Raw genomic sequence first — 57,239 nt, 5'->3', positions numbered from 1 at the left:
GAGACGTCCTCGACCTGCACGACGGAGTGACCCACGTCGTCGGAATCGTAGATCTGTGGCGCCAGCGAGTAGCAACGGCCGTGACCCACGCAGCGGTCCGCGTCGACCGACACGCGTGTCATCGTGCCGGCACCGGAAACGTCAGCGGCAGCGCTTCGACCGAGCGCAGCGCGGCGGTGTACTTCAGCTCGGTGCCGGGCGGAATCTCGTAATCCGGTATGCGCCGGTGGAACTCACGCAAGGCCACCCGAAGTTCCATCCGGGCCAGGTGCGATCCGAGGCAGCGGTGCGGACCGCCGCCGAACGCCCGGTGCCGGTTCGGGGTCCGGCTGAAATCCACCCGCTCGGGGTCCGGGAACTCGGCGGGATCGGTGTTGGCCGCACCGAGCAGCGGGCTGACCCGCTCGCCCTTGCTGATGGGGCAGCCGCCGATCTCGACATCCTGCATCGCAACCCTGGCGACTCCGGGCACCGGTGTCTCCCACCGCAGCAGTTCCTCGATGGCGTGCGGCAGGATGTCGGGCTGCTCGACCAGCTGATGGCGATGCTCGGGATGCCGGGCGAGGTAGACGAAGAAGCAGTCCAGCGAGTCCGTCACCGTGTCCAGCCCGGCGATCAGGAACAGGAAGCAGATGTCGAGCAACTCCTCGCGGGACAGCGCCGCGCCGCCGTCCTCTTTGAAATGCGTCGCGATCATCGCGGACAGCACGTCGTCGCGCGGGGTGGCGATGTGGTCGTCGATGGCGCGGTTGAAGTATTCGTAGATCTGTTCGGCGACCTTGGCCGAGGCTTCGTGACGGTCGTCGTACCCGGTGGATCCCTCGGGCCGGATCACGCCGTCCTTCCATTCCAGGAATTTGTCGAGATCTTTCAGCGGCAGGCCGAGCAGCTGCAGGAAGACGGTGCAGGGCAGGGGCACCGCGAACTCTTCGTGAAAGTCGCAGGATCCCCGGTCCGCGAAGCGGTCGATCATCTCGTTGACCAACGCGGCAACCTGGGGTTCCCGCCGGGCCATCTCCCGCGGCGTGAAGAGTGGATCGAGGATTCGCCGGTACTTCGCGTGCTCGGGCGGGTCGACCTGCAGCGGGATCAGTGGTCGCAGGTTGCCCAGATCCACCGCGTCCATGTTGGACGAGAACAGATCCGTGCGCTTGAGCGCCATCTCGATGTCCGAGAGCCGGCTGAGCACCACCGCCTGGGGCGACCGGAAGACCGGGGCCGACTCGCGCAGCGCCTTGTACATCGGCTGGGGCTCGGCAAGACCCATCACGGCCTGGTCGACGAATGATTCCGCTTCTGTCATGCCTCTCAGCCTGACATCGCTCCGAGCGGCGGGCAATCCTTGTCTTGCAAAAATTAGTAAGTTAGACAACTTGGCCCGCCGGCCCGCCGTTGCACCCCTCCATCACGCTTTGCGATGGCGGTCATCTCGAAGTTGTATAGCTTGTGGAAATAAAGAGCCGCGATTGCGAGTTACGTTTTACGCATGCTCCATCGGCACAGCGCCAACTGATCTGAATTGGCAACGACCACAAGAGGTTTGAATGATATCACCACGCCGGATCCGGGTCGGGGCCCAGTTGCGGCCGGGGGGCGTGCCCAGCTACGCCACGTGGCGTCAGGCGGTGCTCGACGCCGAAGTCATGGGTGCCGACGTGATCTTCGGGTACGACCACTTCCACAAGCCGGGCGCCCGGGCACCAGCGCCGGTGCCCGAGCGCGGCGAAGTCTCCAACTTCGAAGGATGGACGGCACTGGCGGCGTGGGGTGAAATGACCACCCGCGCCGAAATCGGCCTGCTGGTCACCAATGTGGGATATCGCAACCCCGACTTGCTGGCCGACATGGCGCGCACGGTGGACCACATCAGCGGCGGGCGGCTCATTCTCGGCCTGGGCGCGGGTTGGTACGAAAAAGATTACGCCGCGTACGGATACGATTACCCGAACGCGGGGGACCGGTTCCGCACTCTGGTCGACGCGCTGGCGCGGATCGAGTATCGACTGGCGCGTCTGGTTCCGGCACCGCTGCGTGAAATCCCGCTCCTCATCGACGGTTCCGCTGATGACAGGACCCTGCCGCTGGTCGCCGGCTTCGCCGACATCTGGCACAGCGCCGAGCCCATCGATGAGTTCCGTCGCCGGGACGATCTGCTCAAGTCGTATGCCGAAGCGGCGCAACGCGATGATTCGGCGATTGAGCGTGCGGTGTGGTGGCGGGGCCCGAGCGAGGCCGACCTCTTCCGCAAAGAAGGCGCGACGTTGTTCACCGCGGAACTCACGCCGAGCGAAGACGGTTACGACTTGACCACACTCGCCGAATTGATCGCCTGGCGCGACGGCGTGTAGCGACTCTGTGCCGGATGTATGGCTGGCCCCAGCATCTAACGTTGCTATTATTATAGCAATAGAGTGCAGCCGATACCGGGAGGCGGTCATGAGCCACGACCTGATCATTCGCGGCGGCACCGTGGTGGACGGCACCGGCTCGCCGCCGGTTACCGCCGATGTGGCGGTGCGCGACGGTGTGATCGTCGACGTCGGCCGGGTCGGCGGCAGCGCCAAGCGCACCATCGACGCCGACGGGCTCACCGTCACACCGGGTTTCGTCGATGTCCACACCCATTTCGACGGCCAGGCCACCTGGGATCCTCACCTGACGCCCTCGTGCTGGCACGGCGTCACCACCGCGATCATGGGCAACTGCGGCATCGGTTTCGCGCCGGTGCGGCCCGATCGGCACGAGTGGCTGGTCGACCTGATGGAGGGGGTCGAAGACATCCCGGGCTCGGCGCTTGCCGAGGGCATCACCTGGGAGTGGGAGTCGTTCGGCGAGTATCTGGACGCGCTGGCGCGGATGCCCCGTGCGGTCGACGTCGGGGCGCAGATCCCGCATGCGGCGGTCCGGGGATTCGTGATGGGGGACCGGGCGCAGGGCTGCGCCACCGCCGCGGATATCGAAGCAATGAGCCGGATCGTCGGCGACGGCCTGCGGGCCGGGGCAGTGGGAATGTCGTTCGGCCGCACGGCAGGTCACCGCAGCGCGTCCGGGGAGCCGGTTCCGGGCACCTACTCGGAGGAAGCCGAGCTGGCGGCCCTGATGGCCGTCATGGCGGACGTGGGTTCTGGTGTGCTGCAGGTGGTTCCGGCCGGAGTCGGGGGTGCGATGGGTGGCGATCAACGGCATTCGATCGATGCCGAGATTGCGTGGATCACCCGGCTCGGCCGCCGGTACCGGATACCGCTGACGTTCCTGGCGATGGTCAACGAGCAGGATCCGCACGATTGGCGGAGCTGGTTCGCCGCGGTGCACGAAGCCAACGCCGACGGTGCGGCCATCCGGCCCCAGGTGGCCTGCCGCGCGTTCGGCATGCTGATGGGCCACCAATCGCGGATGAATCCCTTCCGGCATCGGGCCACCTACCGGTCCCTGATGGACCTCCCGCTAGCGCAGCGGGTGGAACGCCTGCGGGATCCCGCAATGCGCTCCCGGATCTTGGCGGAGACACCCGATCCGACGCCGCAGCCGTCAGCCGATCAGCTCAACCGGCCCATCTTCAAGCGGTTGTATCCACTCGGCGCCGCCCTCAACTACGAACCGGCACCGCAGGACAGCGTGGCGGCCATCGCCGAGCGGGAGGGCCGCGACCCCTGGGAGGTCACCTACGACGTGCTGCTCGGGGCGGACGGGCGCGAATTCCTGTTGCTGCCGTTACTGAATTACGCCGGCAACAGCTACGACCACCTGTACGACATGATGTCGGATCCGGTCAGCCTGCAGGGCCTCGGCGACGGTGGGGCACACTGCGGAATCATCTGCGACGCCAGCATGACGACCTATCTGCTGTCGCACTGGGTGCGGGACCGGAGCAGGGGACCGGGGCTGGCGCTGGAGACGGCGGTGCACCGCCTGACCGGCGATCCGGCACGCTTCTACCGGTTGGGCGACCGCGGCGTGCTGACACCCGGCCGGCGCGCCGACATCAACCTGATCGACCTGGAACGGCTCGGGTTGCATTACCCGGAGCGGGTGGAGGACCTGCCCGGCGGCGCCGGCCGGTTGATCCAGCGCTCGGACGGCTACGTCGAGACCCTAGTTCGGGGCCAGACCGTGGTCGCCGAGGGCGAATTGACGGACGCCAGGCCCGGTGGGCTGGTGCGCGGCGGGCGTCCAGCGCCGGTCGGTTAGTCCGCGCCGCCCGACCGATCGCGGTGCAGCACGGACGCGCCCGCGCGCACCATGCCACGTAACGCGTACGCCGCAGTGACCACCGCCAGCAGGATCAGCAGCACGAACGTCGGCAACCAGTTGGCCCGGCTGTGGCTGACGTCCCACCAGACGACCGCGAACAGCACTACACACAGGAACAGCACGATGTCGCGCCAGTTACCCCGGTAGGACGTCGCGGCCTTGCGCAGCGCGTTGGTCCGGTCGGCCGCATCGATCAGGTCGTCGATCCGGGTGTCGATGCTGCGCTGCAGGTTGGCCCGTCGCTCGGTGGCCTCTTGCGGGAGTCGATCGAGTAGGTCCATGTCCTGCTTGATCAGCGACCGGTAGTCCGGTCCCCGGAATTGTCCCGCCGTCAAGGCAAGCATCACGCCACCCAGGACGGGCGCGCTGTTCAGCGCGATTTGTCCCACACCGGCCACGTACGCCCTCCTTCGGCTCATGCACGAGATTCCCCGATGAGGATTGCCGAAAGGGGAGCGCGGATCAACCGCCGGGTGCTGCGACCGCGTGACACCGGCTACGCGTGGGCCAGGCAGTGCATTTGGCTGTTTCGCCGCCCCATCGACCGTACATCGCGCCGGGACGAGCTGGACATCTGTCCAAAATTTCGGCGATGAGAGGTCGGTCGGCGAGCCCGCGGCGCCGCCTTTGGTCCCCGGACAGCGCCTCCACCTCGACTTCTCTTGCCTGAAGCGCAGGATTCTTGCCGAATCGGAGCGGGCTCGCTACAGTCGAAATCATAATCAGACACCTGTCCATTATTTGCGGCGTCGGCTCCGCAGCCGGGACACGGACGCAGACGGAGGCCCGCCGTTGACCAGCAGATACGCAGCGCTCACCCGCGCGCAGCTCTCTACGCTGGTGCCGGAGTTGCTGCTGATCGGCCAGATGATCGACCGATCCGGAATGGCCTGGTGCATACAGCAATTCGGCCGCGAAGAGATGTTGCAGATCGCGATCGAGGAGTGGGCCGGAGCCAGCCCGCTCTACACCAGGCGCATGCAGCGTGCGCTGCGCTTCGAGGGCGACGACGTGATCACCATCTTCAAGGGCCTGCAACTCGACATCGGCGCTCCGCCCCAGTTCATGGACTTCCGTTACACGGTGCACGACCGTTGGCACGGCGAGTTCCAGCTCGACCACTGCGGCGCGCTGCTGGACGTCGAGCCGATGGGCGAGGACTACGTGCGCGGAATGTGCCACGACATCGAGGACCCCACGTTCGACGCCACCGCGCTGGCCACCAATCGCCGCGCTCAGGTGCGCCCGATCCACCGGCCGCCGCGGGTGCCTGCCGACCGCAACCCGCACTGCGCGTGGACCGTGATCATCGATGACTCACATCCGGAGGTGGGCTTCATCCCGGAGTTGGAGATCGTCGGGCGCACCAGGGCCGCGACCACTGAGCTCAGCCCGATCGACCCCTCGGAGCCCGGCCAGGCCGACTATTCCGGCCCGTTGGTGTCCGACTTCGATTTCGGAGCCTTCTCCCACTCGGCCCTGGTCCGCCTCGCCGACGAAGTTTGCCTGCAGATGCACCTGCTGTACCTGTCCTTCGCCCTCGCGGTGCGCAAGCGGGCCGGCGATGACGCCGCACTGGCTCGTTCGATCGCCACCAAGCAACTCATCGGACTGGCCGGGCTGGCGGGGGAGCGGATCCACCGCGCGCTCGGCCTGCCCGGGGGAGTCGAGGGTGCGGTGCGCGTGATGGAGTTGCATCCGTTGTTCAATCCCGCTGTGTATGTGGTGGCCGATTTCGAGTCCGACCGCGTACACCTGCGCCCGTCACCGGCCCACGAGGACGATGCATGGCCGGCGTTGGTGTCGCCGGAAGCGGTGGCCCCGTTGCAGGCGATCGCGTCCGCGGTGGATCCACGCCTGCATGTCGAGGTGAGTGGAACTCCCTCCGAATGGACCGCGGTGGTCACCGAAACCGATTCGGCCACGGCAGAATTCTCTGAGGTCGCGGTTGCCAAGTTCAGTGGCGGTTCGAGTTTCGTCTTCCAGCCCCGTGAGTCGTTGCCGCTGACCCCGGTGTAATCGCCTTGGCCTGGCGGCATTTCAGGCGACGGAGGCGCCGAGTATCAGGTTGACCGCTTCGTCGAGCTGGCCGGCGATCTCCTGATAGGTGAGGAAGCGGGCGGTCATCAGAGCACCGGCGAACGTCATCTGCAGGGTTGACTTGACTGATCGCGGCCAGCCGGGGCCGAGCGCGGCGCCGATCCGGCGGGACACCTCCTCGGCTATTTCCACCCGCAACGGAACGACGGCTGGATCGTCGGCCATCAGAGCCGTTCCACACCCCGCGGTGAGTTCCGGCTCGTCCGCGACTACCAGCGCCATGTCACGCATGGTGGTGCTGACCCTGGTCTTGGTGGTGTCGTTCACGTCGGTGTGCAGCGGCAGTTCGCGAAGAAACCGTAGGTAGACCGCGGCCACCAGGGCACTCTTCGACGAGAAGTAGGTATAGGCACTGGCCGGCGACACCCCGGCTCGTTGTGCCACGGCACGCATCGTCAGATTGGCGTATGACGACTCGCGCAGTTCCTCCAGGCCGGCGTCGAGCACTTTGCGGATCGTCTGTCCCGGGCGCCGATCCGACCGGCGCGGGGCAGTGGCACCGGTCGCCGGAGAAGCCGCTTCGCTAGACACCGGTTCAGTCTAGGAAACCGGCGCGGCGGATGTGGACAGCTGTCCAGAACAGCGTGCCAGTAACCTCGGACTCGTGAGCGAGCAGGATCGGCGCCGCTGGGACGAAAGGTATGCCCGCTCGGGTCCGCCGCAGTCGGCCGCCGTCGCACCCCCCGGTTTCCTGCGTCCGTACATTGATGTGATTCCTGCCGCGGGCCTTGCGCTCGACGTCGCCTGTGGGCAGGGACTCGGCTCGATATGGCTGGCAAGTCGCGGGCTGGACGTGTGGGGTGTGGACGTTTCCTCGGCGGCGATCACTCAGGCGCGAGATCTGGCTCGCCGCCTAGGATTTGACGCGAGTTGCCGATTCGACGTCGTTGACCTCGACGCAGGCCTGCCGCCGGGGCCACAGGTCAACATGCTGCTCTGCAATAAGTTTCGCGATCGCCGACTCTACCCAGCGCTGATCGGGCGGGTGGCGCCCGGCGGCCTGTTGGCGATCTGCACCCTCAGCGCGGTGGACGCAGAACCGGGGCCGTACCGGGCAGCCCGAGGGGAACTGCTTTCCGCCTTCGGCGAACTCGATCTGGTGGCGGCGGGCGAAGCCGACGGCCACGCGTGGTTGGTGGCGAACGCCTGAGGCCGCAGATCATCGGTGGCACAAGCGAAATCATTAAGAATCATCGGGTGATCGCTGTGGCCGGCACTTCCCTTCGGGTAGTGTCACGATCATGGAGCGGCGCGTCCTGGAAGCGGTGATCTACGAGCGCGAGCCACCGATCGCGCGCATCATTCTCAACCGGGTCGACAAGGCCAATACCAAAGACGCTGTGCTGGTGACCGAAGTCGACACGTGTCTGCGGGAAGCCGACCGCGACAAGGAGATCAAGGTCGTCATCCTCAAAGCCAACGGCAAGGGCTTCTGTGGCGGACATGTGGCGAGGTGGGGACCCGACGAGAACCCATACCCCGACTTCGGAAATACCTTCGAAGATCTCTACAAAGGCACCGCCGACCTGTTCCTGTGGCCAACCCTGTACCTGTGGGAGTTCCCGAAGCCCACCATTTCTCAGATCCACGGCTACTGCATGGGCGGCGGGATCTACCTCGGGCTGCTGACCGACTTCTGCGTCGCGTCCGAGGACGCGTATTTCCAGATGCCACTGGCCCAAAGCCTCGGCGAGCCGGGCGGTCACACCATGATCGAACCGTGGCTGCTGATGAACTGGCACCGCACCATGGACTGGCTGCTGCTGGCGCCGACCCTCTCGGCTCAGCAGGCCCTCGAGTGGGGTCTGCTCAACAAGGTGGTGCCGCGCGAGGACCTCGAGGACACCGTCGAGGAGATGGCCCGCAAGATCGCCCAGATTCCGCTGACCACCCTGATGGCGGTGAAGAACAACGTCAAGCGGGCCTGGGAGTTGATGGGCATGCGGGTGCATCTTCAGGTCAGCCACATCCTGACGAACATGGTGGGCGCGGCTTCCGACGTGCAGGCCCGTCGCGCCGAACTCATGCAGTCCGGCATGAAGCCCCGCGACTTCGTCGAGGGCGCCGAGTCCTGACGCGAGCAGACGCAAAATCACCCTTTTCGTGCCGAAAAGTGGTGATTTTGCGTCTGCTCGGCACTAGTGGTGACCCGCGATTTTGCGGCCGGCGGCGTGCCGCGCGGCGACGTAGCCGAACACCATCGAACTCGCGATGCTCGCTCCCGCTCCTGGATACGTCCGGCCCATGACCGTGGCGGTGGTGTTGCCGGTCGCGTACAGCCCTTCGATCACCCGGTCCTGCTGGTCGAGCACCTGCGCGTACTCGTTGGTGATCACCCCGCCGCAGGTGCCCACGTCCGCGGGCAGGACCCGTGTCGCGTAGTACGGCGCCCGGTCCAGCGGCCCGACCGCGGCGTTGGGCCGATACCCGGGATCACCGAGGCAGTCGTTGTAGGCGGACTGTCCCCGGCCGAAGTCGGGGTCCAGCCCCTTGGCCGCGAACATGTTGAACCGCTGGACGGTTCGCACCAACTCCCCGGGCGGCAGGTCGATCTGGTGCGCGAGATCTGTCAGCGTCTCGGCGCATTTGACGGCTCCGCTCTCGACCAACTCGGGGGGCAGATGTTCGCGTTTGACCGGATTGGTGCCCGCGACATAACGCCGCACGTACCCGTCGTCGAAGATCATCCAGCACGGCACCGCCTTGTTGGCGTACATCGCCTTGCCGACCTCGACGTACGAATTCGACTCGTTGCAGAATCGCCGGCCGCCGGAATCCACGTAGATGGCCCCGGGGCGCTGGCGTCCCGACCCCAGTGAGGCAGCGGCGGCGCCACCGTTGGCGATGAACACCGAAGGCAACCACCAGGCCTCGTCGAGCAGATCGGTTTTGGCGCCCAGGCGCATGGCGGTCTGCAAGACCTCACCGGTATCACCGGTATTGGCGATCGACCACTGTCCTTCGTTGGGCTGCTCACCGCTGTACTGGCGGCGCATCTCACGATTGTGGCCAAAGCCGCCCGCCGCCAACAGGACTCCCTTGCGCGCCGCCACATTCTGCGTCACCCCGTCACGAACGATACGGGCACCGACCACCCGGCCGTCTTCGACGATCAGGTCTTCCATCGCCGCATTGATCCACAGCGGTGGCTGGCCGTCGCTGAGATCGATGAGCACTTTGAGCATCTGGCCGATCAGCGACGCGCCGTTGGTCAGCAGCTGTCGCCTGGCGAGCCGGGCCGCCCTGGTACGCGCGAATACCTTCGCCGCCACCGCGAATGCGCGCGGCGAACGGTTGAAGTACTGGACCGAACGCAACTCATTGGTCAGCACCGCGTAGCCGTAATTCTTGGCCAGCGGCGGCTGCACCTTGTCGTGCCAGACGCCGAGTTCGGCGGCGTCGAACGGGATTCCCTCGACTGCCCTGCCGGATTCGTTGCCGCCCTTGTGGTTCGGGTAGTAGTCACTCCACCCCGCGCAGCGGATCATCCGAACTCCCTTGCGGAGCATGAAATTGAGCATCTCGTAGCCGGCGGTCAGGAACATTTCCCGGCGAGCGGGGGAGGACGCCGCACCGATGTCACCGACGACGTCGCCCAGGTAGGCAAGGCCATCCTGGTGCGAGTCCGCGATGCCGTCCGCCCGCATCAGCGGGTTGTTGGGCAGCCAGACGATGCCGCCGGACAGCCCCGTCGAACCGCCCACCAGAGGCTGTTTCTCGACGATCAGCGGCTGCAGGCCGGCGTCGAGTGCCGCCAATCCCGCCACCATGCCGCCACCGCCGCTGCCGGCGATCACCAGGTCGACGGTGCGATCCCAGTTCGTGATCATCGCGCGACCTCCTGCGTGATGCCCAGATCGGCGATCGGCACGTCGATGGTGGTGTTGGTCTTCTGTATCGCCGGCACCAGCGCGGCGGAGGGCAGGCCGGCCAGGAAACCGTCGACGACGCGCTCGAAGTTCGAGATCAGGCCCTCGATCCGGCTGGACAGGCGCATGTACTCGAATCCCCTTGAGTGCAGGCCCTTCTGCTGTCTGGGCAGGTTGGAGAAGTCCTGAGCGGGAATCGGCGGCCAGCGCGGGTCATCGGGGGCCATCGGCTCCGGCGGCGTCGGTTTCCCGGTGATCTGGTCCGGCGGGATCCGCGTGAGCGACCAGATCTCGAACAGGGTCTCCTCGGGCCCGAGCGGGCGGATCCGGTATGACGAGGCGCTGCTGTACTGCGGCAGCAGGAAGTAGTGCGGAAAACAGAAGCCGATGGCATCGACGATGCCGCGGCGCTGCAGGTCGTTGAGGTCGGGCATGTCACACCCGCGGGCCCGGTGCCACGCGACGACGGCGTCGTTGAGCGTGCTCTTCCACGTCGCCATTGCCTCGGCGGGATCGGCGGGCAGTTCGATGTTCTGCAGCCCTTCGGCGATGCGGATGTCGTTCTCGTGGGTCATGCCGGCCATGCCTTCACCGAGGGTGCGCATGAAGTACAAACTGGTCTGAACCAGCCCCGGCGGTGTGGACGTGGCGGGCTGAGATGACGGCAGCAACTGCGGATGGGTCTGCGGGACGTGATAGCCCTCCATGAAGGCCGCCGTCGCAAGCTTCCAGTTGACCGGGAGACGGCACGACTGCCACCACTCGGTGCGCAGCGACTCCACCTTCCAGGCGTCGTAGATCGTGGCGAACGGCTCGAAGCAGTCGCGCAGGGGCGGCGCGTCGTCGTCCAGGTTGATCCATGCGCACCCACCCCACAGTTCGCACCGCACCGGCACCAGCGCCAGGTCGGCAGGGTCCAGGTTGTGCTCGTCGAAAGCGTCGGCGCGCAGCACGAAGGTGTTGCGCCCGTCGATGCCCCAGCACCAACCGTGGAAAGGACAGACGAAAGTGCGACGGGATCCGTTGCCCTCCACTAACTTCACCCCGCGGTGGCGGCAGGCGTTGTGGTAGGCACGCACGTTCTCGGCATCGAGGCGCACCACGATGATTGACTGGTCCAGGATCTCGTATTCGACGAAGTCGCCGGCCTTCGGTATCTCTTCCAGTCGGCACGCCATCTGCCAGACGCGCGGCCAGAACTTCTCATTCTCCAGTTCGTAGAATTCCGGATCGTAGTACCGCTGCTTAGGAATTCGGTCGGCGGACTGCACCGCCCACGGCACCTCGAGCGGTGTCCAGTTGACGTCCATGGCGTTTCCTCGTCTATAGAATCCGGGACATCCGTCCCTGCCAGTACCTGTCGCGGATGCGCCTCTTGTACAGCTTCCCGTTCGGGTCGCGGGGCAACTCGGGGTCGAATTCCACGGTGCGCGGGCACTTGTAGGTGGCCAGACTGGCCCGGCAGTACTCGATGAGCTCGGCCTCCAGCTCGGCGCCCGGCGTGATACCCGCCACTGGTTGCACAACCGCCTTGACCTCTTCCCCGAACTCGGCATTCGGCACCCCGAAGACCGCGGCGTCAACGAGTTTCGGGTGCATGATCAACAGGTTCTCCACCTCTTGCGGGTAGATGTTCACTCCACCGGAGACGATCATGAAGGTCGAGCGGTCGGTGAGGTAGAGATAACCGTCCTCGTCCAGGTAGCCCATGTCGCCCAGAGTGCGCCAGCCTCGATCGTTGAACACCGAGGCGGTCTTGGCGGGGTCCTTGAAGTACTCGAAGTCCGGGCCGCCTTCGAAGTAGAGTTCGCCGGATTCGCCGACGGGCAACTCGCTGCCGTCCTCGCCGACGACGTGCACGGCGGTCATGGGAATCCCGACCGAACCCGGGTGTGCCAGCCACTCTTGCGGTCCTATCGTGGTGCCGGCGAATCCTTCGGTGCCGCCGTAATACTCATGGATGATGGGACCGAACCAGTCCATCATCTGATGCTTGACGTCCACCGGGCACGGGGCGGCGGCGTGAATCACGCACTGCAGACTGGAAACGTCGTATCTGCTGCGGACCGCTTCAGGCAGTTTGAGCATCCGCACGAACATGGTCGGCACGAACTGGGCGTGGGTGACGCGGTGTGTCTCGATCAGCCGCAGTACGGCTTCCGCGTCGAACTTGGCCATCATGATCGACGCCGCGCCGACGCGGTTGACCGCCATCGTGTAGTTGACGCCGGCCGCGTGGTACAGCGGTGCGGGGGACAGATACACGCTCGACGGCCGCATACCGTACTTGTGGATCAGTGCCATCTCCAGCACCGCCTGAGCCCAGGACCCGTTGCCGTCCGACGGCAGCGGGCGACGCACCGCCTTCGGTCTGCCGGTGGTGCCCGACGAGTAGAGCATCTCCGACCCGTCGCTCGCGGGCGGGGCCACCCCCGCTGCCGCCAGCGCCTCCTCATAGGACCGCCAGCCCGGCAGCCGGCCCCCCACCACCAAGCGCACCCGCACCGAGGCGTTGACCTCGCGGATGTGTGCTCCCAGCTCGGCCATCGACGCGTCGACGAAGACGGCCTTGGCCTCGGAGTCGTCGATCACGTACGCGACCTCGTCCGGCGTGAAATGCGTGTTCACGGCGGTGTAGTAGAGGCCGGAAAGCTGGCAGCCCCAGGTGATCTCGAAGAACTCCGGCCGGTTGGGCAGCACCAGCGCCACCCCGTCGCCGCGACGCAGACCGGCGTCGTGCAGCGCCGCGGCGACCCGTTGGCTACGGTCGTACAACGCACCGAACGAGACCGCGCCGCCATCGGTGATCAGCGCCGGCGATCGTGGCGCGGTTCTCGCGTGGTCGGCGATGTTCACTGGCGGATCTCGGGCGGGCTCAGGTGCCGGCGCCGTCGGTCGAGGCGGCGGCCGCGGCCTGGCGCCGGGCCTGCTCGGAGGGCAGCACCTTGTCGCGGAACACCGTCTGAATCAGCTCCTGCACGTCCTTACTGATAGAGGCAAGGGCGACAAGGTCATTCGAGCTCTGCCAGTGCACCCGCATGCCCATCAGCTCCCAGGCCCGTTTGAGGTTGGCCTTGGTCGCCAGCAGGGTCGTCATGGGAGCCTGGGCGATGTGGCGGGCGATGGCCTCGACGCGGTCGTCCAGTTGCTCGCGTGGCACCACCTCGTTGACGAGCCCGACTTCCAGCGCCTTCTTGGCGTCGATGACCTCGGCGAGATACAGGTAGTACGCCGCCCGCCGCCAGTTCATGAACACCCAGGGCTCGATCGAGCACTCCCCGGACGGCATGCCGAAGCCCTGCAGTGGTGGGTAGGAGAAGTACGCATCCTCGGCCGCGATGACGATGTCGGTGGTCAGGCCGTAGTGCGTGCCGCCTCCGACGCAGTACCCGTGCACCTGCGCGATGGTCGGTTTGGAGAACTCCCACAGATTCATCACCGGCTTGACGAACAGATCCGTCTGCGGCTTCCACGGGGTGCCCATCACCTTCGCGGCCTCGACGAACGACGGGTAGTCGACCGCATTGTTGCCGATGGCGTGCCCCGAGCAGAAACCCTTGCCGTTTGCCTTGAGGACCAGCACCTTGATGTCGTAGTCACGGTCGGCGTCCAGCAGTGCCGCGTCGACTTCCTCGGCCAGTTTCTGATCCTGGGCGTTGGCCTTCTCCGGCCAGTTCAGCGTGACACGCGCGATCGGACCTTCCTTTTCGTAGATGATCCGTTCGCGAGTCTCGTTGAGATCCATGACTTTTCGATTACCTTTCAGGATGAGGTGATGACGCCGATTTCGGTGCCGATGTCGTAAGTCGTGCCGATCTGTGCGGTCCAGCGCACGGTGCCCGAGGCGCCGGCTTCGATTTCCTGTTCCACCTTCTCGGTGGCGATGACGTAGATCGGTGTGCCTTCCTCCACATAATCGCCGCCGTTCACCAGCAACTCGGTGAGCTCGGCCTCCGAGACGGCGACCGACACCCGTGGAATGCGGATAATGAAGTCAGCCATGGGCTTTCGCTTTCTCCAGGGTGACTTGCGCGGCGGCGACGATGCGGGCGGGCGAGGGGTAGACCTGTGCCTCGAGGCCGGCCGCGGCGGGATTGGGCACGAATCGCGCACCGACACGCTGCACGGGCGCGGCCAGTTCGCCGAACAGCTCCGACGACAGGATGGCGGCGATCTCGGCTCCCGGACCGGCGAACTGGATCGCATCGTGCACGATGACGACTCGCCGGGTGCGGCGGGCGGATTCGACGATGGTGTCGACGTCGAGTGGGAGCAGGGTGCGCAGGTCGACCACCTCGGCACTGACGCCCTGTTCGGCAAGCGTGGCCGCCGCAGCCAGCGCGTCGTGCACCGCACGTCCGTAACTGATCAGGCTGACATCGTCGCCGGTCCGTTTGATATCGGCCTGCCCCAACGGAATCGCGAACCCGGGGTCCAGCGGGACCGGGCCCTTGCGGCCCTGCAGACGGATTGTCTCGATGAAAAGGCACGGGTCTGCATCGAAGATGGCCGAGGTCAGCAGGCCTTTGCCGTCCCGCGGGGTGGACGGCACGATGACCTTCATCCCGGGAATGTGCATGAACCAGGCTTCCAGGGACTGCGAGTGGGTGGCACCGGTGGCCAGGCCCGCGTACACCTGCGTCCGAACGGTGATCGGCGCCGTCGTCCGGCCCGCGGTCATGAACCGCAACTTGGCGGCGTTGTTGATCAACTGGTCGGCGGCGATACCGATGAAGTCCATGATCATGATCTCGGCCACCGGTAGCAGGCCGTCGATCGCCGCACCGATCGCCGCGCCGACGATCGCGGCCTCCGAGATCGGAGTGTCCAGCACCCGGTCGTGCCCGTACTTCGACGACAGCCCGGCCGTAGGCCCCGACGCGCCGGGGTCGGCGATGTCCTCACCAAGCAGGAACACCCTGTCGTCGGCCTGCAGCGCCTGGTCCAGCGCGAGGTTCAGTGCCTCACGCATCGTCATCTCTTTTTCTTTCATAGCCGGCGAATTCCTCACCCGGGGAACCTGATCGGGGTCGCGTACACGTCCCGGTCCAGTTCCTCGACAGAAGGCGGATCGGCACTGAGCACCAAGCGCAGTGCGGTTTCAACAGCGGCCTGCGCCGCCTCGTCGATGCGGTCGAGCTCTTCTGCGCTGCAGATGCCCGCCGTCTCCAAGTGGTTGCGGAACCGTGGTACCGGGTCGGCCGCCAGCGCCGCGGCGAGCTGATCTTTCGGGATGTAGGGCATCCTGTCGCCGAAATAGTGGCCGCGGAACCGGAAGGTCACGCATTCGATGAACGTGGGCCCGCCGCCAGTGCGTGCCCGGTCCAGCGCTCGGGTCAGCTCGGTTTGGACGGCGAGTGGATCGTTGCCGTCGACGCGGACGCCGGGCATGCCGTAACCGGCCGCCCGGTCGACGACCTCGGCGATCTTCATGGTGTCCGCCGTCGGCGTCATCTCGGCGTAAAGGTTGTTCTGGCAGACGAAGACCAGCGGCAGGTCCCACAGCGCGGCCATGTTGGCGGCCTCGTGAAACGACCCGGTGTTGGTGGCGCCGTCGCCGAAGCTGACCACCGTAACCCGTTCCAGGCCTTTGCGTTTGCCGGCCATGGCCAGCCCGACGGCCACCGGGGGACCGGCTCCCACGATGCCGGTCGAGAGCATCACGCCCTTATCCGGGTTGGCGATGTGCATGGTGCCGCCCTTGCCACGGCCCGCTCCGACCACCCGGCCCATCATCTCGCCGTAGATCTCTTCCAGCGGAACGCCTTTGCCGATCAGATCATGCAGCCCCCGGTAAGTGGTGACCAGTTGGTCGTCGCTTCGCAGTGCCACCCCCATCGCCGCCGCGATGGCCTCCTGTCCGCGCGACGGCCAGTACACGCACATGAACTCCCCGGTGCCGATGCCCTTGGACAGCCGGTCGTCGGCCGTCTTCATCAACACCATGAGTTCGTACAACCGGCGCTCGTTCACCTGACCTCCAATTCCGTTGCAAGACAGGGTTACGAGCCCGACCAGGGTTTGACCTTGAGAAATCCGCCGGCGTCGACCCGCAGTTGCTGACCGGTGATGTAGCGCGCCGCGTCGGAGGCCAGGAACAGCACGGCTTCGCTGATGTCTTCCGGTTCCACGTAGGGCACCGGCATCGCCTGCACCAACGGGAAGATCGGTTCGGCGTCCTCCCGGGTCGGGTTGGCCAGGTCGGGACGGAACGCCCGGTACATCGGCGCGCTGTGCAGCATGTCGGTGTTCACATTGGTCGGGTGCACCGCGTTCATCCTGATGGAGAACGGCGCCAGGGCCCGCGCGAAATCGTTCACATAGTGTGCCGCAGCGATTTTCGCGAAGGCATAACCGGCTCCGCCGGGGCCGCCGTCGATTCCGGTGGTGTTCATCGATGACATGAACGCGGCGTTGGAGCCTATAACGATGATGGACGCGCCGGAGTGCAGATGTCTGAGGCTGCTGTGTACCAGGTTCAGCACGCCGCCCAGGTCGACGTCTACGGCGTCGGCGAAGGCCTGCGGCGGCAGTCCCGCGGTCAGTGGACAGATGCCGGCATTGGCGACCACGATGTCGAGGTGGCCCAACTCGGCCACCCCGTCGTCGATCGCGGCCGCCAGCGCGGCACGGTCGCGGACGTCGGCGATCGCGGAATAGACCCGTTGGCCCTCCTTCTCGACCAGGCGCCCGGTTTCCTCGAGGTCCTCCGGCCGGGCCAGCGGGTACTCGTTGGTCTCGATGTCATCGCACAGGTCGATCGCGATGATGTCGGCGCCCTCGGCCGCCAGCATCCGGGCATGGGATCGGCCCTGACCCCGTGCCGCGCCGCTGACGACGGCCACCTTCCCGGTTACTCGGCCCACGTCCCGCCCCCTACCCAGATACCTGTTCGCACGACCGGCGCTGTGGCCCAACGTCCTTCGTCATGAGGAGGGTCCGGGCATCTGACCAGCGGCCGGCGTCCATCACATCTCTTCCACAAGCAGCCGTGCTCGAACGGGCATGGCTGCGGTCGGGCTACCAATATGCCTTACAGTAGCTAGAATATCTAAAATAGCAAGGAATGAAACGGACAACCGAGGAGGTTGACGATGGCGGGCATGCTCAGCGGCGTGCGGGTGGTCGAGCTGGCGTCCTGGACGTACGTTCCGTCCGCCGGAGTCGCACTGGCGGACTGGGGTGCCGATGTCGTCAAGGTGGAAGGCGTCAGCTCCGGTGATCCCGGACGGGCGCTGGTCGTCGGCGGTTTCACCCGCCAGGCCGCGCGCGCCGACGTCGATTTCATCCTGGAGCTGAGCAACCGGGGCAAGCGCAGCATCGCCATCGACATCAAGACCGAGACCGGCCGGGAGTTGTTCGGACGCCTGCTGGCCTCCGCGGATGTGTTCTTGACCAACTGGCTGCCGGGTGCCCTCGAACGGGCGGGGCTGACCGTCGAGGACATCCGCTCGTTCAATCCCCGGATCATCATCGCCCGGGGCACCGGCCTGGGAGTGCGTGGCCCGGACCGCGACAGCGGCGGCTTCGACGCGGCGACCTATCTGGCCCGGGGCGGGGTGGCGTACACACTGACCCCCTTCGGCACCGAGAACCCGGCAGTGCAGGGACCGGCCTTCGGCGACCTGCAGGGCGGGGCGACGTTGGCCGGCGGGGTGTGTGCCGCCCTGTTCCACCGCGAGCGAACCGGCGAGCCGAGCATCGTGGACTCGTCGCTGCTGGCGCAGGCCATGTGGGCCATCGCACCCTCGATCTCGGTCGCGGATCTCTTCGATATCGACGGAATACCCGGTGCGCCACCGGGATTGGCCATCAACCCGCTGGTGGCCCGGTACAAGACCAAAGACCACCGATGGATTCAACTCGTCTTTCTGCAACCCGACAAATTCTGGGCCGGGTTCTGCCGCCGCATGGGGCTGGCCGAGCTGGCCAACGACGAGCGATTCGTGCCGTCGGCCAACCTGATCGCCAACGCCGCCGAGGCCACCGCGATTTTCGCCAACGCGTTCGCGTCACACGACCTCGCGCACTGGCGACAGGTCCTGGATGACGAGCCGGGAGTGTGGGGCGCGCTGGCGACACCGCGCGAGACGCTAAACGACCCACAGGTGGAACCCAACGGCTACGTGATCGCCAACGTCGACGACCAAGGCGAGACGTACCGGATCGTCGCAGCGCCAGTGCAATTCAACGAGACGCCACCGGGTCCGAGCCGTGCGCCGGAACACGGCCAGCACACCGAGGAAATCCTGCTTGAACTTGATGTGGACTGGGACCAGATCGCGCAGGCCAAGGACGTCAAGGCTATCCTCTGACCGCGCGCGGCCGGCACTACCGATAGGGCATTCTGCACAATCTCCGATGTCACGGACGGCAAACTGCACAGACTGCGGACTCGGTTTCCACGAGGTTGCCTCAATTGGGCGAATGTTCAGTAAGGTGTGACGGCGTGAATGCCGCCCACCAGCCACCTCAACAAGGGCAGGTCAGGCTCGATACCCGGGGCCGACTGCAGCGCTACGAAGAGGCATTCGCCGACCTCGACGCGCCGTTTGCATTCATCGATCTCGACGCGATGTGGAGCAATGCCGCCCGGCTGCTCGCCCGGGCCGGCGGCAAGCCGATCCGCGTAGCGTCAAAGTCATTGCGCTGCAGACCGATACAGCGCCAGATCCTCGACTCCAATGAGCGCTTCGAGGGCCTGATGACCTTCACCCTGCGGGAAACCCTCTGGCTGGCCGGCCACGGCTTCCGCAATCTTCTGCTCGCCTATCCGAGCACCGACCGTGCGTCGCTGCGCGAGCTGGGCGAGATCACCGCCGCGGATCCCGACGGTGCGCCGATCGTCATGGTCGACAGCGTCGAGCATCTCGACCTGATCGAGAGTGCGACAGATCAGCCCGTGCGGCTGTGCCTGGATCTCGACGCCGGATACTGGCCGGCCGGCGGGCGCGTCAAGATCGGCCCCAAGCGCTCCCCGCTGCACACCCCCGAGCAGGCGCGTGCCCTCGCGGAGGAGATCGCGCGCCGGCCGGCGCTCAAACTGGTCGCGTTGATGTCCTATGAAGGTCACATCGCCGGATTCGGCGACCACGTGTCCGGCAAGCCTGTGCAGAACGCGCTCGTCGGGCTCATGCAGCGGCGGTCGATCGCGGAACTGCGAGAGCGCCGTGCCCGCGCGGTGGAGCTGGTCCGGCAGGTGGCCGACCTGGAGATCGTCAACGCCGGCGGTACCGGCGACCTGCAGCTGGTGGCGCGGGAGCCGGCAATGACGGAGGCAACCGCCGGTTCGGGCTTCTACGCGCCGACACTGTTCGATTCCTATTCGTCGTTCACGTTGCAGCCCGCGGCGATCTTCGCGCTGCCGGTGTCTCGTCGCCCCGACGACCACACGGTCACCGCGCTGGGCGGCGGCTATCTGGCCAGCGGCGTCGGCGCCAAAGACCGGATGCCCACTCCCTACCTGCCGGAAGGCCTCGCGCTCAATTCGATGGAGGGCACCGGTGAGGTGCAGACGCCGCTGAGCGGCGACGCGGCTCGTTCCCTGCGGATCGGCGACAAGGTCTACTTCCGCCACACCAAGGCGGGCGAACTGTGCGAGCGGTTCGACCGCCTGCATCTGGTTCGCGGCGCTGCCGTGGTCGACACTGTCCCGACCTACCGGGGTGAGGGGTGCACGTTCCTCTGATGCACGAACAGGAGTTGCGATGACCGCGATCAGCGCGGGCCCGACCGAGATCGACACGTTGCGCGAAGTCGTCGAGACGCTGGCGCCCATCGAGCGGGGCGCCGGCAGCCCGGGCGAACACCAGGCGGCCCGCTGGATCGTCGAGCGGTTGCGCGCCGCCGGGGCTCGTCAGGCGCGGATCGAAGAAGAGCAGTTCTACGACGGTTACCCGCGGCTGCACGCCAAGTTGTCCGCCGTCGGGGTCGCTGCGGCCGCAGCCGGACTGGTCAGCCGTCGGTTGCGCACGCCGGCGGCGCTGGCCGGGGTGGGCGCCGGACTGGCCATCGCCGACGACTGCTCCAACGGCGCACGGGTGGTGCGCAAGACCCTGCACAAATCGCGGACCACCTGGAACGTGGTGGCCGAAGCCGGTGACCCGGAGGGCGAGCACACTCTGGTGGTGTGCGCGCACCATGACGCCGCGCACAGCGGCAAGTTCTTCGACTCCAAGCTGCAGGAGTACGCGGTCGCGTGGTTCCCGGGCATCGTCGAGCGGGTGGACACCTCGCTGCCGAACTGGTGGCCGACGATCTTCGCCCCCGCACTGGCCGGCGTCGGGGCGCTGCGCGGGAGCCGCGCCATGATGCTGGCCGGGGCCGCGGTCAGCGCCATCGGGGTGGCCGCGTTCACCGACATCGCCCGCAGCCCGATCGTCCCAGGGGCCAACGACAACCTTTCGGCCGTCGCGCTGCTGGTCGCCCTGGCCGAGCGGCTGCGTGACCGGCCGGTGCCGGGCGTGCGGGTGTTGCTGGTATCCCTGGGCGCCGAGGAACAATTGCAGGGCGGTATCTATGGTTTCCTGGCTCGGCACAAGCCGGAGCTCGACCGCGAGCGCACCTACTTCCTGAACTTCGACACCGTCGGCTCGCCCGAGCTCATCATGCTCGAGGGCGAGGGCACCACCGTCATGGAGGACTACTTCTACCGGCCATTCCGCGACCTGGTGGTGCGCGCGGCCGAACGCGCGGGGGCGCCGCTGCGGCGCGGGATGCGGTCCCGCAACAGCACCGACGCCGTGCTGATGAGCCGCGCGGGCTATCCCACCGCGTGTTTCTCCTCGATCGACCGTCACAAGGCGTTGTCCAACTATCACCAAATGTCCGATACGCCAGAGAATCTGGTGTATGAGACCGTGATTCACGCCGTCACGGTCGCCGAATCGGTAGCACGGGAGCTGGTGCGATGAATATGTGGAAGAACTGGGCCGGTGACCAAATCTGCGCGCCGGCTCTGATCGAGCGGCCCGCCTCGGAGGCGGAACTCTCGGACATCGTGGTACGCGCGGCCGGCCGGGGCCAACGAGTCCGCGCAGTGGGCAGCGGCCACTCGTTCACCGACTGCGCCTGCACGGACGGCGTCATGGTCGACATGACCGGCCTGCAGCGGGTGATCAACGTCGACAAGGCGAACGGGCTGGCGACGGTCCAGGGCGGCGCCAAGCTGCATCCGCTCTTCGCCGAACTGGCAGCCCACGGGTTCGGGATCGAAAACCAGGGCGACATCGACAAGCAGTCGATCACCGGAGCCACCGCCACCGCGACGCACGGCACCGGCGCCAAGTTCAAAAACGTTTCGGCACAGATTGTTTCGGCCCGAATCGTCACCGCCACCGGCGAGGTGCTGGACGTGTCCGAAGGCGACGACTATCTGGCCGCGCGGGTGTCGCTCGGGGCGCTCGGCGTCATATCGGAGGTCACCCTCAAGGTGGTGCCGCTGTTCACGCTGCACCGCGAGGACGAGTTGCGCCCGCTGAGCACGACGCTGGAGCGGCTCGACGCCGACGTCGACGGCAACGACCACTTCGAGTTCTTCGTCTTTCCCTACGGTGAGACAGCGCTGACCCGCACCACGCGGCGCAGCAACGAACCACCGCGGCCGGGGCCGGCGTGGAAGAAGAGGCTCGGCGAAGGCCTCGAGAACGCCGGCCTCAACGTGATCTGCCGCACCGGGCGCCAATTCCCCAGCGCCGCACCGCGCCTCAACCGGCTGATGACGAGCCTGATGTCGCCGTCGAGTGTCCAGGACCACGGGTGGAAGGTCTACGCGAGCGCCCGCAACGTCAAATTCACCGAGATGGAATACGCGATTCCCCGCGAGCACGCGCAGGAAGCGGTGCGGCGGGTCATCGACCTCGTGCGCCGGCGCAACCTGCCGATCATGTACCCCCTCGAAGTGCGATTCAGCGCTCCCGACGACGCTTTCCTGTCGACCGCGCACGGCCGGGAAACCTGTTACATCGCGGTGCACCAGTTCAGCGGCATGGAGTTCGAAACGTATTTTCGCGCCGTGGAGGAGATCATGGACTCCTACGAAGGCCGACCGCACTGGGGAAAGCGGCACTACCAGAGTGCCGCAACCTTGCGTGATCGGTACCCGGACTGGGATAGGTTCATCGCCGTGCGCGACCGCCTCGACCCCAACCGCGTCTTCCGCAACGACTACACCCGGCGAGTGCTCGGAAACTGAGTCGGCGGGCATTGACGAACGGCCCCATCTGTGGGGACCAAAGTCATTGGCTACCAATATGGTGCTGACGCCGGACGCTGCTGGTCGTAGGTTTACGACCGGGAGCCGAACATGACTGAATTCTTGCGTAACAGCGACGCCTTCACCTGGGCGATGGAAAGCGATCCACGGCTGCGGTCGACGGTGGTGAGCGTGGTGCTGTTGGACCGGACGCCGGACTGGGGCGAAGTGCGTGAGCGTTTCGACCTGATCAGCCGAAAACTGCCGATGTTCCGGCAGCGGGTGGTGGAATCCCCGCCGCCGGCGCCGCCCCGGTGGGAGTACGACCCGGACTTCGATCTCGACTACCACATGCGGCGCACGGCGGTCTCCGGATCCGGCACGCTCGACGACGTGCTCGAGATGGCGCGCCTGGCCGAGATGCAGGACTTCGACCGGGCCCGGGCGCTGTGGGAGACGACATTGGTCGAGGGTTTGGCCGACGGCGGTGCGGCGGTGATCTGCAAGTTCCACCACGCCCTGACCGACGGGGTGGGCGGTGTGCAGATCGCGATGAACCTGTTCGACCTCTCCGCGGAGCTCTACCCGCACGAACCGCTGCCGGATGAGCCGCGGGTCTCGGCGTCCACCTGGTTGGACGGGTACCGGGACACCCTGCGCTACAACACTTCTCTGCTCGGGCAGGTACTGGTGGGTACCGTCAGAAGGGCACCTCGCCTGGTGTATGAGGGTGTCCGGCGGCCTGTGAGGACGGCGCGGTCGGCGGCGGCCAACGCCGCGTCCGTCTACCGCACGGTGCGCCCGCTGAGCCGCACCGGTTCGCCGTTGACCACCGAGCGCAGTCTGATCCGGCGTCTCAGCGTCCACGAGGTGTCGCGGCCGCAACTGCGGGAGGCGGCACACCGTTGCGATGGCGCGCTGAACGACGCGTTCGTCGCCGGAGTGGCGGGCGGGTTGCGTCGCTACCACGAGAAGCACGGTGTCGCGGTGGGTGACCTGCATCTGACGATGCCGATCAGCCTGCGGACCAAGAGCGACGACATGGGCGGCAACAAGATCACTCTGATGCGGTTCGATGTGCCGGTCGGCGAGCCCGATCCGGCGCGCCGGATCAAGTTGATCCACGAACGCGTCGGCGCGGTGCGCAACGAAAAGTCGCTGCCGCACACCCAGTTCATCGCCGGCGTGCTGAACTTGATGCCGCGCTGGTACATCGGCTCGGTGCTGCGCCATGTGGACTTTCTGACCAGCGATGTGCCCGGCATTCCCGTGCCGGTGTTCCTGGGTGGTGCCGCGGTACGCGGTCAGTACGCATTCGGCCCGACGATCGGCTCGTCCGTCAACGTCACCCTGCTGTCCTACGTGGACACCTGCGCACTGGGCATCAACGTCGACACGGCGGCGATTCCCGACTACGACGTGTTCCACGAAGCGCTGGTCGCCGGATTCGACGAAGTGCTGGCGCTGGCCGACTGATCGGTATCAGCACCCTTACAGCTGCATATCGAAACGGGTTGTGCTCTGGCGCAATCGCTCAGAGCCGCAAATCATGGCACGGTGCGCCGATTTTGGCGCGCCTCCGGCGAGATGTCTTCACCCGCAAGAGTTTCGCCGGTGGATGTATCGGTAGGAGGTAGAAAGGTATGACGGCAAGCTGGGCTCCTACCCAGATTCCCTCCGATTCGAACTCGGGTCGCCTGCTGGACACCGCCCGCGGCATTCTGATCGGCGTGCGCCGGTGCCGGTCGGGCACGGCCTTCGACGAGTTGCACAGCGCCGCGCAACGTCACCGCGTCCCGGTTTACGAGATGGCCTGGGCGCTGGTGCACCTGGCCGGCGAGGGGGAGGAGACCCCCAGTTTCATCGAAGCGCAGTCAGCGGCGCGGCATGAATGGGGCGACCTGTTCGCCGGTGCCGCCGTGTGCTCCTGCTGAAACTGAATCCCTTGACACCCAAGTCCGCGGTAAAGGGAAGTACCGCGGCTACTTCGGGGTTCAGGTCAGCGCGTCCACGCCGTAGATTCGGCAGCCGCGCGCAGTGCGGCGACGATCTGGTCCTGCTTTTCCGCGAAACGCTCGGTCGGAGTGGGCACCGAGATGGCAATCACGTTGTCTCCCACCGATCGCCGCGCGATAGCGGCCGCGGAGATGCCGGAGGTGTGCTCATCACGGTCGAAAGCGATTCCAGTGGAACGGATTTCGGCGATCTCGGACCGCAGCGCGGTGGCCGCCTCCTGCGGCATCCGGGCTAACGCCGCCTCCGCGTCGGCGTCGTCGAGTGCCGCAAGTGCCGCTTTTCCGTTGGCGGTGCCGGCCAGCGGGAAGCGGACCCCGACCGCCGAAACCGCCCGTAGCCGATGCGACGATTCGATCTGGTCGACGAACCACATTCGCTGCCCTCGCAGCACGGAAAGGTCCACGGTTTCACCGTCGGTGGCCGTGGCCACCCGCTCGATGGTCGGCCGGAAGATCGCGGCGATGTGCGCGCCGGTGGCGCTGCCGAAGCCGAGTAACCGATCCCCCAGGGAGAAGCGGCCGTTCGAGTCGACGCTGACCAGACCGACCTCGACCAGACCGACCAGCAGCCGCCGGACGGTCGACTTGGCCAGTCCCAGGCGCTCACCGAGATCGACCAGCCGCAGATGTCCGGGCTCGGCGGCTATTTCGTCCAGGGCGGCAGCGGCACGGCGCAGCACCTGAATTCCCTCGTCACGATTGGTCGTCGAAGTCCGTTCCGTTTGCCCCACACTTCCACTATAGTGTGCCGCATAGCGGACTGTGAAGAACCGAAATAGGGATCAAAGGAGTTCCAGATGAGCGCGCTACCTGCCGGGCGACACTACTTCCGGGGCGATGACGGCTACGAGCCCGCCCGGCGCGACAGCGTCTGGCACCAGCGGGTGCCCGACCGCTATCCCGACGTGATCGTGCAGGCCGCCGACACCGACGACATCAAAGCCGCGCTCGCCTATGCCAAGGCCCACGGACACAAGGTCAGCATCAAGTCCGGCGGGCACAGCTTCGCGGCCAGCCACCTACGCGATGGCGCGCTATTGCTGGACGTCAGCCGCCTCGACCACGCCTCGATCGATGCCGACAACATGACCGCCGTCGCCGGGCCCGGCAAGGGCGGCAGCTTGCTGATGGCCGACCTGCAGGCACAGAACCTGTTCTTCCCCGGCGGCCACTGCAAGGGTGTCTGCCTGGGCGGATACCTCCTGCAGGGCGGGTACGGCTGGAACAGCCGGGTCTACGGGCCGGCCTGCGAGAGTGTCACCGCACTCGATGTGATCACCGCCGACGGTGAGCAGATCCATTGCGACGCAGAGAACCATCCCGAACTGTACTGGGCCGCACGCGGTGCCGGTCCGGGCTTCTTCGGCGTCGTCACCTCCTTCTACCTGAAGGTGTATCCGCGCCCGGCGGTCTGTGGCACCAGCGTGTATGTCTATCCGCTCGATCTCGCCGACGAGGTGTACACCTGGGCGCGCAACGTCAGCGCCGACGTGGACCGTCGCGTCGAGATGCAGATCATCGCGACGGCCAGCGTTCCCGAGATGGGCCTCGACATTCCGGCCATCGTCATGGCATCACCGGCGTTCGCCGACTCCGAGGAGGAGGCCAAAAAGGCCCTGGCGGTTTTCGACACGTGTCCGGTCGTCGACCGGGCGCTCGTCAAGAATCCTTACATGCCAACGGATCTTCCTACCTGGTACGACGTCGTGATGACGCACTACCTGGAGGACCACCGTTACACGGCGGACAACATGTGGACGTCGGCGTCCGCCGAGGAGCTGCTGCCCGGCATCCGCAATATCGTCGATACGCTGCCACCGTCCCCGTCGCACTTCCTGTGGCTGAACTGGGGGCCCTCGCCGGCCCGCCAGGACATGGCCTACAGCGTCGAGGACGAGATCTACCTCGCGCTCTACGGCTCCTGGAAGGACCCCGCCGACGACTCGAAATACGCCGATTGGGCTCAATCCAACATGGCCGCGATGTCACACCTGGCAACCGGAATTCAGCTGGCCGACGAGAATCTGGGACAGCGCCCTGCCCGTTTCGCCACCGATGAAGCCATGGCCAGGCTGGACAAAGCTCGCGCGGCCTACGACCCCGATGGCTTGTTCAACAGCTGGATGGGACGACTCTGATGACCGGTGACCTCTACCTCGGCTACCGGGGCGACGACGCGGACACTCCGTTCGGCAAGTTCTTCAAGCCCGAAATGGCCCCGCTGCCAGCGCATGTCGTGGAAGCGTTGCAACACGGGCCGCAAGGCGGCATGGCGCTGCTGGCGCGCGACGACGCCGCCAGCGTGGCCGACGACGGCTATCAGCAGACCGAGAACGGTTACGGAGTCCTCGAAGACGGCAGCTATCAGGTGTCGGTGCGCACTGACATGCCCGGTGTCACGCCGGCGATGTGGTCATGGTGGTTCGGTTGGCACGGATGCGACAGTCGCCGTTACAAGTTGTGGCACCCCAGAGCGCATTTGTCGGCCGCGTGGAAGGACGGCGACCAGGACGAAGGCCGCCGGGGCGCCCAGCGCTACGTCGGGCGCTGGTCACTGATCAACGAATACATCGGCTCGACAATGCTCAGCGGCGCAATACAATTCGTCGAGCCAGCGGCGATGGGCCTGCCTGCCGACAGCGACGATGCGGTAGCCGTCTGTGCGCGATTGGGTTCCGCGGACGCGCCGGTGGATGTCGGCTGGTTCATTCACCACATCCGCACGACGCGGGACGGATCGGAGATGCGGTCCCGGTTCTGGATGGGTGGGCCGCACATCGCGGTGCGCAACGCTCCCGGTGTGGCGTCGAAGGCGGTGCGACCCATCGCCTCCCGCATACTCGGCAACGCCGAAACCAGCGGGCGCAACCTGTTGGTGCATTGCGCCCAGGAGATGAACCATCTGGCCGGTTTTCTGCCCGAGCTCTACGAGAGCTTCGGCAACGAATAACTGATTTTCTCACGCGTGAGACGGATACAGCCATCCCTCTCACCGAATCAGCAGGTAACGGCGCCCCGGTGAGACGACTCGCGCGGCGCCCGCACAGCAACGGATTTCGACTTCACCCGGTGCCATTGACCTGCGGGTATCGACTCAGCACGCTGGACACCATGATCGCCGTCCAAGACTCCGTCGACCTGTTCGATGCCGGGTCGATCCAGGATCCCTACCCGCTCTACGAGCGCATGCGCAGCGCGGGACCGGTCCATCGGGTTGCCGACTCGGCCTTTTACGTGGTGTGCGGGTGGGATGCCGTCAACGAGGCCATCACCCGGACCCAGGATTTCTCCTCGAATCTGACCGCCACCATGACGTACACGCCCGAGGGCAGCGTTCAGGCGTTCAAAATGGATGCCCTCGGCGGGCCCACGCAGGTGCTGGCGACCGCCGACGACCCGGTCCATGCGGTGCATCGCAAGTTGCTGGTCCGGCACCTGGCCGCCAAGCGCATCCGGGGCACCGAGCAGTTCACCGCGGCCGCCGCGGATCGGCTGTGGCGCCAGGGCCTGCGGGACGGCCGAATCGAATGGATGGAAGCCATGGCCAACCGACTGCCGATGATGGTGGTGGCCGAGCTCATCGGCGTTCCCGACGCGGACATCGCCCAGCTGGTGCAGTGGGGTTACGCCGCCACTCAGCTGCTCGAAGGACTGGTGAGTCGCGAGCAGCTCGATGCGGCCGGCGTCGCGCTGCTGGAACTCAACGGCTACATCACCGACTGTTTTCGCCGGGCGGTGGCCGAGCCGCAGGCGAACCTGCTCGGTGAGCTTTCGGCGGCCTGCACCTCGGGGGAGATCGACACGATCGCGGCACAGGTCATGATGGTGACCCTGTTCGCCGCGGGCGGGGAGTCCACCGCGTCGCTGCTGGGCAGCGCAGCCTGGATCCTGGCGACCCGACCCGACGTCCAACGGCGGTTGCGCGAAAACCCGGCTCTGCTCGCCCCTTTCATCGAAGAGACGCTGCGCTACGAACCGCCGTTCCGCGGCCATTACCGGCATGTGCGCAGCGACACCAGCCTGGCCGGGGTAGATCTTCCTGCCGATTCACACCTGCTGCTGATGTGGGGCGCCGCCAACCGCGATCCCGCGCACTTCGAAGACCCCGCACATTTCCGGCTCGACCGCTCGGGGGCGAGGGGACACCTCAGCTTCGGCAGGGGAGTGCACTTTTGCGTCGGCGCCGCACTCGCACGCCTGGAAGCTCAGCTCGCGCTGCGGTTATTGCTGGACCGCACCACGTGGATCGAGGCGGCCGACGTTGGGCCGTGGTTGCCCAGCTTGCTGGTACGACGCCGGGAGCACCTGGAATTAGTGATCAAATAGCTTGAGGCGCAGGCGATTACGCCTGCAGGATCAGGCCGGCGTCGGCGCTATGCCCCCCGGGGACACGATGAAAGCCTCGACGGCGGTGGCCTGCTCGAAGCCGTCGACCTCGACCCGCCATTCATAGATGCCCGGTTCCAAGGGGATTCCGCCCGGAATGTTGAGGGTCAGCGGCATCCGGACCGCGGTGCCGTGAATCGCACCTGGCAGGCGGCCCGCCTCGGCGGCTGCCTCGAACAGGATGCGCTGCGGCCCCTGCGGCCCCTGCACCACCACCGGTTGGCCGTCAGTGTCCAGCAACTGGCAGGTGAGCTTGTGCTGTTTGTTCGTCTCGTCCCAGTCGATGTCCAGAAACATCACCAATGCGAATGGGGGCGTGGGTGTTTGACACTGACGCCAGCCCAGCCCGAGGGTGTGGACCTTGCCCGATTGAACATCGGCCTGCGCCGCGTCCGCCAGAAAGAGGCTGACTTTCATGCGAGTTGCTGCCTTACGATTGCCGCCGTCACGAGATCCATAGATCCACGTCCTGTTCCCAATCCGTATGCAATTACCCGTCGCTGCCGACCCCGAAAGATACTACGCCGCGACCGACTCGCGCCGTTTGCCGCTATGCCGCCCTATGGGGCCGGCGGCAGTTGGCGCGGCCCCTCGGGCCCACGCAGCTCGCGCGGCCCCTGACGCTCGACCAGTTCCCGCGGGGCATCTGCGCCCGACGCCCCGACCGCTAACCTGGCCAGGTCTGCCGGCGCCTGACTCAACTCACTCAGCGCCGGTTCTGCAACGCCGCCCAGCTGGCCATAGTCGCGGTAGTTGGGCTGAGCCGCCTGGCCGCGCGACGAATCGATCCGCTGGACGCCCGGGCCGGTGGCAGCCGAGTCCTGGGCCTGCAGCGGGGGCTGCGGCTGCGGCGGTTGCTGCCGGCCGGCCCCCTCGGAGGTCTCGGTGTTCATCGTCACTTTGCGGGTCCGCTTGAGCGAGAAGGCAATCTCTTCGACCTCCTCGAACACCTGCCGGGCGGACCGCAGCGGCTGCGTCGTGTTGTCGATGACCCGCGCCACGAACGGGGGCACCAGCGGGCGGATCCACCGGGCCGCCGCCTTGGTGGCGTCCGGGATCGACGGAATCAGCGGGGCGCGGTGCTCGTCGCTGACCTCGGCGGCCGGTTCCTCGTAGTGCTCGACGGCAGCCACCACGGGTTCGGCGGGCGCCGGCAGGTTCTCGGTGACAGGTGGCCGCAGGTCCCGTTCCGCGGCGGGCAACTCGGCCACCGCCCGGCTTGCGGCCTCAGCTTCGGCTGCGATCGGCAGGTACATGTCTTCCTCCACTGGCTCGAAGGTACGTTCCGACCACGCGTGCACCGGGGCGTCGAGCGCCTCGACGACTCGGCGGCGGTGGTGTTCCCGATCGATCTCGGCCTGTGCCTCGATGGCAAGGCGCGTCTGGGTGAGTTGATGCTCGGCCCACATGATTTCGGCCGCTCGGCGGACCTCCGCCCGCTTGATCGCGATCGCGGTGTCGGCCTCGAGCTCGGCGCGTTCCTGTTCTGCACGCGCGGTGGCGTGGCGATCGTGAGTGGTCTCGCCCCGCCACATCCGCAGGATCAGCGGCAGCAGATACAACAACGTGAAGAACGCGATCGTCAGAATGCGCAGCACCAGGGCACCGGCGCCGGCCAGGGTCAGGTCGTTCATCGCGACCCACCGCGCACCCAGGCCACGGCCGCCGTCAGCCAGCACGGCCTGTCGCGCTTCGGCCAGTGCCTGTTCGTCGCGGGAAACGGTGGCGTCCAGTGCGGGTGCCTGCCGGTCGCGAGCGGCCAGCGCGGCGTCCAGCTCGCGCTGTGCGTCGCCGAGAAGCTCGTTCGCCGTCCGGCTCTCGGGACCGCGGCCCGGAACGCCGGTGATCCGGGTTTGCGGGCAGGCCGGCGTCGGGTTGTATTCGCAGCGGGCGATCACCAGGGCGTTGTCCAGTTGCCCGCGGGCCTGGTCGACGGCGCCGTCCAGCGCGCTGCGGGCCGCACGCGCCTGTTGCACGGATGCCGAGGCCTGCGCCACCGGCGGTGCCGAATCCGCCGTACGCAACGCCCGCTCATCGAGGCGGCGGTCGACGGAACCGGAGAAGAGCACGAGTGCGGCGAGCTCGCCGACGACCACTCCGAGGGCGACCGCGACGGCGGCCCGCCCCGCGATACCGGACCGGCCGCGGGCCGGAACACCGGCGATGGCGCGGGTGACCGCCCCGACCAGCAGGCCGAACACGAGGGTCGCCGTCACCACCGCCCACACCGGGGCCGAGGCGACCGCCGGTCTGACGGCCAGGGCAGCGACCAGCCAGGCCAGCAGGGTGCCCAGCACCACAACCGCTCCGGCGACGGCGTGCGTGGAGCGCTCGTGCCGTTCCGCGAGTTCGCGTGCGTGTCCGCCACCGAGCCAGGTCAGCAGCGCCTCGATCCGCGTGACGGCCGAGCGCTGCTCCGAGATTTCGTGCGCGCGCATAGGATCCAAACACCTCCAGTTACGTCAAGCGTGGCAGGCCGCCGGCCGACACACCGAATCGAAGCGCCCGCTTGTGGCGTTCTTCACAGCCGGCTCTGCGGTGACGCAGATCACAACAGCTATGCCCGAGCCAGGCCGAATTTTCAGCGACTCGATCGGATCAGCGGCCCATCGGGCGGGTGGCATGAGACGGTATAAATCTTATGGAGAACCACGACTTCCTCAGCTACGAAGAGTTCGGCCGCAAATTTTTCGAGGTTGCCGTAACGCCGGACCGGGTCGCCGCCGCCCTGAGTGACATCGCCGGCAGTGAGTTTGCCATGGAGCCGATCGCCCAGGGTCCCGGCGGAATCGCCAAGGTCAGCGCGAACGTCAAGATCCAGGAGCCGCGGGTCACGCGCAAGCTCGGTGACCTCATCACCTTTGTCATTCACATCCCCCTGTCCATCGACCTGCTGCTGGATCTGCGGCTGGATAAGCAGCGATTCAAGGTGACCGGCGACATCGCGCTGCGCGCCACGGCCCGGGCGGCCGAGCCGCTGCTGCTCATCGTGGACGTCTCCAAGCCGCGGCCGTCGGACATCACGGTCAATGTCTCGTCCAAGTCGATCCGCGGCGAAGTGCTGCGCATCCTCGCCGGGGTCGACGGGGAGATCCGGCGATTCATCGCTCAGTATGTCCGCGAGGAGATCGACTCGCCGCAGTCCCAGTCGGCTCAGGTCATCGACGTCGCGACGCAGGTGGCCGCCGCCTGGGGCAGTTAACCGCGCCCCGAAAATCGCCCGCGTCCAGGCAGTTCAAAAGTGACCTGAGCCACAACCGGTGCGCTACCCTACGGCGGTGCAACCGCCGTCGGGAGCGGTTGGCGTATCCAGCCAGGAGGACTTGATGGGAAAGCGGTGGTGGATCGCGGCCGTGGCGATTGCGGCGACGGTGCTGTCGGGTTGCTCATCGGGCAAGACGACGGTGGTGCACTCCTCGGGCGCCGGCAGCTCCGCTAAGTCGACGTCGCCGGCGGCGTCGTCGTCGAGCGAAGCCACCACCACCGCGTCGGCGCCGGTCAGCACCCTGGACTCCAGCCAGTGCGTTGACGTCACCGGGGCCAACCTGGATCTGCTGACCGCGTCGGACAAGGACGCCGCCCGCAAAGCAGCCGACACCCTCGAGCGCTACAACCCGCCGTCCTCGGTCAAATCCGCGATCGAACACTTCGTGAGCACCGGCGGCGCCCACTTCGACGACCCGGATTACACCAAGAACAATCAGATCGTGAAGTCGTGGGTCGACCAGGTGTGCCCGACCTGATAGGTCGCTACAGCGTCTGGTGCCGGCCGAAGAACTTGTGATCTTCGCTGTAGCCCCCGTAGCCACTGCCGATTTCGGAGTAGTGCGCGACGAACTCGATACCCTTGATCCATTTGACCTGCTTGAATCCGTGTTGCAACTCGTTGCGCAGCCGCAGCGGTCTGCCGTGCAGATAGGGGAGCGGCTCGCCATTCATGTCGTAGGCGAGCATGCTCATGTGGTGCGTCATCTGCTCGATCGGATGCGCGTTGTAATAGATGCCTCCGGTCGCGCCAAGGCCCATCGAATAGAAGACGACCCACTTTGCTTCCGGCAGCGGCCTGACGATCTCCATGATGGTCCGCATCGACACACCACCCCATTTGGCCACCCCTGACCAGGCCTGAATGCAGAAGTGTTGGGTGATCTGGTCGTGGTACGGCAGTGCGCGCAGGTCCTCGAGGGAAAACGCCGTCGGGTTCTCGACCAGCCCGTAGACCCGTAGCCGCCAGTCGGCGAAGTCGTTCTTCTCCAGCTCCTTGTATTCGACGGTCTCCGGCAACCGGCCGTTGCGCCAGTGGTACGGCGAAATATCTTTTTCGGTGAAAGCCCCGGGCTTGGGATTCAGGCGTTCCAGCGCCCGCTGGAAAGGACCGACCAGCGCATATCCCACCCGCTGCACCACGCGCGGGTGGCGAATGGTGAACGGAGTGGCGGCGACCCATCCGATCGCCACGATCACCATCGCGACGCAGAAGACAGCAAAGCCGGCCCATCCGGTGTCGTCACGCGCCGCGAACATGTGGTTGAGGTTGCGCAGGGCCTCGGTGGCGAAAACCATCGTGACATGGGTGAGGACGAAGAACAGGAAGTACACCAGCACCAGGAAGTGCAGCGAACGGGCGTGCTGGATGCTCAATCGCTTGCTGAGCCAGTGCACCCGCTGGGACAGCGCCGGCGACATGCCGAGTCCGGTGATCACCGCGGCCGGGGCCGCGACGAACACGGTCGTGAAGTAGGCCAGCAACTGCAGCCCGTTGTATGCGACCCAGCCGTTGTCGGTGGGCCAGTGCAGTGACGCGTACTGAACTGCCACCGACGCGGCGTTGGGGAACACATCCCAGCTCGTCGGAACCAGGTGCCGCCACTGCCCCGTGGCAAACAGCAGTACGTAGAAGACCGCGCCATTGACCAACCACAACACGTCGACACCGAGGTGCCACCAGCGCGCCAGCCCGATCGAGTGGCGGAATCCCGGCAGCCCGAATTGCGTTGGGAGAGCCACGGTGTCGGCGTTGGCGGTCCATAACGGGTCGTCCGGGACGGGCGGTCCCACACGTAGCCACTCGTCTTTGCCGGGCGTGGCGTTGCGGCTGAAGTAAAGCCGTGGGTGATCGCACAGAATCTGGATTCCGGAACGGACGATGAACGTCATCATGAAAAGATTGAAGAAGTGGGTCCAGCCGATCCACGCGGGCCGTCCCACCACGCCGGAACGTTCGTCGGTGCCGGGATAGCGCTCGATGAACGACTGCACCGCCGGCATGTTGTGCAGTCCCTTGCCGATCGCGACGCCGGCCAGCATCAGCACGAATCCGATAGGGATCAGCCAGAGCAGGTTGAACCACTTGTCGCGACCGACACGCAGGCGCGGGGCGGTGGCCCGCCGGGTGAGGTCGAACCCGCCGCCGTACGACTCGACGTCGACGACGTCCTCGGCGGCATGCACCTCGCTCGCGTAGTCCACACCCAACTGTCCGTCCGAACCTGCCGTACGGGAGCCCGCCCCCACGTCGATGGATCTACTCACGATGAGCAAATTTACACTATGCAGACTGTATAAATTAGAAACAATGACAAACTGATGTGTTCGCGGATGTCGGGGTTGTTTACCCGCCTATGACACCCGGGTATGTAACCGCACTGACCCCGAGGTGCAGAGGAGCGGATTCCGTTGGCGAAGGTAGAGGTTTCGACCACATCAGAGGTGGAGCCGGAAGCCGCGTGGAAGCTCGCGTCGGATCTGGGGCGGTTCGACGAGTGGATGACCATTTTCGGAGGCTGGCGCAGCGAGGTGCCGTCCACGATCGAAGAAGGCACCTGCGTCGCGTCCCTGATCAAAGTGAAGGGATTCCGCAACGTCATCTACTGGGAAGTCACCCATTACGACGAGCCCAACGCGATTGAACTGCAGGGCCGCGGCCGCGGCGGTGTCCGCATCACGGTGGCGATGGCCGTAGCGCCCAAAGACCCCGGCTCGGACTTCCGACTCACCGCTGACCTATCCGGCGGAGTGCTCGGCGGACCGGTGGGACGCCTGGTGGCCCGTGTGCTGCGCTCCGATGTGAAGAAATCGGTGCAGAACCTGGCCGAGCTCCGCTGAGCTCAACTGCGCGAATTACGCAGCAACGCTTCGCGTTCCGCTTCCCTGACCCGCCTGCGCTCCATGCTGAGCCAGCACAGTCCGGCACCGAACACCAGCATCCCGCCGCTGGCCACCGACACGCCCACACCGGCCTGCCCAAAGGCGAACGCCGCCACCGACACAACGAAGGCGAGCAGGGCTCCCGCCATCACCATCATGACCGGCCCGCGTTCCGCGGCATCTTCGAATTCCCCTGGTTCACGCTCCGCGCGGGCCAGGTGCGCGATCTCGGCCATCAGCGTCTCCCTCTACAGTCGATCGCAGTCGGCCGTCCCGAACGGCCATTTCGAGCCCCTCAAGGCCTACCCGAAATGCCATATGAACAAACGGGGTTCGGCTATTCGGGCGGCCGCAGCCGGCGCGCCGGACGGGTTTCGATGGCATTCACGGTCAGCGCCCGGCGGCTGATTCGCCAACCTGCGTCGGTCAGTCGGTACTCGTCGTCGTAGCGCAGATGCCATACGACGTCGACGATTTCGGTCCCGCCGCCCTCGGACGAACGTCGACTCCAGTGGTGGGCGATACCGGTAATGCGCCCACGGGCAAGGCCGGGACCCTCGGCCTCGTCGTACACCTCTCCGACGATCGCGTGCTCGGTGCGGACCAGGCGGGCCACCGCCCCCACCGCGTCAACGATGGCATCGCGGCCCCGATGGGTATGAACCGGTGTCAGCGCGGTCGGTGGATCCGCGACCACCAGCTCCGCGTCGTCAGTGAACAGCGTTGCCACCGAAGCGAATTGACGATCGTCGACGAGAGCGGCGTATCGGTGCACCAGATCACTCAGGGCGACCCGGTCGCTCAGCATGGTTGTGCGGGGATGGTCACCGCGCGCACCGCCTCGAGCAACTCGGCGGCACGGCGATCGGTGAACAGCTCTTCCAGCAGCACCGGCCTGCCGTCCGGGCCGGTCAGGGGGACCCGCCAGTTCGGATACTCATCGGTGGTGCCCGGCTGGTTCTGGGTGCGGCGGTCGCCGACGGCATCGGTCAGTGCCACGCCGAGCAGCCGCGACGGCGTCCGGCCGAGGTAGCGGTAGAGGGCGAGGATCAGCTGTTCGGCACTCTCGTCGCCGTCGGTCAGCAGGCCCACCCGGCGCAACTCGCCCAACCAGGCCGTCCGTTCGCTGGCGGCCGCCTCCTGCTCAACCTCGGCAGGCCGGGTCAGCAGGCCCAGTGCGTCCCGTAGCCGAACGTGATCGCCTGCCAGGTAACCGGCTGTGGGCGGCAGGTCGTGCGTGGTGACCGACGACAGGCAGTACTCGCGCCAACGTTCGGCGGGCAGCGGCGCCCCGGTTGCGTCATCCTTCTCGAACCACAGGATTGAGGTGCCCAGCAGGCCGCGCAGGAGTAAGTAGTCACGCACCCAGGGTTCAACGGTGCCCAGGTCCTCACCGACCACGACCGCTCCCGCCCGGTGGGCCTCCAGCGCGACGATCCCGATCATCGCCTCGTGGTCGTAGCGGACATAGGTGCCTTCGGTGGGCGGCCGCCCCTCGGGAATCCACCACAACCGGAACAGGCCGATGATGTGGTCGATCCGAACTCCGCCGGCATGCCGCAGCACGGCCTGGATCAGGGCGCGAAATGGGCGGTACTCCAGCTCGTCCAGCCGGTCGGGCCGCCACGGAGGCTGGGACCAGTCCTGGCCAAGCTGATTGAACTCGTCCGGTGGCGCACCCGCGGTCACCCCCAGCGCCAGCGAGTCCTGCAGGGCCCACGCGTCGGCGCCGGTGGGATGCACGCCGACGGCCAGGTCATGCATGATGCCCAGCGCCATGCCGGCCCGGAGGGCCTGCGACTGCGCCGCGGCGAGCTGCTCATCCAGTTGCCACTGCAGCCACCGGTGGAAATCGACGGCTGCCGCGTTCTTGGCGGCGAATGCCGCGACACCGGGGGCATCGGGGTGCCGCACCGACTTGGGCCACTGATACCAATCGGTGCCGTGTTTGTCGGCCAAGGCGCACCAGGTGGCGAAGTCGTCCAGGGCGCGGCCCTCTCGGGCCCGGAAGGCGGCGTAGGCCATCTCCCGCCCGGCCGATCTCGGCACGTCGTGGATGAGCTGCAGCGCCGCGCATTTGGCGGCCCAGGCGCTGTCGCGGTCGATGGCGTCCGAGCGTGCGGCCCGCCGCTGGACCCGCCCGCGCAGATCCCGGACCCGGCCGCGCTTGGGCAGGTCGGCGTACTCGGGGATGGCCTCGACGCGCAGGTAGAGCGGGTTGACGAACCGCCGCGAGGTCGGCAGGTACGGCGACGGCTCAATGCGGCCACCGCGCCCGCGTGGACCCGGCAGACAAGCGGCGTGCAACGGGTTGACCAGGAGATAGTCAGCGCCGTGCGCCCAGGCTGACCACAGCGCGAGGTCGCCCAGGTCGTGCAGGTCGCCGATGCCCCAGGACTGCCGCGACCGCACGCTGTAGAGCTGGGTGGCCAGCCCCCAGGCGCGGCGGGCGCCCAGCCGCTCCGGCAGGCCCAGCCAGTCGGGCGTGATGATCAGCGCGGTGCTGGTCCGGTGGTCGCCGGAGCGCAGCTGCACGCGGTGGTAGCCCAGCGGCAGGTCGCCCGGCAGCAGGAAACTGGCCTCGCCGACCTGGCGTCCGTCCAGATCGAACGGCGGGGTGAAGTTGTCGACCTGCACGATGCGACTTTCCGGGCCGCGGACTTCCGTTCCGTCCTCGAGCTGCAGCCACACCTCGGCGGGCTCGCCGTGTGTCACGTGCGCCCAGAATCGCAGTTGGGCGCCCGCGCGTCCGACGATGGTGGGCGGCAGTGACCGGGCCCAGTAGGAGCGCTGGTGTGTGCTGAGCGCGGCATTGCGTTCGTGCTCTGTGCTTGCGGTAACACCGAGGGCGGCCAGGACAGCTACCAGTGTCGCTTCCGGTACGAACACCTGCTGTCCGCTCCAGTCCTGGTAGCTGGTGGCGATGCCGAGCCGGCGGGCGAGTTCGACAAGCGACGGCGCTAGCTCAGTCATGGACAAACATTCTCATGTCCCGCTCCCGCGCACCGAGCTCAGCGGGGCGAGCGAACGCCGATGTGAACAGTCAGCTACTTAGCGCGCCGAGTTCGTCATTCGCAGCTAACATGCCCAGTGAAGTCACGACGACTCCACGGGGGATGGAGCACGCGGATCCGGGCGGCTCTGGCCGCCTGGCGAGGTTTGCGCAGGTGCCCTACGGTTGTCGATGTGATTTGGCGCTTACCTATCAGCGGGCGTTTCATATCCGGGCGTTATGACCGAAAGGTGATCAAGCGTGGCTGAACATAGCCGCGGACAGCGGGGGTCGGGCTACGGCCTCGGGTTGTCGACGCGCACCCAGGTGACGGGCTATCAGTTCCTGGCCCGCCGTACCGCGATGGCGCTGACCCGCTGGCGGGTGCGCATGGAGATCGAGCCGGGCCGTCGCCAGACCCTGGCGGTCGTCGCGTCGGTGTCGGCCGCCCTGGTGATCTGCCTGGGCGCACTGCTGTACTCCTTCCTGAGCCCCGCCGGCCAGATCAATGAGTCGCCGATCATCGCCGACCGCGATTCGGGCGCGCTGTACGTCAAGGTGGGGGACCGCCTCTACCCGGCGCTGAATCTGGCGTCCGCGCGGCTGATCACCGGGCGGCCCGACAACCCGCACCTGGTCAAGGGGAGCCAGATCGCCAACATGCCGCACGGCCCGCTGGTCGGCATCCCGGGTGCGCCCACGGAATTCGCGCCGAAGAGTCCCAGCACGTCGTCCTGGCTGGTCTGCGACACGGTGGGCGGCACCTCGGGTCCCTCGGGCATGCCGTCGCCGGCAGGTGTCACGGTGACCGTGATCGACGGCACACCTGACATGAGCGGTCACCGCCGGATCCTCAACGGATCAGACGCCGTGGTGCTGAGCTATGGCGGGAACACCTGGGTGATCCGTGAGGGCCGCCGGTCGAAGATCGACGCCACCGACCGGTCGGTGCTGCTGCCCCTGGGCCTGACCCCGGAGCAGGTGAGCCAGGCGCGTCCGATGAGCCATGCACTGTACGACGCGCTGCCGGTCGGACCGGAGCTGCTGGTTCCCGACGTGCCGAAATCCGGCGCGCCGGCGACCTTCCAGGGTGCCCCCGGCCCCGTAGGAACGATCCTGGTCACCCCACAGATCAGCGGCCCGCAACAGTATTCGCTGGTGCTGGAAGACGGCGTCCAGACGCTGCCGCCGTTGGTGGCTCAGATCCTGCAGAACGCGGGACGGCCGGGCAACACCAAACCGGTGACAGTGGAACCGTCCGCGCTGGCCAAGATGCCGGTGGTCAACCGGCTGGACTTGTCGGCGTACCCGAACGACCCGTTGAACGTGCTGGACATCCGGGAGAACCCGTCCACGTGCTGGTGGTGGGAACGAACCAACGGAGAAAATCGGGCCCGCGTCCAGGTGGTATCCGGGCCGACCATCCCGATCAAGAGCAGCGAGATGAAGAATGTGGTCAGCCTGGTGAAGTCCGACCTGTCCGGTCGTGAGGCCGACCAGGTCTACTTCGGCCCCAGCTACGCGAATTTCGTGGCAGTCACGGGCAACAACCCGGGCGCTCAGACGGCCGAATCACTGTGGTGGCTCACCAACGCCGGCGCGCGGTTCGGGGTGGACGACACCAAGGAAGCCCGTGATGCGCTCGGTCTGACCGGGCAGCCCAGTCTGGCGCCGTGGGTGGCGCTGCGGTTGCTGCCGCAAGGTCCCACCTTGTCTCGCGCCGACGCCCTGGTGGAGCACGACACCCTACCGATGGACATGACCCCTGCAGAGTTGGTGGTACCGAAGTGAAACGTGGATTTGCACGGCCTACGCCGGAGCGGCCGCCGGTAATCAAGCCGGAGAACATCGTCCTGCCGACGCCGTTGAGCATTCCGCCGCCGGAGGGCAAGCCCTGGTGGTTGATCGTGGTCGGCGTCGTGGTAATCGGACTGCTGGGCGGTATGGTCGCCATGACCTTCGCCAGCGGTTCGCACGTTTTCGGCGGCGTCGGCTCGATCTTCCCGATCTTCATGGTCGGCGGCATGATGCTGATGATGTTCCGCGGCGTCGGCGGCGGTCAGCAGCAGATGAGCCGCCCGAAGCTGGACGCCATGCGCGCCCAGTTCATGCTGATGCTGGACATGCTGCGGGAGACCGCGCAGGAGTCCGCCGACAGCATGGACGCCAACTACCGCTGGTTCCACCCGGCGCCCAACACGCTTGCGGCTGCGGTGGGTTCGCAGCGGATGTGGGAACGCAAGCCCGACGGCAAGGACCTCAACTTCGGTGTCGTTCGCGTCGGCGTGGGCATGACTCGCCCAGAGGTGACCTGGGGCGAGCCGCAGAACATGCCCACCGACATCGAGCTGGAACCGGTGACCGGTAAGGCCCTGCAGGAGTTCGGCCGTTACCAGAGTGTCGTCTACAACCTGCCCAAGATGATCTCCGTGCTGGTGGAGCCCTGGTACGCACTCGTCGGGGAGCGCCCGCAGGTACTCGCCCTGATGCGCTCGATCATCTGTCAGCTCGCGTTCTCGCACGGCCCCGACCACATCCGGCTGATCGTCGTCAGTTCCGACCTCGACGAATGGGACTGGGTCAAGTGGTTGCCGCACTTCGGCGACTCACGGCGCACCGACGCCGCGGGCAGCGCGCGGATGGTCTACAGCTCGGTCCGCGAATTTGCGGCGGAGCAGGCCGAACTGTTCGCCGGTCGCGGGTCGTTCACGCCCCGGCACGCGAGCTCGTCGGCGCAGACCCCGACCCCGCACCACGTGATCATCGCCGACGTCGACGACCCCCAGTGGGAGTACGTGATCAGCGCCGAGGGCGTCGACGGCGTGACGTTCTTCGATCTGACCGGCTCCGAGATGTGGACGAATGTCCCCGAACGCAAGCTGTCGTTCGACAAGATCGGCGTGATCGAGGCGCTGCCCCGCGACCGCGACACCTGGATGGTGATCGACGAGAAGGCGTGGTTCTTCGCCCTGACCGACCAGATGAGCACCGCCGAGGCCGAAGAGTTCGCGCAGAAGCTGGCGCAATGGCGTCTGGCCGAGGCGTACGAGGAGATCGGTCAGCGGGTCGCGCACATCGGCGCCCGGGACATCCTGTCCTACTACGGCATCAGCGATCCGTCCGCGATCGATTTCGAGGACCTGTGGGGGAGCCGTACCGACACCATGGGGCGCTCCCGGTTGCGCGTCCCGTTCGGTAACCGCTCCGACAACGGCGAGTTGCTGTTCCTCGACATGAAGTCGCTGGACGAGGGCGGCGACGGCCCGCACGGCGTCATGTCGGGCACCACCGGTTCCGGTAAGTCGACGCTGGTGCGAACCGTGATCGAGTCCTTGATGCTGGGCCACCCGCCCGAGGAGTTGCAGTTCGTGCTCGCTGACCTCAAGGGTGGGTCGGCGGTCAAGCCGTTCGCCGGGGTGCCGCACGTCTCGCGCATCATCACCGACCTCGAAGAGGACCAGGCGCTCATGGAGCGCTTCCTGGACGCTCTGTGGGGTGAGATCGCGCGCCGCAAGGCGATCTGTGACAGCGCCGGTGTCGACGACGCCAAGGAGTACAACTCCGTGCGGGCCCGGATGCGGGCCCGGGGCCAGGACATGGCGCCGCTGCCGATGCTCGTGGTCGTCATCGACGAGTTCTACGAGTGGTTCCGGATCATGCCGACGGCAGTCGACGTGCTCGACTCGATCGGTCGTCAGGGCCGCGCCTACTGGATCCACCTGATGATGGCGTCGCAGACCATCGAAAGCCGCGCCGAGAAGCTCATGGAGAACATGGGTTACCGCCTGGTGCTGAAGGCCCGGACGGCCGGCGCCGCGCAGGCGGCCGGTGTGCCCAACGCGGTGAACCTGCCGGCTCAGGCCGGTCTGGGCTACTTCCGGAAGAGCCTCGAGGACATCATCCGGTTCCAGGCCGAGTTCCTCTGGCGGGACTACCTGCGCATCTCCACCGTCGACGGTGAGGAAGCGCCGGTGTTGGTGAACACCATCGACTACGTACGACCGCAGCTGTTCACCAACTCCTTCACGCCCATGGAAGTGAGCGTGGGAGGCCCCAGTGTCGACGTGATCGCGAACTACGCGAACGGCGAGGTCGTCGACGCCGGCGAAGAGGTCGAGGAGGAAGAGGAAGCGATCCGGACGCCGAAGGTCGGTACCGTGATCATCGACCAGTTGCGCAAGATCAATTTCGAGCCGTACCGGTTGTGGCAACCGCCGCTGACCGAGCCGGTCGCCATCGACGAGCTGGTGAACCGTCTGCTCGGACGTCCCTGGAACAAGGACTATGGGACGGCGCGCAACCTGGTGTTCCCGATCGGGATCATCGACCGTCCGTTCAAGCACGACCAGCCACCGTGGACGGTGGATGCCTCCGGCCCCGGTGCCAACGTTCTGATCCTGGGCGCGGGTGGCTCCGGCAAGACCACCGCGTTGCAGACGCTGATCTGCTCCGCGGCCCTGACCCACACGCCCGAGCAGGTCCAGTTCTACTGCCTGGCCTACAGCAGCACCGCCCTGACCACGGTGGCGCAACTGCCGCACGTCGGCGAGGTCGCCGGTCCCACCGATCCTTACGGTGTGCGCCGTACGGTGGCCGAGCTGCTGGCATTGGTGCGCGAGCGCAAGCGCAGCTTCCTCGAATACGGCATCGCGTCGATGGAGATGTTCCGCCGGCGCAAATTCGGCGGGGAAGCGGGCCCGGTGCCCAATGACGGGTTCGGCGACGTCTTCCTGGTGATCGACAACTACCGGGCGCTGGCCGAGGAGAACGAGGTGTTGATCGATCAGGTCAACCTGATCATCAACCAGGGTCCCTCGTTCGGTGTGCACGTCATCGTCACCGCCGACCGTGAGTCGGAGCTGCGCCCGCCGGTACGGAGCGGATTCGGCTCCCGCGTCGAATTGCGTTTGGCCGCAGTCGAAGACGCCAAACTGGTGCGCTCGCGTTTCGCCAAGGACGTTCCGGTGAAGCCTGGACGCGGCATGGTGGCGGTCAACTACGTGCGGTTGGACAGCGACCCGCAGGCCGGCCTGCACACCCTGGTGGCCCGGCCGGCTCTGGCCAGCACTCCGAACAACGTCTTCGAGTGTGACAGCGTTGTCGCGGCCGTCAGTCGGCTCACCACCGCGGCGGCCCCGCCGGTGCGTCGCCTGCCGGCCCGATTCGGCGTGGAACAGGTGCGCGAACTGGCGGCACGCGACACCCGTCAGGGTGTCGGCGCCGGCGGAATCGCCTGGGCCATCTCGGAATTGGACCTGCAGCCGGTCTATCTCAACTTCGCCGAGAACTCGCACCTGATGGTCACCGGCCGCCGCGAGTGCGGTCGCACCACGACGCTGGCCACGATCATGTCCGAGATCGAGCGGTTGTATGCGCCCGGCTCCAGCAGTGCTCCGACACCTCCGCCCGGACGGCCGTCGGCGCAGGTATGGCTGATCGACCCGCGCCGTCAGCTGCTCACCGCGCTGGGCTCTGACTACGTGGAGAAGTTCGCCTACAACCTCGACGGCGTGGTCGCGATGATGGGCGAGCTGGCGGCGGCTCTGGCCGGACGCGAACCCCCGCCCGGCCTGTCCGCCGAAGAGCTGCTGTCCCGGTCGTGGTGGAGCGGTCCGGAGATCTTCCTGATCGTCGACGACATCCAGCAGCTCCCGCCGGGCTTCGATTCGCCGCTGCACAAGGTGGTTCCGTTCGTGAACCGGGCCGCCGACGTCGGGCTGCACGTGATTGTCACGCGCACCTTCGGTGGTTGGTCGTCCGCGGGCAGCGACCCGATGCTGCGTGCGCTGCATCAGGCCAACGCGCCACTGCTGGTGATGGACGCCGACCCCGACGAGGGCTTCATCCGCGGCAAGATGAAGGGCGGTCCGCTGCCCCGCGGTCGAGGCCTGCTGATGGCCGAGGACACCGGCGTATTCGTTCAGGTCGCCGCGACCGAGGTGCGCAAGTAGCCCGCGCGACGTCATAACCGAAGCAAAGCCGCCGCGTCGGTGGCCGGCTCCCTCACTGGGAGCGCGCCGACGCGGCGGTTTTTGTTGTCGGGCGGCGCCGGGCGACATCTCGGTGAACATTGCCCTCGGAAATAGTGTCGCTCGCTTATTCGTCGCCCGATCCGCTCTGCCGTTGGCCCAGGTCAGGCGAGTGCGCCGATTCGGTTGTTTAACGCCGACTGAACAGCAGTTTGCCGGGAGGGAATAGTCGGTGTCATCGGTATCCCAGCCCGATATCGGGTTCTAATGTGTTTTCTATGTGCCGGTGCGAAAACGAACAGAACAGCTACTGACGATGCTAATATCTTCAACCTTTTCGCGGGTTGAAGGTCCGTTTCGTTCGGTGGCTGTGCGTTATCACCACGCCGGCGCAGTACGACCGACCCGCCCTATGACCAGGCCGGGTCGACCGGGGGAGCAATTGCAGCAAGGCAGCTGCGTGGGCCGGGTACGGCCCGATCAATGCCAATGCCAACACCGGGATCGCCGTTCTGGTCTCGGCTGGCTGAGGAGGGGTGGTGTTGGACTTCGGAGCTTTACCGCCCGAAATCAACTCGGGACGGATCTATGCCGGCCCTGGCGCGGGGCCGATGCTGGCCGCCGCGGCGGGCTGGGATGGCCTCGCCGCCGAAATGAGCACGGCTGCAACGGGATACGGCTCGGTGATCACCGAGCTGGCCGGCTCACCGTGGGTGGGACCGGCATCTCAGTCGATGGTGGCCGCCGCCGCGCCGTATGTGGCATGGATGACCGCCACCGCGGAGCAGGCCGAGCAGGCCGCGATGCAGGCGCGGGCGGCCGCCGCCGCCTACGACGCCGCGTTCGCCATGACGGTGCCGCCGCCGGTGGTCGCGGCCAACAGGGCCTTGTTGGCCACACTGATCGCCACTAACTTCTTCGGTCAGAACACACCGGCGATCGCCGCGACCGAGGCGCACTACGCAGAGATGTGGGCTCAGGACGCAGTCGCGATGTACGGCTATGCAGCTTCCTCTGCGACCGCGTTGCAACTGAGTCCGTTCACTGCGCCCCCGCTGACCACCAACGCCGGCGCGGAGGCCGGGCAGGCCGCCGCCGTCGGCCAGGCTGCGGCGACCCCGGCCGGCAACGCCGCGGCAACCGTGGCGCCGGCCCTGGCAGCGGGCTCCATGTTGAGCGGGCTGGAATCGTCGGTGTCCACCGCGGCGCCGTTGAGCGGCATCGAGGAGATCCTGACTGGATTGGGATTCTCCTTCACCCCCGACTCCGTCGCGCTCCCATCGTGGTTCCTCGGACCGAACGGGCTGATCGCGACGGCATTCGGAAACTCCACGAACATCTGGAACTCGGTCACCAACTACCCGTACTTCGCACTGGGCTCGGTGAACTCACTCGTCGCATGGGGCGGCGGCCTGCTACCCGGCGCACCCGCCCCCAACCCGGCACTGGGTGGGGCCCTGCCACCCCCGGGTGCCATCGGCGCCTGGGGGACACCGGTATCCGCGGGCTGGGGCCAGGCCGGCGCGATCGGCAAGCTGTCGGTCCCGCCGACCTGGGCCGCGAACACCGTCTCGCAGGTCACGCCGCTGCCGCCGGGTTCCGCGGGTTTCGACGGCCTGGGCGCCACGGCCGCCAAATCCACCACCAACGGCATGCTCAGCGGATTGCCGGGCAGCGGAATCGGCCGTCGCGCTGCCGGGGGCTACACCAACAAGTACGGGTTCAAATACAACGTGCTGACCCGCTCGCCGTCGGCCGGATAACCCGAAGGAGTCCGAGGAACCGTTCAACTGCAACGAAACATGTTCATTCGCAGTCTTATTCGAGGAGGAAACAGATGTCATACGTAACTACGCAACCAGAAGCACTGTCGTCGGCCGCGGCGAGTTTGCAAGGTATCGGTTCGTCCGTCAGCGCTCAGAACGCGGCGGCCGCCGCCGCGACGACCGGAGTGGTTCCGGCCGCCGCGGATGAGGTATCGGCGCTGACGGCAGCACAATTCGCCGCGCACGCCCAGATGTACCAGGCGGTCAGCGCCCAGGCCGCGGCCATCCACGAGATGTTCGTGAAGACCCTGGGTACCAGCGCCGGATCGTATGCAGCCACCGAGGCCGCCAACGCGGCCGCGAGCAGATAGGGCCACACCATGGATTTCGGGGCATTGCCGCCGGAAGTCAATTCGGCACTGATGTATTCGGGTCCTGGCTCGGGGCCGATGGTGGCCGCCGCGTCCGCCTGGAACGGGCTGGCCGCGGAATTGAATGCGTCCGCCCTCGCCTACGACGAGGTGGTCACCGGGCTCGCCAGCGAGGAGTGGATGGGGCCGGCATCCGCCTCGATGACAGAAGCGATCACGCCCTACGTCGCATGGATGAGCACCACCGCGACACAGGCCGAACAGGCCGCCGGGCAGGCCACCGCCGCGGCTGCCGCCTATGAGAACGCGTTCGCCGCCACGGTTCCGCCGCAACTCGTGGCACTCAACCGCGACGAGTTGGCACAGGCCATGGCCACCAACGTCTTTGGGCAGAACAACAACGTGATTGCGGCCCTGGAAGCGCAGTACGGCGAGATGTGGGCGCAGGACTCCGCCGCCATGTACCAATACGCGGGATCGTCGGCCTCCGCAGCCAAGGTGACCCCGTTCGCCGCGCCCCCGGAGACGGCCAACCCGGCCGCATCGGCCGTCCAGGGTGCCGCGGTGTCCCAGGCCACCGCGACCGCGGCCGGGTCGGCGCAGCAGACTTTGTCGGACCTGCTCGGTGGAATCCAGAGTCAGCTGAACAATCTGGCGTCGCCGGGAAACATGGCCCTGCTCGGCTTGAATCCGACCAGCGAGTCGCTGACCGGCATCACGTTCAACCCGAACTCCGTGCTGGGATCCGCGCTCACCGGGATCGGCGGCAACAGCACGCTGAACCCGCAGTGGCTCATCACCGCGTTCCGGAACTTCGCCGGTCCCATCTACAACATCGAGGGTTTGCCGTACTTCTCCACCGGTATGGCCAACACGTTGCTCTCCCTGAGCAAGGGGCTGGCACCGGCAGCCTCGTCGGCCGCCGCCGGCGCCGCGCACGGGCTCGGCGGACTGGGTAGCCTGCTGGGCGGCGGTGGCGGACAGGTCGCTGCCAGCCTCGGGCAGGCCGCATCCGTCGGCAAGCTGTCGGTGCCGCCGGCAATCGCGACGCTCGGTCCGGCCGTCAGTCACGCGGCGCCGATCCCGATCAACACCGTCAGCGCTACCCCGGAAGCCACGGGAAACCTGCTGGGCGGCATGCCGTTAGGCGGTCTCGGGGCCGGCGCGGCCGCCGCCGGTGGGCAGAAGTACGGCTTCCGCCCGACCGTCATGGCGCGACCGCCGTTCGCCGGTTAGCCGAAGATCAGCGGCAGTGAGGTGAGGGCGAACGTCTTGGAGGGGAAGGCGATTTCGGGCCGATAGGAGTCCGGAAGCCCGAAATCGGGGACGCGGCGCAGCCACTCGGCGACGACCACGGTCAGTTCCATTCTGGCCAGATGCGAACCCAGGCAGCGGTGCGGTCCACCTCCGAAGCCCCAGTGGCGGTGCACCTTTCCGTCCACCAGCAGCCCGTCGGTAGATACCGCGTCGCTGCCGTCGCGGTTGATGGCAGCAAGACACAGCCGCACCTGCGACCCGGGAGGCAAGGTCATTCCACCCACCGTGGCGAATTCGGTGGTAACCCGCGGTGCCACCGGCGCCGACGGCTCCAGCCGCACCACTTCTTCGATGAAGACTCTGATCTGGCGGGGGTCGTCACGAAGCTCCGCGCGTAATGGCGGCCTGCGGGCCAGTTCCAGCAAGGCGAATCCGATGGCCGCGGTCACCGTGTCGAGACCTGCCAGAATCAGCAGGTGGCTCATGCCCAGCAGTTCGAGATCGGACAGGTCTCCCGGCCCGGTCATGATCGCGGACAACATGTCTGGGCCCGGCTGCCGCCGGCGCTGCCGAATCGCGTCGTTCAGATATTCGAACAACTCGACCTGACCCTCCTGCGCCTCGGCCACGGTGAGAAAGGGTTTGTCACCGACGATCGAGTCCTTCCATGCGATCAGCCGATCACGATCGCGCAGTGGTAGCCCGTAGAGGTCCAGGAACACCTGGAAGGGATACAAGCGCGCCAAATCCGCCATCGCGTCGCACTGTCCCTGTTCGGCGAGCTCAGCGATCATCGTGGCCGCGTGGCGCTGCAACACCGGCCGCGACCTGCTCAGGGCATGCGGGCTGAAATAGGGCTGCAAGATCTTGCGGTAGCGGGTGTGCTCGGGGGGGTCGAACGAAAGCGGAAGTACCGGAAGCGGATTGGTAGGCGGCTGCAACAGGCGCGAGGAGAACACCTGGGGGTTGCGCAAGGCGGTGAGCACGTCTTCGCGCCGCGTCAGGTAGTAGGAACCGTTCATGAACACCACCGGTCCGGCGTCTCGCAGCATCCGCCAGCCGACCCCCCGGTCATCGGTCAACGGCAGCGACGAGTATTCGAGCCTGGGCAGGTGGAATGACCCTGACCGGTTACCACCCGGAGCGCTCATGAGGCGAAGTCTCCCATGCCACTCCCTGAGGTTATTGACGACTAAGCTTCCCCCGGTGAAGGTGCGTCTGGACCGATCGAAATGCGTTGGACACGCACAGTGCTACGCCGTGGACCCGGAGCTGTTCCCGATCGACGAGTCGGGGTATTCGACCCTCGAAGAACACGCGGTGGCACCAGGGGACGAGGAACGGACCTGCGACGGGGCCGCCTCCTGCCCCGAGATGGCGATCATTCTGGAAGCGGACTGAGATCTGAACTGTCGATTAACAGACGTCGACGGGCAGTGAATAGTTGGCATTGGCCGATCCAAAGCCCGAACCCCCCCTTTAAATTCCAATCAGCCCAGATTCGTGAGGCTGCTCCGCGCGATAGCGACGCCGATCGTCAGGAGGGGTGTTGTTCGACTTCGGGGCGCTGCCGCCTGAGATCAATTCCGGCCGCATGTACAGCGGCCCGGGACCCGGTCCGCTGCTGGCCGCGGCCACCGCCTGGGATGGCATCGCATGCGAGTTATCATCGGCTGCAACAGGTTACGAGTCCGTCATTACCGAATTGACCAGCTCGCCATGGGTCGGTCCGGCGTCGCGCTCCATGCTCTCCGCGGTGACACCCTATGTGGGCTGGCTCAATGCCGCCGCGGGTCAGGCGGAGAGCGCGGCCACCCAGGCCCGGGCAGCGGTGGCGGCTTATGAGACCGCGTTCACCCTCACGGTGCCGCCGCCAGTGATCGCGGCCAACCGGGTTCTGTTGATGACGCTGATCGCAACCAACTTCTTCGGTCAGAACCTCCCGGCGATCGCGGCGACCGAAGCCGATTATCTGGAGATGTGGGCCCGGGACGCCGCCGTCATGTACGGGTATGCGGCGGCGTCCGCGCTGGCAACCGAACTGAACAGGTTCTCGGTGCCCCCGAACACCACAATTCCGGCGGCGGTCGACGATTCAGCGCAGAGCACCGCGCCGACGATTCCGCAGCTGCTGACTTCGGCTGCGCTCCCGCAGCATTCCGCAGGGTCCGCGGCCGCCGGCACTCCCGATGTAGTGATCATCGCCGACACGCCGATCAGCACCGTTCCATTGCTCGGCTGGCTTCCGACGCCGGAGAACAACTGGGCCGGACTGTACCCGGGCATGTACACCGCCATCAGGCAGACGTTGCAGGCCTACTTCGGAGTGGGCATCGGCAACTTCGGCTGGTCCATCGCACAACAGCTGCAACCCGGCCTCGGCACAACCGCAGGTTCGGGTGGCGCCTGGTACCCGACACCGCAGTTCGCCGCCCTGGGTGCCGGCGGCTGGAACTTTCACAGCGGGGCAAATCTGTCCGCAAGCGTCGCGTCGTCCAGCAAGATCGGCGCGCTGTCGGTCCCGGCGAGCTGGGCCGGTGCGCCCGCCGCCGAACACGTGGCACCGAGCGTGACGAGCACCCAGTTCACGGCGTCCCCCGGCGAGCCTGGCCACGTCAACGGCGTGAACGCCGCGCTGCGCGGATTCCCTTCCGGAGCGCGCGGCGGCCAGCGCGCGGGCAACATGGGCGTCCGCTATGGACTTCGTTACACCGTACTCACCCGACCACCGTCAGCCGGATGAATTGTCCCGATTCGCAACGCTATTGAGGAGTCGCAAGATGGCAACCGATTTTGGGGTGCTGCCGCCCGAGGTCACCTCGGCGATGATGTATTCCGGTCCGGGAGCGGCATCCTTCGTGTCCGCGGCGTCCGCCTGGAATGCGCTGGCAGCCGAGCTCGCGTCGACAGCGCAGGCCTACGAAGCCGTGCTCAGTGGGCTGGTCGGCGAAGAGTGGCTGGGACCGGCTTCGGCGACGATGGCACAGGCCGCCCAGCCGTATGTGGACTGGCTGACGGCTACCGCCGCGCAGGCCGAACGTGCGGCTGGCCAGTCACAGTCGGCGGCGGCCGCCTTCGAGACCGCGTTCGCCTCGATCGTGCCGCCGCCGCTGGTAGCGGCCAACCGTGCCGAACTGGCGGAAGCGCTGCAGACCAACATCTTTGGTCTGAACAACGGCGTGATCGCCCAACTGGAAGCCCAGTACGCGGAAATGTGGGCGCAGAACGCTCTGACGATGTACGGGTATGCGTCGTCCTCCGCGCTCGCGTCGAAGCTGGAATCGTTTACGTCCCCTGCGCCGATCGCCGCGGGCACCACCACGCAGGCCGCAGCGGTCGCCGCGGCGCAGGCCGCCCCGGCGGCTTCCGTCCAGGAGTCACTGCAGAGCTTCTTCAGTCAGGTCACCGGCCGGCTGGGCCTGCTGGCCACCCCGGCCGGCACACAGCAACTGCTGACCGAGACGGCGACCCAATTCCCGATTCTCACCGAGATCTGGTTCCTGCTGACCGGTCAGACCACACTGCCGAACAACCTGGGCACCTTCATGCAGGGCTACTCGAACTACGCGAGTTTCTTCTACAACACCGAAGGCCTGCCGTACTTCAGCGTCGGCATGGGCAACTTCGGTGTTCAGATGGCCAAATCGGCGGGCTTGCTCGGCGGCGCGGCTCCCGCCGCCGCGGCCGCGGTACCGGCGCCCCCGCTCACCGCGGGACTCGGTGCCGGCGGGCAGGTGGCAGCCGGCCTGGGCAACGGCGCCCACATCGGCCACCTGGCCGTGCCCTCGTCGTGGCCGGGCGCGTCGGCGGCTCCGGCCGTTCGCCCGGCCGTCCAGATGATCAGCGAACCCATCACCGCCGCGGAGTCCGCGGGAAGCGGAAATGTGTTGGGCGGCATGCCTGTCGGCGGCGGAGGCAACACCCGTGGAGCGGGGGCGGCCCCGCGCTACGGGATCAAGCCCACCGTCATGCCCCGCCAGCTACCGGTCGGCTGAAACGTATTCGTTCTCACGAGATGGCGTTGACCGCAGCCGACAGTCGCGACTTCAATGCGTCCGGGATCGGGATGTAGCCGTTGTCCGCCAACCCGTTCTGACCCGGTCCGATGGTGCTCTGCAGGAACGCCCGGACCCCCGCACCGACTTGGGCATCGGGGTACTTCGAGCACACGATCTCGTATGTCGCGAGCACGATCGGATAAGAACCGGGCTGAGTGGGCCGGTAGAACGAGATGGTGTCGAGGACCAGGTCGTTGCTCTTGTTGACGATGCCGGCCGAGGCGATCGTCTTCGCCACTGAGTCGGCGCTGATGGCGACCGGCTCCGGACCGGCGGAGGTGACGATCCTGGCCATCTCCAGCTTCTGCTCCTGGGCGAACGACCATTCGTTGTAGCTGATCGCACCCTCGGTGCGCTTGACGGCGGTCGCGGTGCCCTCGTTGCCCACGGCCGCCTCTCCGACCCCACCCCTGAACTGTTTGCCGGCGCCCTTACCCCAGGCACTGCCGCCCGCCGTGTCGAGATAGCGCTGGAAGTTGTCCGACGTTCCTGAGTCGTCGCCGCGGAACACCACGCGAATCGGTTCGGTGGGTAGCTTGGCGGCGGGATTCAGCGCCACGATGGCGGGATCGTTCCAGGTGACGATGGATCCGTTGAAAATCTTCGCGGCTGTCGGACCATCCAGCGTCAGCGCCGGCACCCCGTCCACGCGATAGGTGATGGCGACCGGTCCGAACACCACCGGCAGGTTCCACGCCGGGGCACCGCAACGCCGCTGGGCATCGGCATACTCGCGCGGGCTCAGCGGCGAGTCCGAGCCGCTGAAGTCGGTTTGGTTGTCCAGGAACGCGCGGATCCCCGCTCCGGACCCGTCCGGGGTGTAATCCGTCGTCTGCCCGGGACATGCCCCCTCGAAAGCCCTGACGAACCGGGTCATCGCGTTCGCCTGCGCCGTTGACCCGCTGGCCTTCAGGATCTTTTTCCCGCCGCAATTCACCGCGGTGTCGCCGCTCCCCGGTTCCGGGGCGGTCCGATTATGACCACCACATCCGGAGGCCAGCAGAACGATGGCAGCAAACGCCGCCCAGAAAGGGCCGATTCGGTTGATGAGCAATTCATTCCTCGTATTCAGAAATAGAAACTCGGTATTCTGCGGTGCTCGCTATAGCGCAGGATGAAACCCTACTGGCAATGCCTCGGTCGCAAATTAATGGCGAGTGGCGTCGCCGCGACTCGAATGTGAACGGCAGGTCACAGGCACCGTCTTCCGCCGCTACGTCCACACGGCGTGCCACCGAAGTGGCCGGCGGGTAAACAAAAAAAGTACAACTTCCGCTCAACTGGAACCGGGGACCGGCACTGGCGAAAATTGAGGCGCAAGTAAATGCGAAGTGGTGGGAGCCGCCGAATGTATTCGCGTCGTATGGTGCCGGCAGTGCTGCTCGCAGTGCTAGCCCCACTGGCGGTCGCAACCGCACACGCCGATATGACCGACGACAAGTTCATCGCCGAACTGAAGTCCGAGGGCATCATCGACCACATATCCAGTGCGCATGCGATCGAGGCAGGGCATTTCGTCTGCGTAAGACTCGACAACGGCATGTCACCCAGCGACGTGGCGAACGACGTGCTGAACAGCAGCAGCATGCCCGCCTACCACTCCGGCTTCTTCGTCGGCGCGGCGATCGACGCCTACTGCCCGCGCCACAAGGCCGAACTGCCCGCCGCGTAGACCGTTGCATACGCCGGGAAAAGCCCAGCTCACCGCCTGCCCAGGGATAGCCGGGTACGAGGTTGCTGTGGACTGCCGCGAGTGTCCTCCGAAGCAGGTCAGGCGCTGTTACTGTGTCGTTACGAGAGGTCAACTCGTATTGCCGTCTAGTGAACAAATGTCGACCAGGCGGCATCGAAGGCGACCTGGCGCCAGGCAGTCATCTACTCTCGTCCAGGGAGCGGTTGCTGGGATGAATTTAGGGAGGAAACAGCATGTCGTTCGTGACCACACAGCCGGAGGCGCTCGCCGCTGCGGCCGGAAACCTGCAGGGTATCGGCACCACAATGAGCGCTCAGAACGCTGCCGCTGCGGCGCCGACCACGGGGGTGGTTCCTGCCGCAGCCGATGAGGTCTCGGCGCTGACCGCGGCCCAATTCGCGGCGCACGCTCAGATGTACCAGGCCGTCAGCGCTCAGGCGGCGGCCATTCACGAGATGTTCGTCAACACCTTGTCGACCAGCTCCGGCTCGTACGCGGCCACCGAGGCCGCCAACGCAGCGGCAGCCGGCTGACGATTTGGCGCATTGAGATTTCGGGACGGGCAGCCGGGGGCGTGAGGTCCACTGCGACGTTCCAAAAGGCGGTGATTTCGGGGTTTGACGGCCGGTCGGGGCCATCGCTCACGAATCACCTGCATTCGCCGTCAATCCGGACACCGGCGTTCGGGTTCGACACCTTTCCGACCGTGGAGCACCCGGTGGCCGCCGGCTGACCGAAAGGGGAGATTCGCAGTACTACCGGTCGGCGGATACGTCCGCGTGTAGCCGATCGGCCATCGTGCCTTAACTAACCGATCAGCAGTAACGAGTTAAAGGAGAAATCAGGTGACTACACGTTTCATGACTGACCCGCACGCAATGCGGGACATGGCGGGCCGTTTCGAGACCCACGCCCAGACCGTCGAGGACGAGGCCCGTCGCATGTGGGCGTCCTCGCAGAACATCTCGGGTGCGGGCTGGAGCGGTCTGGCCTCGGCGACCTCGCTGGACACCATGGGCCAGATGAACACGGCGTTCCGCAACATCGTGAACATGCTGCACGGCGTTCGTGACGGACTGATCCGCGACGCGAACAACTACGAGCAGCAAGAGCAGGCCTCCCAGCAGATCCTCAGCAGCTAAGGAAAGGACTTCGAACAATGACGATCAATTACCAGTTCGGCGACGTCGACGCTCACGGCGCGCTCATCCGCGCCCAGGCCGCCAACCTCGAGGCCGAGCACCAGGCCATCGTTCGCGATGTGCTGGCTGCCGGTGACTTCTGGGGCGGCGCCGGTTCGGTGGCTTGCCAGGAGTTCATCGCCCAGTTGGGCCGCAACTTCCAGGTGATCTACGAGCAGGCCAACGCACACGGCCAGAAGGTTCAGTCAGCCGGCAGCAACATGGCGCAGACCGACAGCGCCGTCGGCTCCAGCTGGGCCTAAAACCGAACTCCAGGCGCGGCAGCACACCAATCACTGGTGTGCTGCCGTGTCCTGCAGTTAACTGGAAGTCCGAATAAAAAAAGACCATTGAGGTAGGGATGGATCAACAGAGCACCCGCACCGACATCACCGTCAACGTCGACGGCTTCTGGATGCTTCAGGCGTTGCTGGATATCCGGCATGTCGCGCCGGAGTTGAGGTGCCGGCCTTACGTATCCACCGACAACAATGACTGGCTCAACGAGCATCCGGGCATGGCGGTCATGCGCGAGCAGGGCATCGTGGTCGGCGACGCGGTCAATGAGCAGGTGGCCGCGCGAATGAAAGTACTCGCCGCACCGGACATCGAGGTCGTCGCGCTGCTGTCGCGCGGCAAGCTGCTCTACGGCGTGGTGGACGACGAGAATCAGCCCCCCGGCTCGCGCGACATCCCCGACAACGAATTCCGGGTGGTGCTGGCCCGCCGCGCCAACCACTGGGTCTCCGCGGTGCGGGTGGGCAATGACATCACCGTCGACGACGTCGTCGTCTCGGACAGCGCCTCGATCGCCGCACTCGTGATCGACGGTCTCGAGTCGATTCACCACGCCGACCCGGCGGCGATCAACGCCGTCAACGTGCCACTGGAAGAGATGCTCGAGGCCACCAAGTCGTGGCAGGAGTCCGGCTTCAACGTGTTTTCCGGCGGCGATCTGCGACGCATGGGCATCAGCGCCTCTACGGTAGCTGCGCTGGGTCAGGCACTGTCGGACCCCGCGGCCGAGGTTGCGGTGTACGCGCGCCAGTATCGCGACGACGCCAAGGGCCCGAGCGCCTCCGTGCTGTCCCTCAAGGACGGCTCCGGCGGCCGCATCGCGCTCTATCAGCAGGCCCGCACGGCCGGCTCCGGCGAGGCATGGCTGGCAATCTGCCCGGCCACACCGCAGCTGGTCCAGGTGGGCGTGAAGACGGTTTTGGACACATTGCCGTACGGCGAGTGGAAATCACACAGCAGGGTTTAACAGCGCCGTTACCAAACGCGCGGTGTAACAACATTTTTGAACATAAAATGCGAGCGAGATGCCAACACGGCATACTGCTTTCGGAACAGGCTGCAAAACCTAAAACGCTATACGTCAACCACAACCAATAACCGCGAGGCGAGGCAAATGAAATCGGAGTCGGTCCAGCCGAAGCGCTACCCGGGCTGCAGAGTCGCAGACGCCCCGGCCAGTGCACCGGCACAGCCCCGCACGCGCTCGACAACCAATTCATTCGCTGAGGCAGGGGGTGCAGGACGATGACCGCAGTAGCTGATGCGCCACAGACTGACATTGAGGGCGTTTCGTCGCCCCGGGCTGTGGTCGTCGGAATCATGGCCGGCGAGGGGGTGCAGATCGGTGTTCTCCTGGACGCCAACGCCCCGGTCTCGGTGATGACCGACCCACTGTTGAAGGTGATCAACAGCCGGCTCCGGGAACTGGGAGAGACCCCGCTGGAGGCCACCGGCCGCGGCCGGTGGGCGCTGTGCCTGGTTGACGGCACGCCGCTGCGTGCCACCCACTCGCTCACCGAGCAGGATGTCTACGACGGCGACCGGCTGTGGATCCGGTTCATCAACGACACCGAGCACCGGTCGCAGGTCATCGAGCACATCTCGACCGCCGTCTCGGCCAACCTGAGCAAGCGCTTCGCCGCGATCGACCCAGTCGTCGCCCTTCAGGTCGGCGCGACGATGGTGGCGTCCGGCGTGGTGCTGGCCTCCGGCGTACTCGGCTGGTGGCGCTGGCACCACAACACCTGGCTGACCACCATCTTCCTCGCGATCGTCGGTGCCGTGGTGCTGACCGTTTCAATGATGCTGTTGATGCGCGCCAAGACGGACGCCGACCGCCGGGTCGCCGACATCATGCTGATGAGCGGGTTGGTTCCGGTCACGGTTGCGGCCGCTGCGGCGCCCCCCGGCCCGGTCGGTTCCCCCCAGGCAGTGCTCGGGTTCGGCGTGCTCACGGTGGCAGCGGCGTTGGCCCTGCGGTTCACCGGTCGCCGGCTGGCGGTCTACACCGCGATCGTGACGGTCGCCGCGCTGGCGACCATCGCCAGCGTGGCCAGGATGGTGGCGGCCACCAGTGCCGTGACCATGCTCGCCTGCCTGCTGCTGGCCTGCGTGATCATCTACCACGCCGCGCCCGCGCTGTCCCGGCGTCTCGCGGGTATCCGGCTGCCGGTCTTCCCGTCCGCAACCAGCCGGTGGGTGTTCGAGGCCCGGCCTGACCTGCCGACCACCGTGGTGCGCTCCGAGGGCGGCCCGCCGACCCTCGAGGGTCCGGCGTCGGTCCGCGACGTGCTGCTGCAGGCCGAGCGAGCCCGGTCCTTCCTGAGTGGCCTGCTGGTGGGGCTCGGTGTCCTGGTGGTGGTGTGCCTGACCGCGCTGTCCAACCCGCACACCCACGAGCGGTGGCTGCCGCTGCTGCTGGCCAGCTTCACCGCCGGGTTCCTGCTGCTGCGCGGCCGCTCCTACGTGGACCGCTGGCAGGCCATCACGCTGGCAGCTACCGGAGTGCTGATCATCGCGGCGGTGCTGGTTCGCTACGCCCTCGTGCTTGCCTCGCCGCTTTCGGTGTCGATCTGCGCCGCAATCCTGGTGGCGCTACCGGCCGCGGGCCTGACGGCTGCGGCGGTCGTGCCCAACACCGTCTACAGCCCGCTGTTCCGGAAGTTTGTGGAATGGCTCGAATACCTCTGCCTC

51 protein-coding genes and 1 pseudogene (2 of these 52 cut by a window edge) are annotated in these 57,239 nt (G+C 66.5%); 31 read left to right on the top strand and 21 right to left on the bottom strand.

Going from position 1 to position 57,239, the window contains the following annotated elements; genetic code table 11:
• Together ACNQS7_RS03800 and ACNQS7_RS03795 are read right to left on the bottom strand one after the other, a co-directional pair.
• Positions 1-122, bottom strand: partial view of a ferredoxin gene (locus ACNQS7_RS03800; protein WP_310766301.1) — the 5' portion only. The gene continues 73 nt to the left of window position 1, outside the view; only the first 122 of its 195 coding nucleotides appear in the window; the start codon lies at positions 120-122; the stop codon falls past the left edge of the window.
• Entirely contained in the window at positions 119-1,303 is a 1,185-nt protein-coding gene (locus ACNQS7_RS03795; protein WP_418011493.1) for a cytochrome P450, read from the bottom strand. Before ACNQS7_RS03795 ends, ACNQS7_RS03800 begins: the two co-directional genes overlap by 4 nt.
• A 241-nt stretch (positions 1,304-1,544) precedes the next feature.
• On the opposite strand from ACNQS7_RS03795, the gene ACNQS7_RS03790 reads away from it, so the two are divergent.
• The gene (locus ACNQS7_RS03790; protein ID WP_418011492.1) at positions 1,545-2,348 is read left to right on the top strand and encodes an LLM class F420-dependent oxidoreductase; all 804 of its coding nucleotides are present in this window, start codon (positions 1,545-1,547) and stop codon (positions 2,346-2,348) included.
• An 88-nt stretch (positions 2,349-2,436) separates the two neighbouring features.
• Positions 2,437-4,188, top strand: a complete 1,752-nt coding sequence (locus ACNQS7_RS03785) for an N-acyl-D-amino-acid deacylase family protein (RefSeq protein ID WP_418011491.1) — start codon at positions 2,437-2,439, stop codon at positions 4,186-4,188.
• Here ACNQS7_RS03785 and ACNQS7_RS03780 read toward each other — a convergent pair.
• On the bottom strand, positions 4,185-4,670 hold the full coding sequence (locus ACNQS7_RS03780; protein ID WP_418011490.1) for a hypothetical protein: 486 nt from the start codon (positions 4,668-4,670) through the stop codon (positions 4,185-4,187). The genes ACNQS7_RS03785 and ACNQS7_RS03780 overlap by 4 nt on opposite strands.
• A 373-nt stretch (positions 4,671-5,043) precedes the next feature.
• Between ACNQS7_RS03780 and ACNQS7_RS03775 the strand changes: the two genes are divergently transcribed.
• Complete coding sequence (locus tag ACNQS7_RS03775) at positions 5,044-6,270, top strand: hypothetical protein (protein WP_418011489.1); 1,227 nt, start codon at positions 5,044-5,046, stop codon at positions 6,268-6,270.
• A gap of 21 nt (positions 6,271-6,291) precedes the next feature.
• Here ACNQS7_RS03775 and ACNQS7_RS03770 read toward each other — a convergent pair whose 3' ends face one another.
• Positions 6,292-6,882, bottom strand: a complete 591-nt coding sequence (locus ACNQS7_RS03770; RefSeq protein ID WP_418011488.1) for a TetR/AcrR family transcriptional regulator — start codon at positions 6,880-6,882, stop codon at positions 6,292-6,294.
• 73 nt (positions 6,883-6,955) lie between these two features.
• On the opposite strand from ACNQS7_RS03770, the gene ACNQS7_RS03765 reads away from it, so the two are divergent.
• The gene (locus tag ACNQS7_RS03765; RefSeq protein ID WP_418011487.1) at positions 6,956-7,501 is read left to right on the top strand and encodes a class I SAM-dependent methyltransferase; all 546 of its coding nucleotides are present in this window, start codon (positions 6,956-6,958) and stop codon (positions 7,499-7,501) included.
• A gap of 91 nt (positions 7,502-7,592) precedes the next feature.
• Positions 7,593-8,426, top strand: a complete 834-nt coding sequence (locus ACNQS7_RS03760) for an enoyl-CoA hydratase-related protein (RefSeq protein ID WP_418011486.1) — start codon at positions 7,593-7,595, stop codon at positions 8,424-8,426.
• Between the two features lie 63 nt (positions 8,427-8,489).
• On the opposite strand, the gene ACNQS7_RS03755 is transcribed toward ACNQS7_RS03760, so the two are convergent.
• The 8 genes from ACNQS7_RS03755 to ACNQS7_RS03720 are packed head-to-tail and all read right to left on the bottom strand — an operon-like array spanning position 8,490 to position 17,086.
• Complete coding sequence (locus ACNQS7_RS03755; protein ID WP_418011485.1) at positions 8,490-10,181, bottom strand: FAD-binding protein; 1,692 nt, start codon at positions 10,179-10,181, stop codon at positions 8,490-8,492.
• Complete coding sequence (locus ACNQS7_RS03750) at positions 10,178-11,530, bottom strand: aromatic ring-hydroxylating oxygenase subunit alpha (RefSeq protein WP_418011484.1); 1,353 nt, start codon at positions 11,528-11,530, stop codon at positions 10,178-10,180. Before ACNQS7_RS03750 ends, ACNQS7_RS03755 begins: the two co-directional genes overlap by 4 nt.
• A 13-nt stretch (positions 11,531-11,543) precedes the next feature.
• The gene (locus ACNQS7_RS03745; RefSeq protein ID WP_418011483.1) at positions 11,544-13,076 is read right to left on the bottom strand and encodes an acyl-CoA synthetase; all 1,533 of its coding nucleotides are present in this window, start codon (positions 13,074-13,076) and stop codon (positions 11,544-11,546) included.
• Positions 13,077-13,095: 19 nt separating this feature from the next.
• Positions 13,096-13,965: an enoyl-CoA hydratase/isomerase family protein gene (locus ACNQS7_RS03740; RefSeq protein ID WP_055580008.1), complete on the bottom strand. Its 870-nt coding sequence runs from the start codon at positions 13,963-13,965 to the stop codon at positions 13,096-13,098.
• Positions 13,966-13,982: 17 nt separating this feature from the next.
• Positions 13,983-14,222 carry a lipoyl domain-containing protein gene (locus tag ACNQS7_RS03735; protein WP_418011482.1) on the bottom strand — a complete coding sequence of 80 codons (240 nt, stop codon included), beginning with the start codon at positions 14,220-14,222 and terminating at the stop codon, positions 13,983-13,985.
• A complete protein-coding gene (locus tag ACNQS7_RS03730) occupies positions 14,215-15,213 on the bottom strand; it encodes an alpha-ketoacid dehydrogenase subunit beta (RefSeq protein ID WP_418011481.1) in 999 nt (332 codons plus the stop codon). The genes ACNQS7_RS03735 and ACNQS7_RS03730 overlap by 8 nt, the downstream gene beginning before the upstream one ends.
• Before the next feature lie 14 nt (positions 15,214-15,227).
• Positions 15,228-16,166 carry a thiamine pyrophosphate-dependent dehydrogenase E1 component subunit alpha gene (locus tag ACNQS7_RS03725; RefSeq protein WP_418015868.1) on the bottom strand — a complete coding sequence of 313 codons (939 nt, stop codon included), beginning with the start codon at positions 16,164-16,166 and terminating at the stop codon, positions 15,228-15,230.
• Positions 16,167-16,222: 56 nt separating this feature from the next.
• Positions 16,223-17,086 carry a mycofactocin-coupled SDR family oxidoreductase gene (locus tag ACNQS7_RS03720; protein WP_418011480.1) on the bottom strand — a complete coding sequence of 288 codons (864 nt, stop codon included), beginning with the start codon at positions 17,084-17,086 and terminating at the stop codon, positions 16,223-16,225.
• A gap of 228 nt (positions 17,087-17,314) precedes the next feature.
• On the opposite strand from ACNQS7_RS03720, the gene ACNQS7_RS03715 reads away from it, so the two are divergent.
• From ACNQS7_RS03715 to ACNQS7_RS03690, 6 genes are all read left to right on the top strand, one after another.
• Complete coding sequence (locus ACNQS7_RS03715; protein WP_418011479.1) at positions 17,315-18,535, top strand: CaiB/BaiF CoA transferase family protein; 1,221 nt, start codon at positions 17,315-17,317, stop codon at positions 18,533-18,535.
• A gap of 134 nt (positions 18,536-18,669) precedes the next feature.
• Positions 18,670-19,908 (top strand): amino acid deaminase/aldolase, encoded by a 1,239-nt coding sequence (locus ACNQS7_RS03710; protein WP_418011478.1) that lies wholly within the window; start codon positions 18,670-18,672, stop codon positions 19,906-19,908.
• 19 nt (positions 19,909-19,927) lie between these two features.
• Complete coding sequence (locus ACNQS7_RS03705; RefSeq protein WP_418011477.1) at positions 19,928-21,133, top strand: M28 family metallopeptidase; 1,206 nt, start codon at positions 19,928-19,930, stop codon at positions 21,131-21,133.
• 2 nt (positions 21,134-21,135) lie between these two features.
• Positions 21,136-22,413 (top strand): D-arabinono-1,4-lactone oxidase, encoded by a 1,278-nt coding sequence (locus tag ACNQS7_RS03700; RefSeq protein ID WP_418015867.1) that lies wholly within the window; start codon positions 21,136-21,138, stop codon positions 22,411-22,413.
• Between the two features lie 111 nt (positions 22,414-22,524).
• Positions 22,525-23,889 carry a wax ester/triacylglycerol synthase domain-containing protein gene (locus ACNQS7_RS03695; RefSeq protein ID WP_418011476.1) on the top strand — a complete coding sequence of 455 codons (1,365 nt, stop codon included), beginning with the start codon at positions 22,525-22,527 and terminating at the stop codon, positions 23,887-23,889.
• A gap of 167 nt (positions 23,890-24,056) precedes the next feature.
• Positions 24,057-24,347 (top strand): ANTAR domain-containing protein, encoded by a 291-nt coding sequence (locus tag ACNQS7_RS03690; protein WP_418011475.1) that lies wholly within the window; start codon positions 24,057-24,059, stop codon positions 24,345-24,347.
• A 65-nt stretch (positions 24,348-24,412) separates the two neighbouring features.
• Here the strand turns inward: ACNQS7_RS03690 and ACNQS7_RS03685 are convergent, their stop codons facing one another.
• Positions 24,413-25,159 (bottom strand): IclR family transcriptional regulator, encoded by a 747-nt coding sequence (locus tag ACNQS7_RS03685; RefSeq protein ID WP_418011474.1) that lies wholly within the window; start codon positions 25,157-25,159, stop codon positions 24,413-24,415.
• A 66-nt stretch (positions 25,160-25,225) separates the two neighbouring features.
• Between ACNQS7_RS03685 and ACNQS7_RS03680 the strand changes: the two genes are divergently transcribed.
• The 3 genes from ACNQS7_RS03680 to ACNQS7_RS03670 all read left to right on the top strand — a co-directional run bounded on the left by ACNQS7_RS03680 (position 25,226) and on the right by ACNQS7_RS03670 (position 28,754).
• Complete coding sequence (locus tag ACNQS7_RS03680) at positions 25,226-26,566, top strand: FAD-binding oxidoreductase (protein ID WP_418011473.1); 1,341 nt, start codon at positions 25,226-25,228, stop codon at positions 26,564-26,566.
• Positions 26,566-27,378, top strand: coding sequence for a DAPG hydrolase family protein (locus ACNQS7_RS03675; protein WP_418011472.1), 813 nt, complete (start codon positions 26,566-26,568; stop codon positions 27,376-27,378). Before ACNQS7_RS03680 ends, ACNQS7_RS03675 begins: the two co-directional genes overlap by 1 nt.
• Before the next feature lie 161 nt (positions 27,379-27,539).
• Positions 27,540-28,754, top strand: coding sequence for a cytochrome P450 (locus ACNQS7_RS03670; RefSeq protein WP_418011471.1), 1,215 nt, complete (start codon positions 27,540-27,542; stop codon positions 28,752-28,754).
• Between the two features lie 30 nt (positions 28,755-28,784).
• On the opposite strand, the gene ACNQS7_RS03665 is transcribed toward ACNQS7_RS03670, so the two are convergent.
• Entirely contained in the window at positions 28,785-29,231 is a 447-nt protein-coding gene (locus ACNQS7_RS03665; protein ID WP_055579993.1) for a DUF6941 family protein, read from the bottom strand.
• 409 nt (positions 29,232-29,640) lie between these two features.
• Positions 29,641-31,252: pseudogene (locus ACNQS7_RS03660) on the bottom strand (DUF4407 domain-containing protein); the annotation flags it as partial.
• Positions 31,253-31,455: 203 nt separating this feature from the next.
• On the opposite strand from ACNQS7_RS03660, the gene ACNQS7_RS03655 reads away from it, so the two are divergent.
• Both ACNQS7_RS03655 and ACNQS7_RS03650 read left to right on the top strand, forming a co-directional pair.
• Complete coding sequence (locus ACNQS7_RS03655; protein WP_055579991.1) at positions 31,456-32,016, top strand: hypothetical protein; 561 nt, start codon at positions 31,456-31,458, stop codon at positions 32,014-32,016.
• Between the two features lie 124 nt (positions 32,017-32,140).
• Positions 32,141-32,557, top strand: coding sequence for a hypothetical protein (locus ACNQS7_RS03650; RefSeq protein WP_418011470.1), 417 nt, complete (start codon positions 32,141-32,143; stop codon positions 32,555-32,557).
• Between the two features lie 7 nt (positions 32,558-32,564).
• On the opposite strand, the gene ACNQS7_RS03645 is transcribed toward ACNQS7_RS03650, so the two are convergent.
• Positions 32,565-34,121: a molybdopterin-dependent oxidoreductase gene (locus ACNQS7_RS03645; RefSeq protein ID WP_418015866.1), complete on the bottom strand. Its 1,557-nt coding sequence runs from the start codon at positions 34,119-34,121 to the stop codon at positions 32,565-32,567.
• A gap of 369 nt (positions 34,122-34,490) precedes the next feature.
• Between ACNQS7_RS03645 and ACNQS7_RS03640 the strand changes: the two genes are divergently transcribed.
• On the top strand, positions 34,491-34,919 hold the full coding sequence (locus tag ACNQS7_RS03640; RefSeq protein WP_082658799.1) for an SRPBCC family protein: 429 nt from the start codon (positions 34,491-34,493) through the stop codon (positions 34,917-34,919).
• 2 nt (positions 34,920-34,921) lie between these two features.
• On the opposite strand, the gene ACNQS7_RS03635 is transcribed toward ACNQS7_RS03640, so the two are convergent.
• The 3 genes from ACNQS7_RS03635 to malQ all read right to left on the bottom strand — a co-directional run bounded on the left by ACNQS7_RS03635 (position 34,922) and on the right by malQ (position 37,934).
• Positions 34,922-35,197 (bottom strand): LapA family protein, encoded by a 276-nt coding sequence (locus ACNQS7_RS03635; RefSeq protein WP_418011469.1) that lies wholly within the window; start codon positions 35,195-35,197, stop codon positions 34,922-34,924.
• A 101-nt stretch (positions 35,198-35,298) separates the two neighbouring features.
• Positions 35,299-35,769: a nuclear transport factor 2 family protein gene (locus ACNQS7_RS03630; RefSeq protein ID WP_418011468.1), complete on the bottom strand. Its 471-nt coding sequence runs from the start codon at positions 35,767-35,769 to the stop codon at positions 35,299-35,301.
• On the bottom strand, positions 35,763-37,934 hold the full coding sequence (gene malQ, locus ACNQS7_RS03625; protein ID WP_418011467.1) for a 4-alpha-glucanotransferase: 2,172 nt from the start codon (positions 37,932-37,934) through the stop codon (positions 35,763-35,765). Before malQ ends, ACNQS7_RS03630 begins: the two co-directional genes overlap by 7 nt.
• A gap of 280 nt (positions 37,935-38,214) precedes the next feature.
• On the opposite strand from malQ, the gene eccB reads away from it, so the two are divergent.
• From eccB to ACNQS7_RS03600, 5 genes are all read left to right on the top strand, one after another.
• Complete coding sequence (gene eccB, locus ACNQS7_RS03620) at positions 38,215-39,744, top strand: type VII secretion protein EccB (RefSeq protein ID WP_418011466.1); 1,530 nt, start codon at positions 38,215-38,217, stop codon at positions 39,742-39,744.
• Positions 39,741-43,904: a type VII secretion protein EccCa gene (gene eccCa / locus ACNQS7_RS03615; RefSeq protein WP_418011465.1), complete on the top strand. Its 4,164-nt coding sequence runs from the start codon at positions 39,741-39,743 to the stop codon at positions 43,902-43,904. Before eccB ends, eccCa begins: the two co-directional genes overlap by 4 nt.
• Positions 43,905-44,461: 557 nt before the next feature.
• Entirely contained in the window at positions 44,462-45,685 is a 1,224-nt protein-coding gene (locus tag ACNQS7_RS03610; RefSeq protein WP_418011464.1) for a PPE family protein, read from the top strand.
• Positions 45,686-45,759: 74 nt separating this feature from the next.
• Positions 45,760-46,059 carry a PE family protein gene (locus tag ACNQS7_RS03605; RefSeq protein WP_055579982.1) on the top strand — a complete coding sequence of 100 codons (300 nt, stop codon included), beginning with the start codon at positions 45,760-45,762 and terminating at the stop codon, positions 46,057-46,059.
• A 9-nt stretch (positions 46,060-46,068) separates the two neighbouring features.
• On the top strand, positions 46,069-47,295 hold the full coding sequence (locus tag ACNQS7_RS03600) for a PPE family protein (protein ID WP_418011463.1): 1,227 nt from the start codon (positions 46,069-46,071) through the stop codon (positions 47,293-47,295).
• On the opposite strand, the gene ACNQS7_RS03595 is transcribed toward ACNQS7_RS03600, so the two are convergent.
• Complete coding sequence (locus ACNQS7_RS03595; RefSeq protein ID WP_418011462.1) at positions 47,292-48,467, bottom strand: cytochrome P450; 1,176 nt, start codon at positions 48,465-48,467, stop codon at positions 47,292-47,294. The genes ACNQS7_RS03600 and ACNQS7_RS03595 overlap by 4 nt on opposite strands.
• 55 nt (positions 48,468-48,522) lie before the next feature.
• Here ACNQS7_RS03595 and ACNQS7_RS03590 point away from each other — a divergent pair, with 55 nt between their 5' ends.
• From ACNQS7_RS03590 to ACNQS7_RS03580, 3 genes are all read left to right on the top strand, one after another.
• Positions 48,523-48,717, top strand: coding sequence for a ferredoxin (locus ACNQS7_RS03590; RefSeq protein ID WP_418011461.1), 195 nt, complete (start codon positions 48,523-48,525; stop codon positions 48,715-48,717).
• Between the two features lie 148 nt (positions 48,718-48,865).
• A complete protein-coding gene (locus ACNQS7_RS03585) occupies positions 48,866-50,059 on the top strand; it encodes a PPE family protein (RefSeq protein WP_418015865.1) in 1,194 nt (397 codons plus the stop codon).
• A 37-nt stretch (positions 50,060-50,096) separates the two neighbouring features.
• Entirely contained in the window at positions 50,097-51,311 is a 1,215-nt protein-coding gene (locus ACNQS7_RS03580) for a PPE family protein (protein WP_418011460.1), read from the top strand.
• 13 nt (positions 51,312-51,324) lie between these two features.
• Here ACNQS7_RS03580 and pstS read toward each other — a convergent pair whose 3' ends face one another.
• Positions 51,325-52,428 (bottom strand): phosphate ABC transporter substrate-binding protein PstS, encoded by a 1,104-nt coding sequence (gene pstS / locus ACNQS7_RS03575; protein WP_418011459.1) that lies wholly within the window; start codon positions 52,426-52,428, stop codon positions 51,325-51,327.
• A 321-nt stretch (positions 52,429-52,749) separates the two neighbouring features.
• Between pstS and ACNQS7_RS03570 the strand changes: the two genes are divergently transcribed.
• From ACNQS7_RS03570 to eccD, 6 genes are all read left to right on the top strand, one after another.
• Positions 52,750-53,046, top strand: a complete 297-nt coding sequence (locus ACNQS7_RS03570; protein ID WP_418011458.1) for a DUF732 domain-containing protein — start codon at positions 52,750-52,752, stop codon at positions 53,044-53,046.
• Positions 53,047-53,300: 254 nt separating this feature from the next.
• A complete protein-coding gene (locus tag ACNQS7_RS03565; RefSeq protein ID WP_055579137.1) occupies positions 53,301-53,600 on the top strand; it encodes a type VII secretion system ESX-5 target PE19 in 300 nt (99 codons plus the stop codon).
• A 312-nt stretch (positions 53,601-53,912) separates the two neighbouring features.
• The gene (locus ACNQS7_RS03560) at positions 53,913-54,209 is read left to right on the top strand and encodes a WXG100 family type VII secretion target (RefSeq protein WP_055581207.1); all 297 of its coding nucleotides are present in this window, start codon (positions 53,913-53,915) and stop codon (positions 54,207-54,209) included.
• A 17-nt stretch (positions 54,210-54,226) separates the two neighbouring features.
• Positions 54,227-54,511, top strand: a complete 285-nt coding sequence (locus tag ACNQS7_RS03555) for a WXG100 family type VII secretion target (protein WP_055579135.1) — start codon at positions 54,227-54,229, stop codon at positions 54,509-54,511.
• A 98-nt stretch (positions 54,512-54,609) separates the two neighbouring features.
• The gene (locus tag ACNQS7_RS03550; RefSeq protein ID WP_418011456.1) at positions 54,610-55,512 is read left to right on the top strand and encodes an ESX secretion-associated protein EspG; all 903 of its coding nucleotides are present in this window, start codon (positions 54,610-54,612) and stop codon (positions 55,510-55,512) included.
• Between the two features lie 278 nt (positions 55,513-55,790).
• Positions 55,791-57,239 carry the 5' portion of a type VII secretion integral membrane protein EccD gene (eccD, locus tag ACNQS7_RS03545; protein WP_418011455.1) on the top strand. It continues 63 nt past the right edge of the window, so 1,449 of the gene's 1,512 nt are visible here — the first part of the coding sequence; it begins with the start codon at positions 55,791-55,793; its stop codon lies beyond the right edge, outside the window.

This window comes from Mycobacterium sp. 23, from assembly GCF_048287075.1.
GTDB classification, from domain to species: Bacteria; Actinomycetota; Actinomycetes; order Mycobacteriales; family Mycobacteriaceae; genus Mycobacterium; species Mycobacterium gordonae_B.
The sequence above is the reverse complement of the archived record's forward strand: the minus strand, read 5'-3'. Positions and strand labels throughout refer to the sequence as shown.

Excerpts from the sequence above, each read along its gene's own strand:
- ACNQS7_RS03795 (WP_418011493.1), bottom strand. The coding sequence starts at position 1,303 with ATGACAGAAGCGGAATCATTCGTCGACCAGGCCGTGATGGGTCTTGCC.
- ACNQS7_RS03790 (WP_418011492.1), top strand. The coding sequence starts at position 1,545 with ATGATATCACCACGCCGGATCCGGGTCGGGGCCCAGTTGCGGCCGGGG.
- ACNQS7_RS03785 (WP_418011491.1), top strand. The coding sequence starts at position 2,437 with ATGAGCCACGACCTGATCATTCGCGGCGGCACCGTGGTGGACGGCACC.
- ACNQS7_RS03780 (WP_418011490.1), bottom strand. The coding sequence starts at position 4,670 with ATGAGCCGAAGGAGGGCGTACGTGGCCGGTGTGGGACAAATCGCGCTG.
- ACNQS7_RS03760 (WP_418011486.1), top strand. The coding sequence starts at position 7,593 with ATGGAGCGGCGCGTCCTGGAAGCGGTGATCTACGAGCGCGAGCCACCG.
- ACNQS7_RS03755 (WP_418011485.1), bottom strand. The coding sequence starts at position 10,181 with ATGATCACGAACTGGGATCGCACCGTCGACCTGGTGATCGCCGGCAGC.
- ACNQS7_RS03750 (WP_418011484.1), bottom strand. The coding sequence starts at position 11,530 with ATGGACGTCAACTGGACACCGCTCGAGGTGCCGTGGGCGGTGCAGTCC.
- ACNQS7_RS03740 (WP_055580008.1), bottom strand. The coding sequence starts at position 13,965 with ATGGATCTCAACGAGACTCGCGAACGGATCATCTACGAAAAGGAAGGT.
- ACNQS7_RS03735 (WP_418011482.1), bottom strand. The coding sequence starts at position 14,222 with ATGGCTGACTTCATTATCCGCATTCCACGGGTGTCGGTCGCCGTCTCG.
- ACNQS7_RS03730 (WP_418011481.1), bottom strand. The coding sequence starts at position 15,213 with ATGAAAGAAAAAGAGATGACGATGCGTGAGGCACTGAACCTCGCGCTG.
- ACNQS7_RS03725 (WP_418015868.1), bottom strand. The coding sequence starts at position 16,166 with ATGGTGTTGATGAAGACGGCCGACGACCGGCTGTCCAAGGGCATCGGC.
- ACNQS7_RS03715 (WP_418011479.1), top strand. The coding sequence starts at position 17,315 with ATGGCGGGCATGCTCAGCGGCGTGCGGGTGGTCGAGCTGGCGTCCTGG.
- ACNQS7_RS03705 (WP_418011477.1), top strand. The coding sequence starts at position 19,928 with ATGACCGCGATCAGCGCGGGCCCGACCGAGATCGACACGTTGCGCGAA.
- ACNQS7_RS03700 (WP_418015867.1), top strand. The coding sequence starts at position 21,136 with ATGTGGAAGAACTGGGCCGGTGACCAAATCTGCGCGCCGGCTCTGATC.
- ACNQS7_RS03695 (WP_418011476.1), top strand. The coding sequence starts at position 22,525 with ATGACTGAATTCTTGCGTAACAGCGACGCCTTCACCTGGGCGATGGAA.
- ACNQS7_RS03690 (WP_418011475.1), top strand. The coding sequence starts at position 24,057 with ATGACGGCAAGCTGGGCTCCTACCCAGATTCCCTCCGATTCGAACTCG.
- ACNQS7_RS03680 (WP_418011473.1), top strand. The coding sequence starts at position 25,226 with ATGAGCGCGCTACCTGCCGGGCGACACTACTTCCGGGGCGATGACGGC.
- ACNQS7_RS03675 (WP_418011472.1), top strand. The coding sequence starts at position 26,566 with ATGACCGGTGACCTCTACCTCGGCTACCGGGGCGACGACGCGGACACT.
- ACNQS7_RS03670 (WP_418011471.1), top strand. The coding sequence starts at position 27,540 with ATGATCGCCGTCCAAGACTCCGTCGACCTGTTCGATGCCGGGTCGATC.
- ACNQS7_RS03665 (WP_055579993.1), bottom strand. The coding sequence starts at position 29,231 with ATGAAAGTCAGCCTCTTTCTGGCGGACGCGGCGCAGGCCGATGTTCAA.
- ACNQS7_RS03655 (WP_055579991.1), top strand. The coding sequence starts at position 31,456 with ATGGAGAACCACGACTTCCTCAGCTACGAAGAGTTCGGCCGCAAATTT.
- ACNQS7_RS03650 (WP_418011470.1), top strand. The coding sequence starts at position 32,141 with ATGGGAAAGCGGTGGTGGATCGCGGCCGTGGCGATTGCGGCGACGGTG.
- ACNQS7_RS03645 (WP_418015866.1), bottom strand. The coding sequence starts at position 34,121 with ATGCTGGCCGGCGTCGCGATCGGCAAGGGACTGCACAACATGCCGGCG.
- ACNQS7_RS03635 (WP_418011469.1), bottom strand. The coding sequence starts at position 35,197 with ATGGCCGAGATCGCGCACCTGGCCCGCGCGGAGCGTGAACCAGGGGAA.
- ACNQS7_RS03630 (WP_418011468.1), bottom strand. The coding sequence starts at position 35,769 with ATGCTGAGCGACCGGGTCGCCCTGAGTGATCTGGTGCACCGATACGCC.
- malQ (WP_418011467.1), bottom strand. The coding sequence starts at position 37,934 with ATGACTGAGCTAGCGCCGTCGCTTGTCGAACTCGCCCGCCGGCTCGGC.
- ACNQS7_RS03605 (WP_055579982.1), top strand. The coding sequence starts at position 45,760 with ATGTCATACGTAACTACGCAACCAGAAGCACTGTCGTCGGCCGCGGCG.
- ACNQS7_RS03600 (WP_418011463.1), top strand. The coding sequence starts at position 46,069 with ATGGATTTCGGGGCATTGCCGCCGGAAGTCAATTCGGCACTGATGTAT.
- ACNQS7_RS03595 (WP_418011462.1), bottom strand. The coding sequence starts at position 48,467 with ATGAGCGCTCCGGGTGGTAACCGGTCAGGGTCATTCCACCTGCCCAGG.
- ACNQS7_RS03580 (WP_418011460.1), top strand. The coding sequence starts at position 50,097 with ATGGCAACCGATTTTGGGGTGCTGCCGCCCGAGGTCACCTCGGCGATG.
- ACNQS7_RS03565 (WP_055579137.1), top strand. The coding sequence starts at position 53,301 with ATGTCGTTCGTGACCACACAGCCGGAGGCGCTCGCCGCTGCGGCCGGA.
- ACNQS7_RS03555 (WP_055579135.1), top strand. The coding sequence starts at position 54,227 with ATGACGATCAATTACCAGTTCGGCGACGTCGACGCTCACGGCGCGCTC.
- ACNQS7_RS03550 (WP_418011456.1), top strand. The coding sequence starts at position 54,610 with ATGGATCAACAGAGCACCCGCACCGACATCACCGTCAACGTCGACGGC.